The following is a 57,671-nucleotide window of genomic DNA, read 5'->3' as shown; positions in this document are numbered from 1 at the left end:
GCCGACCAATTTTTTGAGGATGATTTCGTAATCGTCCTTGATGCTGCAAATGCCGGGGGTTTTTAGCCAGCAGTTGTTGCAGCCCATGCAATGTATAATTTTCAAATCTGCGGTGTTGACAATTTCTATTTCTTCGTTTTTGTTCGCAAATAGTGCTTTAATCTGTTCCGAGCAATCGCCCGATTCCAATGTGTTCAATACTAAAGTCATTTTAATAGTCCTTTTTATCTGTAACACCTGAGGTCTTGAAAAGTGTCACCGAATTTTATCGTAATTCGACGATTGTTTTTTGCAGGTTCGCGAGGAACTTTCCGGCGTGAGCCCCGTCCATTTGCGTGTGGTGGAACTGGAACGAAACCGGCAATTCATAGCGGAAAAGATGCTTCCTGTAACGCCCCCAAATCATAAACGGGTTGTTGAAAATGCCGGAATTCATTCCGACTGCGCCGTCAATTTCTGTATCGATAATAGCCGAAGTACCAATGACCATGCTGTTTTCGGATAAGTCCCAATCTTGGCAATTTTCCGCCACGATTTTTGTGTACTTGAGGTAATCGCGGTTGAATGTCGCCAAATCTTCGGAATACGGGATGTCGCAAGAGCTGACTTCGCCTTCGTCGTTTTTCACGATTGTATTCACTGCAATCGAATCGTATTGCATGAGCTTGCCGTTGACCGGGAGCATGTAAAACTCCTTAACGCTAGCCGCAGCCTTGCCGATGCAGTAATCCATAAGCATGTTGAACTTCAAACCGCGTTTTTTGCTAAGCTTCACAAGCTTTGTGACATTCAGCGTTTTGAAAAATGTCACCATCGGATTCGGAGCTTGCATCCAAAACTCAAATGCCTTTGCTCTCGTAGTGCTTTTCGGATCGATTTCTTTTGCCATTTTTTTTGCCTTAAATATGTTCACCGATGACTTTATCTGTTTCGACAGAGTTTCATCACTCTCACGGGGCGGTCGGAACCTACCGCAAGGCTTGCACATAACGTTTCTTTTCCGGTATCGATGAATCCGCATTTTTCCATCACGCGGCCCGATGACGGATTGTCGAGAAAGTAGTCTCCCCACAGAGCGGTAAAGCCTTTCACGCGGATGCAGTAGTCTACCACCAACTTCATCGCTTCGGTGCAAATTCCCATTCCCCAATACGGGCGGGCAATCCAGTAGCCTACTTCGCATTCGGTTTCCGCAATTTTCAAGTTCGAAACTGTAGACGGCAAATAGCCAACGCAACCGATGGCTTCGTTTGTCTCTTTCCAGATGACTGCCCACATTCCTTCTCCGCTGAAAATCGTGCGGATGATTTCTAGGCTTTCTTCTACGGACTTGTGCGGCGGCCAGCCTGCATGTGGCCCTACTTCGGGGTCGCTTGCGTATTTGAACAACGCTTCGGCGTCGCTTTCTTTCCAAGGACGCAGTAAAATTCTATTTGTTTCCATCATATCTTGTAAATTTCGACAAAGTGTTTAATGTGTTTTTCAATGAGCTTTAATGCATCTTTTTTGCTTTTGGGCTGACGGTCTGCTTTTGAAACGAGAACTGTTATGGGGGCGATGAGTTCCATGGCTAGCAAGGCGGGGTCGTCTTTTTGGAATAGCCCCTTGTTCATCAGATCTTCTATAATCTTTTGGTACATTTTTTGAATGCCGTCCATTTGGTGGCGTGTTGTAATTTCGGCGAGGCGTTCATTACGGAACTGCTCCTGCACTAAAAAAATGCGCATTTTTCGGATGATGGGGTCGTTTATTGTAAAACGAATTCTTTCTGTGGTTGAGCGTAAAAATTCATCGATGCTTTCGGGCAACTTGCCGATGTTTTTGTCTGAACCGAAGTTTTCCTCGTAACGAGCTTCGGCGATGTCGATCAGCGAGTTTAGAATGTCTTCTTTGCCTTTGAAATGCTTGTAAAGCGATGGCGTCTTGATGCCCACGTCTTGGGCAATCTGTTCCATGCTTGTTCCGTTGTAGCCGTTCTTGGCGAACATGGTTAGCGCTGTTTCTAAAATTTTTTCTTTTGTAGACATGATTTTAAAATTTGGCTAATGGATGTTAGCTAAAATAGCTAATAAACGTTAGCCTGTCAATTTCACATTTGAAGAGTTATTGCTTAATTTGGACTATCAGTCTTATTCACATAAATCAATTTTTTTTATAATAGGTTATATGAGTAAAAAGTTTGTATATGCATTGGGGTTTGTCTTGGCTGCGGTTCAAGCGTTTGGGGCGGTTTATTATGTGGCTACCGACGGCAGCGACAATGCGGCGGGCGCAAAGGACAAACCTTTCGCATCTCTCAACAAGGCAAATTCTGTTGTAAAGGCGGGTGATACTGTGTGGGTTCGCGGTGGCATATACGACTTGAACGATACGGTTTTTTATGCTCGGTATAAAATGACTGCGGGCATTCTCTTGACGGCGAGCGGCGAGAGTGACGACAAGCGCATTCATTATTTGGCCTACCCAGGCGAGCGTCCGATTTTTGATGCGACAAATCTCCCCGTGGCCGCGGGCGAAGAGCATGGCGACGGTACACCCGAAGGAGCGATGTACACTTCGCCTATCGTGATTGCGGCAAAGTATTTGCACCTGAAAGGTTTTGAAGTTCGCAATACGCCCATGATTCACAATTCCAATTCGGGCATTTTCATCTACGCGAGCAAGCACATTTTCTTGGAGCAGATTGATAGTCACCACAACGCTGGGCCGGGATTTTTTGCGCACGACGGAGCATCGGGCGGAGGTGGACACCTCTTTTTGAATTGCGACGCGCACGACAATTACGACCCTACCGATTGGCAAGGCGATGGCGAAAATGCCGACGGTTTTGGTGTGCATTACCAGTATGACGGCGATACCACCAAATTCATTGGTTGCCGAGCCTGGTGGAATAGCGATGACGGTTATGACGTGCTGGCCCAGGAATTTCCGGTAGTTGTGGAAAACAGCTACGCTATGGGAAACGGATACATTCATTACGGAACTAGTAAACCGCCTAACGGGAATGGCAACGGGTTCAAGATGGGATACAGCCGAAATGATATGGGGAGACACATCATTAAAAATTGCGTCGCTTGGAACAATGTGGCCACCGGTTTCTATGCGAACTACACGACCATCGGTAGCACATGGATTAATAACACCTCCTACAAAAACGGGGACCGCTCTTTTGGCATGCCCTCAACAATTTACGCTGAAGATGAAAGAACTCGCATTGCTGAAGTTGTTCCGTTAATGGGAAACAAGGCACACGTACTCAAGAATAATATCGCTTTTCCGAACAAACTATCGCAAATCGGGACTTGCTGGGAGAAAATCTCGAGCCAGAACATCGACCATTATGTGGATTGCCCAGCTGGCGAAAACAACTCTTGGAATTTGAATCTCGATTTGACGGAAGATGATTTTGTGAGTCTCGACGATCCGAGCATGACTGTGACTGGCGAAGATCTCTCGACAATTCCGGGAATGCTTGGCCCGCGCAAAGCTGACGGAAGCTTGCCCGATGTAGATTTCTTGAAACTCAAGAAGGGTAGCCGCGCGATTGACAAAGGTGAAAATGTCGGGTTCCCATTTGCAGGTAAAGCTCCTGACCTCGGCGCTTTCGAATACGGGCTTTCGAGCAGTGTTGTTGCAAAGTCGAGCAGTTCTGCGAATATTTCGTCTAGTAGTTCCGTCACGACCTCTATCGTAATGCGCCCAGGCTATTCTGCAAAAACATTTGGCTTGGTAGCAGTGTTTGATTTGCAAGGACGACACTTAGGTGATTTGCCGGCAGAACGCTTGCTCGGTAGCTCCATTACAAATGTATTGCGTACAAAGTTTAAATTTTCAGGAGTGTATTTGGTGCGGAGAGGTCGTCTCTTGCAAAGGGTAAATGTTTGGTAATTAGAATAAATCCTTAAACCTTTGCTGAATGGCCCTTATTTTCCACAAAATTTGTAAAACCATAACCCTATCCATAAACCTCCTTCTAAAAATTTTACCTATATTTCAAACGTATAACTAACGCTTGGATCCTTCGATTCCGTGCATCGCTCTTCGCTCAGGATGACACTGAGTGGGCCGCTCTGTAGTTGAATGATCTTTGCAAAACCACTGTTTATTAACCACTAACCACTGTTTACTACTTATGTCTGAATATTCTGAAAAGATGGACAAGGCCATAGAGGCCACTGAACGTGAATTTTCCAAGATCCGTGCTGGTCAGGCTAGCCCAGCGATCCTCAATGGCGTGCGTATCGACTATTACGGCACACCGACTCCGATTTCTCAGGTGGCTAAGATTTCCGTGCCCGAACCGCGTATGCTCCTTGTGACTCCGTGGGAAAAGCAGCTCGTCGATGCTATCGACAAGGCAATCCTCGCTGCAAATATCGGCCTTACCCCGATGAAGGACGGCAACTGCATCCGCGTGACGCTCCCGATTCTCACGACTGAACGCCGTAAGGAACTCGCAAAGCTCGCCCGCAAGCATGCCGAAGACGGTCGCGTGGCTATCCGCAACATCCGCCGCGATGCTAACGATGCCATCAAGAAGAACAAGGATTTGCCGGAAGACGAAGTCAAGAAACAGCAGGACGAAATCCAGAAGGCAACCGACAAGGCTATCGCCGAAATCGACCGTTTGCTCGCCGAAAAGGAAGCAGACATCCTCAAGGTGTAGTCCGGGGCTTGCGTGGCAAATCAACTTAGACATGTCGCTATCATCATGGACGGCAACGGGCGCTGGGCTCGAAGCCGTGGCTTGGAACGTTTCCTCGGTCACCGCAAGGGAACCGAGTCCACTATTGACGCTGTCGAAGTGGGTGTAAATCTCAAGCTCGAACACATGACCTTGTATGTTTTCAGTTCCGAGAACTGGGGACGCCCCTCCAAGGAAGTGGATTACTTGATGAACCTCCTCATCGAGATGGTTGTCAAAGAAATCCCCGACCTCATGGAAAAGAATGTGAAACTCAAGGTCATCGGCAATATGAACCGCCTTCCTGAAAAACCGCGTGCAAGTCTCCAGTCCGCAATTGATATTACTGCGAACAATACGGGCATGCAGTTGAACCTTGCCATTTCTTATGGTGGCAGGCAAGAGATCGTGGAAGCTGCGAAGTCTATTGCTGCTCAAGTTGCTGCTGGCTCGCTCAAGGTTGATGATATTGACGAAACTTTGTTTGCAAAGAATCTTTATTTAAAGGGCGCTCCCGATCCGGATTTGGTCATCCGCACCGGTGGAGAATTCCGCCTTTCGAACTACTTGCTTTGGCAGGCCGCATACAGCGAGTTCTATGTGACGGACACGCTTTGGCCGGACTTTACCAAGGAAGAGTTTATGAAGGCTGTCGAATTTTTCAAGACCCGTGAAAGACGTTTTGGGAAGGTTTTGCATGAGTAATCTTGCACAACGATTGATAACGGCGTTTATCGCTATTCCAATTGTATTTGTTTGTTTGTGGTTCAACGATTTTAGTCGCATTGGACTGATGTGTTTCTTGAGTGCTGTCGGAGCCTGGGAATGGGCTGGCATGGCGTCCAAAATTTACAAGGGCCCTGACATGCGCTATCTTTCGTTCGCATCGTCGCTTGCATTGACTCTCGCTTGGACTCTTTCCAAGGGCGGGTACTTTGGACTCCCGGCAGTTCCTTTTGTCGTGGGCATGACGTTCCTTGTTGTCTTTGCAATTTATATCGGTGTAGCCTTTGCAAAGGTGGAAATCGATCACTTGTTCCCATGGCTAGTGATGCAATTCGGTGCTCCGCTTTATGTAGGTCTTTGGGGTGGCATGAATGTGCTCATGATGGGTAACGGTCATGGTCTTGAACATTGCTATCCGTTCATCTTGGTGATGACTTCGTGCTGGCTTTGTGACACGGTGGCGTATTTCTTCGGTAAGTTCGCCGCTGGCAAGGGCCCCTTTGGTCGTCATTTGTTCGCTCCGAGCATCAGCCCTAAGAAAACCTGGGAAGGCTCTGTTGCCGGTTCCATCGCAACGATTGCTTGGGTGGCTTACTGGGTCAAGTGCAGTGCTTCTCTTGCTTCGTTCGAAGTGGAATTTACTTGGGCTTCTGCGATTGTCATTGGTTTACTCATTACAGTTGCAGGCCAGGTGGGCGACCTTCTGATGTCTGCGCTCAAGCGTTGGAGCGGTACGAAGGATTCTGGCAATTTGTTCGTAGGCCATGGTGGCGTGCTGGATCGTTGCGATTCGTTCCTCTTGGCTGCCCCGGCTCTTTACATTTTCATGGATTTCTTGAAGACCATTGTATAAGACATAAACGGAAAGTTTAAAGGAAGACCGTAACTGAATTTCTTCGGTTACGGTCTTTGTTTTAGCAAGGGATATTTTTTTAGGGGTTCGTATAGGAACTATTTTTTAGGAAATGTAGGGTTCTTTCCCCCAATGCCGTGTTCTTCACGATATATCGCTAGGTAGTCAATCACTCCGGATTCGGCTCCCTTTACGGGAATGTAGCGCATGTTGTTTTGCTCGTCGATGATGATGGCAAGGCCTGCAATGTAGTTAATCCAGTGGTAATCTTCGTGATATTTCAAAGCGACTTTGCCTTTAGAACCGAATACGGTGAGTGGCATTACGAGGATATCGTGCGAGACCATGATGCTCACGCGTTTCCACTTGGGCAAATTCTTGAGGATGACTTTTTGCATGAATTCTTCGGCGCGGGGCGAGAGCTCGTAAAGTGCGTTGGGATAGCCGCCGTCGTATGCCCAGTGGGCCATGAGTTCAACGGAGCCACCCTTCATTCCGAGTGATGTACCGTATTGTGCGAGGGAATCGGCAGAAATTTTCAAGAACCAGTTTCCGGTGATGTCGTAATTGGTAATGAGCTTGGGAAGTTTTGCTTCGCCACGGCCTTTGGAAATGTTATTGGCCGTTTCGTTTGTGCGCACAAATCCCGATGTGATGTACGAAAATTCTTCATCGTTTTTGAGAGTGGCGCCTAAGTCTTGGGCCATCTTGACGCCCTTTGCGGTTAGTTCTGTTTCTATGGCGACATTGTCTTCACGCTCGGAATGTCGAATCATGAATACGGCTTTTTCGTTTTCGCGAAGGCTGTGGTAAACATCGGCAACTGTTGCGAAACCGTCGGCATCAAGTGGGATTGAAGTTGCGGACGATTGCGGTTGCGGCGCTTGTGCCGAAGATGATGAAATGCTCGAAGACGAAATCCTATGATGCGTCGAGGAGTGTGCTGAACTTGATGAAGTCTGCTTTGCCGATGAAACTTTCTCGCTTGTGGAATGTGCAGAACTTGTAATTGCCGAGGAATCGGCAATTGTCGCAGAACTTGAGGAACTTGCAGAATGCGGAATAGCTGCGGAACTGGATCCTTGAATTGCGGAACTCGAGAAAATTGCCCCTGTCGATGTACGGATGCTTGACGATGATAGCGTGTCGTTTGGATCACTCGGCGATGAATTGGCGCTTTCGTTTGCTTTGACGGCTGTGGGCGATTTGGAAGAATCACCGCAAGAAATCACGGTGGCAAGGCTTGCAATGGCGGCGAGTGATAAGGTGATGTTCCGCATTTACGATCCCCATTGATAATCACCTGCTTCATAAACAGGCTTTTCGCCGTTGAATCCGCGCGGGCGTTTAATCTTGTCGTCGAATAAGGTCTTGTTGAAAATACGGAAGTCGCCGCGTTCGTAGCTTTGGAATGAAATGTGGCAGAATATAGGGCCTGCGGGCATGTACTCGCTAAAGCTCATGGAGCGTTCGCCGGCGGTGTAAAGGTAGTTGTAATATTTTCCGTTAAATATAATGTGCAGTCCGATATTTCCGACCGTGAACCAGCGGCCTTTTGCAAGGATGTTTTCGTGATGAGTGTCGTCATAGTCCATTACCACGAATTCTGCATCGCCATTCTTGTCGAGATGGAATCGGTACTTGTGGTTTCCACCGCAGCAACGCCCGTCAAAAAACCAAGTGTAACCGCTTGCGGCGGCGATTCGCGGGTCGCGCACGCTAGTATCGGGGTGGGCGATTTGCTCGTCGGACACGAGGCGCTCTGGCTCCACGGCGGCAAGCAGTTGTTGCAATGTCTTGGGATTGCTTACTGTTGGTAAATTTACTTTATTCTTAGATTCGCTTAAGGCTCGGCGGTATAGACGGTAGGGAATGCCGTCATCGCTGATCATGGTGAGTTCGTCTTCGCTGAACACGTAATAGGCGTATGTCTTCGTGCCGCTTTTCGTGACGACGTTGAAACTGCGGTTGTTGAGCGTGTACCATTGCCCGGAAACATTCGGGAATCCGGAAACTGCTGCCACTCCGTTTTCGTCGATAACGACTGTGTAATCATCGCTAATCCAGGCTTCGTCTGCGGCGGTGATCAAACGGCAGTCGCGGTTCTTGTCGCCACTGCATGTTGCGGCTGTTGGGTTTGCCGCTTCGCATGGCGAGACCATTCCCGGCGGGAGTTGTGCAGACATGCCGAGTCTGAACCCCATGTCTGCGGCGCCATCGCGGCTACGGATGGCGCGACGGCTCACCCTTGCGAATTCAGCGGGCTCGCCGTAACTCCCGCCTCGACGCGTCTTGTTGCCAGAACCGGTGAGCTGCACCGGATTTACCTTGTCGCCGGAGGTGTAGGCGACAAGCCAGTCGTAAACCCATTCCCAAGAGTTCCCGCTCATGTCGTAAAGACCGAGTTTGTTCGGTTTCTTGGTTGCAACATCGTGCGCTTTGCCTCCGCTATTTTCGGAGTACCATGCCACATCATCGACGTTGTTACTGCCTGAAAATTTAAACTTGTCTGCGACTCCGTCCTTGCCGCCCCGTGCCGCAAATTCCCATTCGGCGTCCGTGAGCAAACGGTACTGATGCCCAGTCTGTTGCGAAAGCTTGCAGGCGAAATTGTTGGCGTCGAACCAACTGACACCAATTTTGGGCGCCTTGTCCGATTCCCAGGCGCTCTTTTTGCCGCCCATGACCGCATTCCATTGACCAATCGTCACTTCGGTCGGTGCAATGTGGTAATCACTAACAGTTACTTTATGCGATGGGGATTCGTAAATTTTGTCTTGCTCGGCGCAATTATCGCAGCCTCGTGTATAGTTCCCGCCTGCAACATAAACCATGTTGAAAACAGTGCCGTTAACTGTATCGGCAAAATTTGCAGGCGAAATGTAAGTGAAATTGCCGCTGGAACTTGAATTTGTCTGTGCTGCGGACGACTTGCCGAAATTGTCGCTCGAAGATGAATTCCTATGAAAGCGATTGCTTGATGAACTTGCCTTGTCTGTCGATGATGTTCCCGAATTTACTGCGGAAGAATTTGATCCTGCGGATGACAATTCCTCCGCATGTTCAGAAGAATTCCCGCTAGATGAATTGGGTGACTCTGTATTTGAAGGCACACCGGCCCCTGATGATTCTTGATAATCAGAAGAAGAAAGATTGCTTTCTGGTGCGGAAATGTCATTACTAGACGATTCCGAACAACTCCATAACATCCCCACTGCGCAACAACACGCAGCATATACACCCGAGGAAAGTATGCGCATAAGCACCTCCTTCGAGCAATAAACCTAACCCATAATCAAAATAACCTAAAAAAGACGAATCCGTTTGTAAATTTTCGCAAACGTGTGGACAAAATGCGTCTGGAATGTAGGAAATGCTATGCTTAGGCTGTTATTCCTTGAAAAATGTGCTTCGGCCTGCGGATTGTCGAATGTCGTCAAGCCATTTGTAAATGTCTTTCGGAGAATATGTCGGCTTCCCATCGATGTCGTTTCGTTTTTTTTCTAGCGCACAGGCCATGAGCGTGAACTCTTTTTCGAGCGATGTTGCGAAAACACCTTGGTCGTCTGTATTTATCGAAACATTTATCTGTTCTGGATTTGCATCATCGGATAAACCATAATTATAGAATTGCAAAATAGGGTGCTTGCTGTAGCGTTCTACATCGGTAATAATGATGTTCGATGTGGGGTTTGTCTCGATAGAAATTTTTTTCCGGCTGATTTCTTTGCGCATGAATTGCTGTAGGTCTCGAATCACCCAGACATCGCTATCTTTTAGCTGAAATTCAACGAGTTCCTCTCCATTAATTCTTTGGTCGCAACTATGGTATGCTCTATACAAATTGCTAATATCTTCATTTTCTCGGAATAAGTCTAATTCTGAATCAATCTTGTTCAAAAGATATGGTTTAATGTACGAATCTTTTGGCGTGGATGATCTTGGATCGTCTCCGCGAAGTTTCCATGCCGAGTAGTAGTCTTCGATTGTACCGCTATACCCTTTGTATATTTGTGGAAAGTAAAAATGAAAAACGTCTCTTAAACGTTTTTTTAATCCATTGGAATCAGGAATCGAGTATTCATCCATTTTGAACAAAAGCCAAACGGCGTTGTCCAAAAGAATTTGCTTCGGTAGAATGATGGTGTAGTTTCTAGTTTTGTAATATCGTTGAGGTTCAATGCCGAGTGCTACGCAATGACCGAGGCGGTCTCCTTCGCCAAAGTTTAAATAGAAAATACATTCATCAATAGCTCGGAGTCCATCAACTATGTCGTAATAATCTTCGGCGACATGAAATGTTCTGCCCAGTTGATAGTTTTTGCGACTGTAAAGATAATCTGTACGATTGCTGTGATGGACATATTTTAATCGTCTGAATACGGTTGCGAAAACTTCTGGACGACAGCCAAATTCGGAATTTGCAGCGTCAATACCAATGATGGGGTAGATGGAATCTTTTTGGTTGATTTTGCGTTGCGGAATGACTCCGCCTTGAATGTACATGCTGTTTGTGGCGATGAGCCTTGCTATGGCGCTCGCTTGTTTGTCCAATTTATCCCGGAGACTTTCGTTTTTGCAATATACTCCGATTTTTTTGAAATCCTTGTCTTTTTCTTTTATAAAGTGAAGAATGTAACCCAATTTTTGTTTGTTTTGCGAAATTAAATTATCTTGATCTAGCGCAAATGCATGATTGTTGATACTGGTGTTTATTTCTTTTATTTCTTGAGCTTGTTGTTGTGATTCTAACTTGGGCACAATTCTCATTTCGAGCCCTTTCATGGCTTGATTGCATGCCGTTGTTTGTGCTGAAATAAAACAGAAAATATTCCAATATTTTGAACCATCTTTTATAAAATGGGCTTTTCTTTTGTCGTAATCCTGAAATCTTGAAAAACCTTTAGTCTTGTTGTCTTGAACAAAAAATTGACGAGCTTTGTTTTTGGCAACGAGATAGATATAGAAATATGTTTTATATGGCTCGAAAGTTTTATCGCATGAATAAATTTTTTGGAAGGCTCTGTATAATAGCTTGCGCTCACCGATTAAAGGAACATTATAATACCGTTGCGTGTCGTTGTCGGTAATAGGTCTCGTTAATGTATAATCAAAAGTGAATCCATCGTATTTTAGAATGTTGTCTAGATCTCTTGCAACATTAATTGTGTTAGCAAATTTAAGAAATAATGCGTTGATTTCCTGAATGTTTTGCGCTTGAATTATTTTAATCAAATCAGCTTCTGTTGTATTTAGCTTAACATCAAATAGATGGTCGAAGAGGAATAGCCTTATGGCTGCAGCTTTGATGATGTTTTCTGTAAGGTTCTCGCTGAAAGCATTTAGTTCTTTTTTCTTTTTGTTGACTTGATGGCTATCATTCATTGCCGCAATCCAATTTATGGCAAAACAGAGGGAAGAACCATACATGTGAAAATGTTGCTCGAATAGATCTCTGTGAATGATTTCGTTGACTTCTTTGGAATCGGAAATAAGATGCGGCTTCCAAGCAAAAGATTCAATTGAATAATTATCTTCAATGCTTTTGTTTGCTAAAAAAGATGTTGTGAAGATGTCTTCGCCAACAAAGGAAGATATGTCGTTCCACTTTAAGTATTCTTCGTATTTGCAAGCAAGATTTTCTCCATATTCGTCCCAATGCAATAAATCTTTAGTTGCGTTTCTGAGAATGTTGAATACGCCGTTGAAGTCGTTAGATGAGTTTTTTTGCTTCATCCAATAATTATTTGCATATTCATGGATGCTTGAAACGACATCGGTTCCGTAATTAGAATTATGGTTTAAAAAATATTTTTTAAACAAAGGCTCGGGAATACCTTTGTCGTAAGAATCTGGCTTTACTTTGCCTATTGAATTACATATTTCATTGACGCTAATGTCAATGAAATATGTTTGAAGTATGGAGCTGAGATTTGTCATTAAGCGATAACGGGGAGAGTCTTGAGCCAATCGATGAACGTGTTGTAGGTGCGTGCGAATTTGTATGCGCCTTCGAGTGTTTTTACATCAATATCTTCAAGATTCTCATGAATGTAATCTTCGATTATAGTGTTGCTATAGTTGAGATTGGCTATGTATATTTTGATACTTGTAAGGACGTTTTCTTTTATTTTTTGAGGATCTGATTTTTTGTTTAAAACAGTCAATAAAGCTATTCCTTGAGTAAATTGGTTGAGTTTGTTGAAATGATTTAATGTTTGGTTTGATATATTCTCATAGATATTGTTAAATGTTGATTTGGTTTTTTGACTGCTCAAAAAATTGTATAAAACTTCTATGAAGTTGAAGTTTATTTCGTGATATAAATCATTTTCATTATTTTCAAGTTTTATATTGGGGCAAATTGTAACTAAAATGTTTTCTATTGTGTCGATACCATTGTCTTCGGTTTGTGTGCTGTTGATTAGGTTATATCTAATTTTCTCTAAATCATCAAAATTTCGGATACAGCTGCATGATGAAAATGCTTGATTCCCGTCAATATTTTTATCGGCATTTTTTTGTTTTAAATCAAGACATGTTTTTCGCATTAGTGAAAAAAGTGATTTAGGATTTTTTTGTGCTATTTTGTAAAGATTTGGATCAATTCGATTGTAACTTTGTTCAATATGAGTTATGTTGGTGAAAAGTGAAAAAATGTCGAACCATACGTATGGGTTGTCATTAGGAAATTCTGCTGTATATACTGGGTCGATTTTTGTTCTGAAAGACTCGTCATTGTTAAATGTGTAAGCTCTTGAAATTGTTAGTGCAAAAAACTCGATGGTGTTGAATTTTTCTAAATCTTTTATGTTGCCTTTTGAATCTAAGGCGTCTTTTAGATTGTCTTTTAAACTATTAATTGAAATTATTCTACGAATTTGACGATTGCATTTATAAATGATATTTGAAGAAAAATGGCTGTTAATTCCTGAATCACTTTCACTTATGAAAGTTCCTCCGACAATGCTATCGTAATTTATTTTATCATCGATAGATTTCTTGTTGTTCTCTTTTTCGTTATAAGTGCGGTCTAATAAAATTGAATATAATGTTTTTATGGCAAACGTAAATAGTGTATCACTTTCTTGAAAAATTCTTGATTCGAAATATTGGAGAAATGCCACTAGGTCTCCACATGATACATTGTAGGGCGAGTTTCTTAAACTGATGATTCTGTTTATGCGAGATCCTAATAAAACGCGTCTTCTATAAAGGGGTTCAGAAGGGTCTGTAAATTGTTCTAATTTTGAGGATAGATAGTTGATGATGTATTTGTTTAAATTTCTGGCGGAAATATTTGTAGTAAGATTTTTTAAAAAAGATATGTCATCTGAAGTTAATGATTTTTCGCAATAGTTAATGAGGTGAGTTATGAATTTTTGTTGATTGTATTTTCCTGATCTTGTAGTGGAGTATTTTCCCATTTGAATTAAAAATTCTAATAGGTATCGACATTCTCGAAGATTGTTGGGTATAATAAGATTTGGATCTTTTGATGATGTTGAAAAAGATAAATGTGTTTTTTCAAAAATTAAATCAATAATAATTTCTTTTAAAGTATGTTTTTTTTGTGTGACTATATTTTTATTATTCTTAATTTCTATTTTTTCATTTAAAAGGTCTTGAATGGAAATTAAAGGAAATCGATGACTTTGTGGAATGAGCTTGATTAGGTATTTAACAGCCATATCTGTGACATTACTGTTATGAATAATTTTTTGATCAAGCATCATTTTGTAATGATCTAGGTAATGTCTGACAATTGCATATTCTAGTTGCTCGATTTTTAGAGCCATTAGCACAATTGTTCTTGGTTGTGCAAGGTATTTTCTGATTTGCTCAGCCATGTCGAATGCGTAAAGCGTGTGCAAATCAATGTCATCTACGGGAATTACAAGATAATCTTTTCCGATATAGTCTAAAAAACTATCAATTAATTCTCCGATGTATTTTTTTAAATCTACGGAGGCGCTTAAATCAATAAGTTGATTGACGCAATCGTCTTCGCAAACGTTTTTCTCCATACTAGCTAAAGAATGTTTGACATTTTCAAAATTTTGAAGAACTGTGTTTTTTTTGTTAATGTTGTTTGATTGATTTCGTTGTACTTCTTCTTCGAATCGAGAAAATAGTCTGCCTAAAACGATATCTAAAATATTTTTGTTTTTGTTGAAGAATGATGGATCTGTTGATTCGATTACTTCGAAGGATTTTTTTTGAAAAGAGTTGTCATCGAAATTTGCAAAAACGGAATGTTCTACTTTGTTATTTTCGGATAGCATTAATGCTATTGATTTCATGCAGGATGTTTTTCCAGCCCCTCTATCCCCGATAATTGCAAATATATTATTTGGATTTTCTTTGTTTTTGTCTTTATTTAACTCGTAGGTTTCTAAAGTATTTTTTATAGCGGGGAAGATGCCGTTATAGATATTTTGGAAAATTGAAGTGTCTTTTTTTTCAAAATTTTCTACAACTTCACTTGTAGTATCATTGATTTCAAATACGAAAGGTGTGTCTGGTTTGATTTGCAATTGTTCATTTGCCATAATTTGTTCCTTTTTTAGTGCAAAATAATAAAAAAATGATAAATTCGATAAAATTTTGACAGCTGTATCAAATTTGTAATAAAATGACGCTTTTGGGGGCGATTTGGGGATTTTTGGACTTCAGATGGTTGCTCGGGATTCTAAAAGAGCTATCTTTTAATCGCAAATAAAACCTGTAATTATTGAGATTTTGAAAATGAAAAACGTCGTTCTTCTCGGTGCCACCGGTTCTATCGGCACCTCCAGTGTTGATGTGATTCACCAACATTCCGACATCTTTAACCTTTACGCTGTGGCTGCCAATAGCAGTGTCGAAAAGGTTGCTGAAATCGTTCGCAAGTACAATGTCGAACGCGTTTGCATGTTCAACGAAGCTGCCGCGAAGGAACTCGAAGGCTTGCTCGGCAAAAAAGTGCTCGCTGGCATGGATGGTCTTTGCGAACTTGCTGCCGACCCCAAGGCCGACATTATCATCAACGCTCTGATGGGCGCTGTGGGCTGCCTTCCGACCATTACCGCTATTGAACACGGCAAGCACGTGGCTCTCGCTAACAAAGAAACGATGGTGATGGCAGGCCCGGTTATTTGGGACAAACTTGCCGAAAATCCGAAGTCCTTCATCACGCCCATTGACTCTGAACACAGCGCCATTTTCCAGTGCCTTGAAGGCGGCAAGCGCGAATCTGAAGTGGAATTCCTCGAAATCACGGCTTCGGGTGGCCCGTTCCGCGAATGGCCTATCGAAAAGTTCGAAAACATCACAGTCGCTGACGCCCTCAATCATCCGGTGTGGAGCATGGGCAAGAAGATTACGATTGACTCTGCGTCCATGATGAACAAGGGGCTCGAAGTGCTCGAAGCACACTTCTTGTTCCACATTCCGTATGACCAGATCAAGGTCGTGGTTCACCCGCAGTCCATGGTGCACTCGCTGGTGCAGTTCCGCGATGGTTCCTTGATGGCACAGCTCGGCGCTCCCGACATGCGCATTCCTATCCAGGTGGCACTCACGTGGCCGGATCGTCTCAAGCTCGAAACGAAGCGCCTCGACTTGCCGACTCTTGCAAAGCTCACGTTCTTCGAACCGGACTTCAACAAGTTCCGTTGCCTCGCTCTTGCGTTTGACGCAGGCCGCCGTGGCGGTATCGTCCCTGCGATGATGAACGCTGCAAACGAAGTCCTCGTGGACCGCTTCCTCAAAGGGAACCTCAAGTTCACGGACATCCCGAAGTATGTGGAAATGGTGATGGACAAGGCTCCGAATGTCACAGGCCATCTCTCGCTCGAACAAGTTCTCGAAGCCGACAAGGAAGCCCGCCTCATGACAGAAAGCTTCTTGAAGTAAAAGGAGGAGCCCTCCCCATACGTGAATCGTGACAAGAATAGTCTCGTCACTACAACATTGTCACCTCGGCCTCAGTGCCGGGGTCTTTTTTTTTACGAAAGTGAATTTTTCCACGAAAAAGATATATTTTAGAAGTAACCATAAAACAATTACTTTTAATATGGACGATTCAATTATATTATCAGGGAGCGACAAGCCTAAATTGGCCGATGCTAAGGCTTGGATGCGATTTTTGCAGATTTTTACGCTGACGTTAGGCTCGGGGTTGATGCTTGCGGGCATAATATTCTTCTTTGCCTACAATTGGGAGCACATGCACCGCTTTGTGAAAATGGGCATAGCCGTGGCGTTGATTCTTGCGATTTTTGCGGTGGCTGTGAAAGTGAAGATGAGCGACTTCACTCGCAAAATCACGGTATCTGTGCTATGTGGGCTTGTGGGCGTATTTTGGGCGATATTCGGACAAGTGTATCAGACCAAGGCCGATTCTTACGTATTTTTTCTCTCTTGGGCATTCTGCATCTTGGCGTGGGTGTTTATCGCTGATTTCTATCCGCTTTGGACGTTCTTTATTGCGCTTTTTTCGATGGGCGTTGTTCCTTTATTTCCAAACGGAGATTGGTTTACGACAGTGTTTATGCTTTATGGTGCGGCGTGGATTTCATTTTTTATTTTGGCTTCAAAATATCTGCCGTGTTTGTCCGCTCCGCCGTCTTGGTTTACAAGCCTTTTGTTTACAATTGAATTTGGCGTAGCTGTGTCCGTAGTGTGCCTTGTAATTTTTAGTGAAGTGTCTGCGCTTAATCTTCTGATTGCTTTTGCAGTAACTGCTGCGACAATATGGTTTGCGCTGAAGCAGAAGGGTATATGGCTTTATTCCATGTTGTTCTTAGGCGCGTTGAGTGTGCTGGAATGCGTTTTTATCAGATGTCTCTCACATGATTTGGGTGGACTATTGCTCCACTTGATGCTAAGTGCTGCTGCCTTGGCTGGAGCGGCCTTTGCTATTGTAGAACAATACAGAAAGTGGAAGCAAGAAAAATCTGAAACGTCAACAAAACAATCGGTTATCGACAATGGAAAATAATAGCCCTAAATCCAACCATTTGCCTTGGCCATTGCTGATAGTGATGGGCTTTGGCGGAATAATCATTGCCGCGCTGTTGGCTGGTATAGTAGCTCTTTTTGTGCAAGGTCACTTGGCTATATATGGCATGCTATCGGTGGTTGCAATTGTTTGTGCGATAGTCTTTTCGCAAGACACAGAGTCCGACGACAATGATGTGTTGTTGCTGTTGGTGGCGTTTCCGCTGTTTATTGTCGGGTTTACATTCGGGTATGTTGCAGGTGATCACCACTTGACGCTGACTCTGGTGCTGCAATTTGTGGCGGCTATTTTGTCGTTTGCTTTGAGCAAGATGCGCTTGTGCCGGCAGATGCTGATTTGCTATGCTTCAGTGGTGCTTCCGCTTATTTTCTTCTCGTATTTCGACAATTTTTTATCTGGTCACGCGATGAAAAATCGCAATATCGAAATGTCCTGTTTTGCGATTATCGTAGTCTACATGGGCATATTTGCTGCCACCATCAGAGATAAATGGTTTGCTTCAACAGTGGTTAAAGACTATCTGAAAACCATCCGTTTTGCTACGGCCGCAGTATCAGTTGTGCTTTTGTGGTTTATTCATGGCGACAATACTGCATTTGCAATTGTTTTTGCGGCAATCAGTTTTGTTATTGCTTGTATTTTGCTGCGCAATTATGTTACAGGCGAAAAGTTGATTGTTGGTTATATACTTGCGCTATCTTGCAGTATGTCTACAGCGTTGTATCCTGCTATGGCTTTGCCGATTGTAGGAATGTTGCTGTCGTTTTTGGTTCTCGACTATGTGTGCTTGGTTATCTTTTCTGCAACATTTGTTGGAGGACTCGCTTACTTCTATTACGATTTAGATATGTTGCTGATAAACAAGTCTTATCTGCTGATGGCTTCGGGATTGTTTTTCTTGCTGATGTTTTACTTTGTTAAACGCGTGATCAAATGAGTAAAAATTATAAAATCGTATTAGCAGTGAACCTGATACTGGTACTCCTGTTCTTTACCTTTTCGGTGATACAAAAAGAAACGCTGATTGGCGAAGGCACCGAAGTCTTGTTGCGCCTTGCGCCGGTTGACCCGCGTTCGCTTATGCAGGGCGACTATATGGCGTTGAATTATCAAGTTTTCGATAAAATAGGCTACGATTCAAAATCTGGCTACATTGTGGTAAAAATGGGCCGCAATAGGGTGGCAGAGTTTGTGCGCCTGCAGAGCGGCAAAAATGTGAACGATGGAGAACTTATAATCCGTTATAAGAGAGATTTGGGACGGTTGACTATTGGAGCCGATAACTATTTTTTCCAGGAAGGTTCCGCTAAAAAATACGAAAAAGCTGAATATGGCTTGCTAAAAGTGGATTCGGATGGCAACAGCATACTCGTTGGATTATGCAATAAAGATGGACGATTGATTGAGTAGAAAAATGTTGTCCAGTGTTCCTGATGGTGATGGGAATGCCCTGATTGTCTCTGATAGCTTCTCTCTTGAACAAGTACTTTTTTAAATTTGGTACCAATTGTTTAAGGAGGTCTTATATGAAATCTTTGTCCATGGGCTTTTGTGCCATTCCTTTGCTTGCGCTTCTTTCGTCGTGTTCAGACGATTCGACAGCAATAGCATCGCCAGTGGGGACGGCGCTTTCTTCGTCATCTGAAAATTCTTCGCAAACGGAAAATGAATCCGCGGTATCTTATGAATATGCGGCTGCTTCTGGAACGATTAGCAAGATGAATGTTGTGATTCGTGATTTTCAGCCGAACCATTCAGATTTTGAAAATTTCTCGGAAGAAGCTGTGGAGCATTTGGATGATATTTATAATTATGTCACTAGAACCGGCACGGCGATGAACGCTTTTGGCTTTGGAACCGATTGGTATGCTGCAGCGGCTTATCATTATACTTGCGGAAATGCCCAAACGATTGAGTCTGGCTTTGGTGTTGCGATTGGTGTAGATGGACTTCCGATGCAGGCGAATACTTCTTTGCCGTCTTATCTGCAGCAAACTTCTGCTGGTCCGGTGCTGGAGTACGGTGAATGCGCTGAGCACGTTTATAGCGGCTCTCATCAGCGGCTTCTTCGTGGATATATGAATGTTTCAGAAAGCCTGAATCATCGGCATACCTGCAAAAGGAATGTTTGGTCGAATCCTGTAATTGCAACGACGGGGATGGTCAGCTCATTCTTGAAATTCACCCAAAAGGGTACTGACGGTCAAATTGACATGCTTGAAGGCGTTACGATCAGCAAGATGAGCGAACGCTGCGATAATGCGAATTTTGATCAATGGTTTACCGACGTTCCGTCTGTCAACAAACGCGTTAATGCCGTTTTGGAACTAGTCAAGGATTCTGTGTCAGGCGATTATGTTTTCGACCGTGGTTATAATAACGGCGGCTTTTTCCCACTTGATAGCATTGATCCTGTGACAAGCCAATGGGTGATGAATAAGCCTTGCGACCCGTCAATTCAGGTGAATAGCTCGTGCGAACAGTATGAGCCCCAGTCGCTTTCAATCTTTTGTCCGCCGTACAATTACATGTACGCTAGTAGTCAAGTGGATGAATTTGGACAAAAAACTAGTGATTTGTGCACTGAATGGTTGAATCAGGGCGGTCCACGTGCTGTCAATTCAAATGGTTCTGGGCATAGCGCTGCTGTAAAGGCGGTGGAAGCTTTCGGGAGCAAAACTTCTTATTTGGGCTTGCAACATCTCCGCAATTTCCATTTTACCATGATGGCTTATACCCCGTTCATTTATGAAACCGCTAAACAAGTTCCGACTCCGCAAGTTTTTGAATTTGCCAGCAGCGGCGACATGTGGGTCTTTGTCGATGGTGTACTAGTGGCCGATATGGGCGGCGATCACATGCTTGTCCCAGCCAGCTTCCAGCTAAAGACTCTTGCCGAAAACAATCACGGTTGCCATGCAGGCGAACCTCTTGCCCTTGAAGATAACTGCAAGGGGGCCTCGGACTCGTTGGGCTGGGCTGATGGTTCTGTGCATCATTTGCATATCTTCTATACAAACCGCCAAACGAACGGCTCCGAAATTTATTTCAGTATCTTCCCTGCTGACCGCCTTCCGAAATAGGCTTTATGGCGACGTCATGGTGGACTCCAGTGCTGCCTGCGCTGAGTTCAATCGAAGTGAGCGAAGTCGAAGCGTGATCCGCCATCTGTTCGGCTCGCTTTAGCGTTCTTGAAATGAACAGTCGATAAACTAATAATTAATTAGTTGTAAAATAGAACAATGAAAAAGAAGCTTCACGTTGTCCAGTGGGGCTTTTTTCTGTATATATTACAAATGGCTGCAGTTCTGTGTTAGGGCTGTAGTTGATTGGAGTGGATAATGAAAAAAATTACTGTGGCGGTATGCCTTACCGCCGTTATTTCTGCATTCGCCCAGTGGGGCGGTGGTATGGGCGGTGGCTTTGGTGGCCCGCAATCTGGCAACGATAAGCTGGAGTATTCCGAAAAATTTGCTGATGTAAACTACGTCGGCGATGGAAAAACCTATCACGCAATGGATATTTACTTGCCTAAAGGGGACAAGGATTTGTATCCGGTGGTGGTTCATACTTACGGCAGTGCTTGGAGTATGAATAATTCTAAAGGCTCGGCGGATTTAAATACAATTTGCGCGGCGCTCCTTAAGGCGGGCTATGCGGTTGTCACACCGAACCATCGATCGGCAAGCGATGCTATTTATCCTGCTCAGCTACATGATCTCAAGGCGGTGGTGCGGTATTTGCGCGGAAACGCAAGTAAGTATAAAATAGACACGTCGTTTATTGCTATGTCTGGATTTTCATCAGGAGGTCACCTTTCAAGTCTCGTTGCTACGACCTGCGGCTTAAAAGAAGGTAAGTCGGGCTCTGTGACTGTAGATTTGGAAGGTGACCTTGGAAGTTTTACTTCGTTCAGCAGTTGTATTGATGCCGCTACGCTTTGGTCTCCTCCGACAGATATTTACACCATGAACCCAATTAATAACTTTATGGGCTCGGGAACATACGAGGGAGCCTTTATTGGAGCAGAGCGCGAAGGCAATAAGGATAAATGGATGGTGGCGAGTTCGCCGTATTATGCCAGTGAAGGTGATGCTCCGACAATATTGTTCCATGGAACGGCTGATCAAATTGTGAATCCGGAGCAAAGCAAGGAACTTTATGACTCTTTGCAAAAGTACAAGGTGAAAAGTGAGCTTGTTTCAGTGCCGGGCGGAACTCACGGTGGAAATGAAATGTATTCGAGTGAAAACTTGGGTAAGATGACTTCTTTTTTTGATGAAGTTCGAAAAGCCAAGGCGGAAAAAGCGGATTCTTCATCGGATGAAACGACACGATTTATTGCAAATAAGAATGTTTCTCATTTTGATGTGAAACTAGAAGGAAATAAATTGCGTGTATATGGAACTGAAACATGCCGTTATAAAATCTATTCTGTTGATGGTGCATATGCTTCTAGGGGGCTATTCCAAAACCAGTTAGATTTGTCGGATTTATCGCCAGGAATTTATGGCATTGTTGTTACCCTGCCGTCTGGTGAACAAAAAAATCTGAAGTTTGTTAGAAAATAGAATACGGAAAACGCGGCCCTTTGGGGGCCGCGTTTGGTTTGATGTGTGAGATTAATTCTCTCCATTTCGTATTTCAGTTTGCTCTCTATCCATCGTGTAAGTCAGGTATTCCTTGAAATCGCGATCGATGCTAACTCCATCGAAATCGATGTCATTACCTTCCAAAACGAAGATGGCGCTCGGGTTGTCGATCCAGGCCTGCACGCCGACACTGTCCATGATGAAGCTTTTATCACCGGGACCTTGTGCGACGTATTCAATTTTGGATTTTTCAACCCAACCTGGTCCGCATTTCCCTTTGACGAAAACAGCCGAATCCGATTCTTTGAGAATTTTCAGCTCGTCGTTGAAGCCTGCGGTGCAGACTACTGAACCTCCATCTTTTTGATTGGTGAGTTCAATGTCGCCCAGTTTTGATTTGACGACGTTTTTTGACGCGAACGACGCTGTGACCATTAACGTGAGCGCGACAGCCGTCATTAATTTTACCGTTTTCATGATTGCCTCCTTGTGTTTATTGTTAGACGGATGGCCGCCCATTTTGTAAACTACAAAGTTACATTTTGCCGGAGTAGTGCTTTTGAATTTAAATTGGAATATTTACAATTAGTTTGTTATGAAAAATACCGGCAATAAAAAACGCTACCCCAAAAGGGTAGCGCTAGGTTGATGTGTTGAAAATTTGTTTAATTTTTTTTTGAACTAGTTTTCTCCATTTCGCATTTCGGTTTGTTCTCTATCCATCGTGTAAGTCAGGTACTCCTTGAAGTCGCGGTTGATTTCTACTTCTGCGAGAGTGTTGGGGTTGTCATAGAATATGTTGATAAGAGGGTCATTAAAGAAACCGTCGATTACGATGTTGTCAAAATCATAGGACTTGTTTCCCGGACCTTGTGCGACGTATTCGATTTTCGATTTTTCGACCCAACCATTACCGCACTTTCCTTTGACAAGGACTGCAGTTTCTGCTTCTTTAAGAATCTTCAGTTCGTCATTGAAACCTGCGGTGCAGACAACTGAACCCCCATCTTTTTGATTGGTAAGTTCAATGTCGCCCAGTTTTGATTTGACGACTTTATTTGACGCGAACGATGCCGTGACCATAAACATGAGCGCGACAGCCGTTATAAATTTTACCGTTTTCATGATTGCCTCCTTGTGTTTTTATTGTTAGACGGATGACCGCCCATTTTGTAAACTACAAAGAAACATTTTCTCAGAGTAGTGGATTTTAATTTAAATTGGAATATTTACAATTAGTTTATCATGAAAAATGCTGACGATAAAAAAACGCTACCCCAAAAGGGTAGCGCTAGGTTGAAGTATGAGTTAATTTTGAAAGTACAAAATTGAGAATCCGCAGACCAGTGATGAATAGTCCAAATTGGAATAATCGTTTCTTTGAGATTATTTATTTGCAAATAGCTTTGAGCATGGCCTTGCAACCTTCGTTCACATCACGCCATGTAGCTTCGAAATCGCCGGTGTACCAAGGGTCCGCTACGTCGCGGCTTTTGCCTGCCCAATCCATTAAGAGAGAAACTTTGCGGGGCGTGTCGTTGCTGGCAACGGCGCTAGTTTCGCGTTCGTAAATGTCACGAGGCAAAATCCAGCGGAGATTCCGCAGATTGTTCTGGTCCATGAGCACAATGTAGTCATAATGCTCGTAGTCGGCAGTTGTCATTTGCCGTGCCGTTTTGCCGCTGCAGTCGATGCCGTGTTTGGCGAGCATATGCCTTGCTGGCGGGTAAACTGGATTCCCGATTTCTTCGGTGCTTGTGGCGGCTGAGGCGATTTCGAAGTCCGCGGTAGAAAGCGCTGTGTCCGTCTCGACTTCAAGTTTTGTGGACGAACTAATTTCGCGCTTTCCTACTGCAGGCAAATCGCGTATCAATTTTTTCATTACAAATTCAGCCATGGGGCTACGGCATATGTTCCCGTGACATACGAATAAAATTTTAATCATGCATTGTCCTTGAAGCCTTCCAAAATTTTGTAGAGCGTGCTGTATAGCTGTTTGGCTTCGTCTAGCGACAAATTTACACAACTTGTCATTGACTTGGGGACGCTTGCTGCTTTGTGTTGCAACTTTTCGCCGTCATAGGTGAGGCTTACAGAAAGGCAACGCTCATCGGATTCTTCGCGAGAGCGCTTGATGTAACCTTTGCTTTCTAACTTTTTTAGGAGCGGGGTAAGTGTTCCTGAATCGAGGTAAAGCTTTTTCCCGAGCTCTGTGACGTTGCATTTTTTCTCTTCCCATAGCACAAGCATTACGATGTATTGCGTGTATGTGAGATCGAGCGGCTCAAGAAATGGCGCATAACGCCGAGTGATTTCCTTGGACACGGCGTATAGCGGAAAGCATAGTTGGTTTTCTAGTTTTAATTGAGGGTAACTCATTGCGTTCCCTAAAGTAGTTTTTCTATGTAGGCGCGTACGTTTTCCATCTTGATTGTTGGCTCAAAACGCGCTACAACGTTCCCTTTGCGGTCGATGACGAATTTTGTGAAATTCCACTTGATGTCGGGATTATTTTTGTAATCCTTATCGATGCTTTTCACGAACAAAGCCATTGCCGCTGCTTTTATCCCGGTTCCAAATCCTTCGAATCCTTTTTGCGATTTCAAGTACGTGTAGAGCGGGAGCTCGTTCGGACCGTTCACATCGGACTTTTTCATCTGCGGAAATTCCGTTCCGTAATGGAGGGTACAGAATTCACGTATTTCTTCATCGGTTCCTGGTGTTTGGCCTTTGAACTGGTTGCAGGGAATGTCGATGACTTCGAATCCCTTGTCGTGGAAATCGGCGTACATTTGTTCAATCGGCTTGTAGTGCGGGGTGAATCCGCAACCTGTTGCCGTGTTCACGATGAGCATCACTTTGCCTTTGTAGTTGGCGAGTGGGACTTCGTTTCCTTTTCCGTCGGTCAGGGTGAAATCGTAGATGTTCATAATTTTTTCTCCATATACACTGTTTTAATTTTGTGCAATTAAATTTTATAAAATTTAATTTGAAAAAGCAATAGTTGATTGAAAAAGTAGGCTATAATTGTATTTTTATGTGATTTCCCGCAAATAAAATGTCATCCTGAGCGAAGTCGAAGGATCTAGTTAAATCTTGTTTTTTATCTTTGGCTCCATGAAATCTATAGAAGTTGTTGCGGGAGTCATTAAAGACGGTGGCCGCATTTTTGCAACGCAACGCGGGTATGGCGACCAGAAAGGTGGCTGGGAATTTCCGGGCGGCAAGATGGAACCGGGTGAGACTCCGGAACAGGCGCTTGTTCGCGAATTGAAAGAAGAGCTCGATGTCGAAGTGAGTGTTGGCGAAAAGATCTGCACGGTGGAATACGATTATCCTAAATTCCATTTGACAATGCGTTGCTTTTATTGCTCGCTTGCCGCAGGCTGCAAACCGAAACTTCTGGAACACGAAGCCGCCAAATGGCTTGACCGCGAAAATCTTAATTCCGTGAATTGGCTCCCCGCCGACGTGGAAGTCGTGAAATACCTTTAGTATCATCGTCATTTGCGCGTAATGCATCCTGCTTCTTCGTCATTCTGAGCGAAGCGAAAACAACTCAGAAGGTGAGCGTTGCAAAAATGAGCTTGCTCATTTTTATAACCGAGCCAAAGAGTTGGGGCTTTAGCCCAATCCAGTGAAATCTTGTTATGACAGCTTCTTTTGCAATTCTCGTGCGAGTTCAGTGCCTTCGATGAGTTCGCCTAAGAATTCGCAGTAGGGCGTTGGGATCCCGTGTGCTTTTCCGAGCTTGCTGATGGTCCCGCAGAAATAGGCGTTCTCCGTTTTGCGCCCGGCCTCAATGTCTTGCAACATGGAACACTTGCCGAGCGGCGTGTAGTTGCAGGTGAGTCGCAAGTTTTCTTCGAGGTCTTCGTTCGTGAGCGCAAAGCCTTCGGCGTTTGCCACTTGAATCACTTCGTTTCCGATTTTACGCACAAGCGATTGCATCACTGGGAAATTGAATCCTGCAAATGTGGAACGGCAAATCGCTCCGATCGAATTGAATACGGTGTTCATCAAGAGCTTTTTCCACATTTCTAAACGGATGTTTTCTGGAATCTTGTGGACGATGTGTGCATCTTCGAAAAGCTGGTGGATGGCTTCGACGCGTTCGGAACGGCGGTTGTCTTTTTCGCCAAAGAGGATGATGCCGCGACCCGCGCAGTCAATGTTCCCGTGCTTGTTGATAGACTGCAAATTAACGATGAATCCGTACAAAGTCTTTTCAGCACCGTAAACACGCTCGATTTCTGTTTCGGAATGCACGCCGTTCAAGAGTGAAAGCAAAGCCGTGTTCGGACCGACCGCATTTTTCGCTTCTTCGAGCGCTTCGTTGAATTGCAAATTCTTGGTCGCAAAAATCACAAGGTCAACGACCGGGACTTCGTCCGGCGTGACAAAGTTGAATTCTGCCTTTTTCCCGTTGATGACGATTCCGCTTGCCTGGTAGCGCGCCTTGCGTTCGGCGTCCATCACGCAATAAAGTTTGTTTCCGAGAACGCTCAAGAGCTGTTCTGCCACAACGGCACCGACAGCCCCGAGACCTACAACTGCAACAGACTTGATTTGATTCATGGTGAAAAATATATCAAATTCTAGAGTGTTTTTTATTCGGCTACAGCGGTAAACGGTATTTGTGGTAAATTATTGCTGCTTAAAAATTTTCGATATATATTTTTACCATGAAGGTTTTGAAATTCGCGATTCTTGGGTGTGGCCATATCGCAACAAAGATGGCTGCTGCTGTAAATACTTTAGAAAATAAGGGGATGGGCGTGGAATGTTACGCCGTGGCGTCCCGTAATTTGGAAAAGGCCGATGCTTTTGCGAAAGAGTATGGCTTTAAAAAAGCGTATGGCAGTTACGAGGAACTTGCCTCAGATTCTGCTGTTGACTTGATTTATATCGCAACGCCGCATTCGCACCATCATGAATTTGCGAAACTTTGCATTGATCATGGCCGGAACATCTTGGTGGAGAAAGCTTTTGCCGCGAACGCAAAACTTGCAACTGAGGTGATTGCGCTTGCGCATGACAAGGGCGTTTTCTTGTGCGAGGCCATGTGGACGCGATTCTTGCCGGCGCTGGATACGATTCGCGGCTGGATTTGTGAAGGTCGCATTGGAAATGTGGAAACAGTTGAAGCCGATTTTTCGATGAAACTCAGCGATAGGGAGCGTATGCATAATCCGTCGCTGGCGGGTGGTGCGCTTTTGGATATCGGCATTTACAGCCTTACATTTGCAGATTTGTTCCTTGGCGAGCGTGTTGATACTGACGGAAAATTTGTCCGTAACGAAATCACGTCCATGGATTGCAAGTGCGTCAAGTTCAAAACGGGCGTGGATGCAAGTGACTGGATAAACATCACGTACGAAAACGGTCAAAAGGCGTATCTCAAGACTTCGATGGTTTCGCCGACGCATAACGAGGGCGTGATTTATGGAACGGCGGGGCAAATCCGTGTACAGAATTTGAATGACATGGTAAAGCTTGAACTGCTTGATAATGCCGGGAATGTAGTTGAAACTGTTGAACCGCCGCGCCTTTGCAACTGCTACGAATACGAAGTTCTCGCTTGCAAAGAGGCAATTGAAAATCCTGCTCAGTTCCGGCACGAAATTTGCAAACCTTGCGAATGCTGTGATATCTCGAATGGCGGGACGATAGGCGTCGCGCTCTCGAAACAAATTGTTTGGGAACGCCCAGAAATGACACATGCAAAAACGATGGAGTTCATGACGCTCATGGATAAAATTCGTGAGCAGTTTGGCGTAAGCTACACATTTGAAATTTCTCCGGGTGAAACGTGGAACCGCAATGGTGACAAGTCTATTTTGCAAGTCTTTGATATTGAAACTGGTGAAGCGAAAATCCTCAAGGAGTTTGATTGCGTTATTGAAGCGCCAAACTGGAGCGCCGATGGAACTTTCCTTACGTACAACAGCAATGGACGCATTTACAAATTTGAAATCGCGACGGGCGAGGTGACGGAAATTGAAAGTCATTATGTGGACAACTGCAATAACGACCACGTTCTTGACCCTGATGGCAGCGGCATTTACGTGAGCCACCACACAAAAGAAGACGGGCTTTCGCGTATTTACAAGATTTACTTTGACGGCCGCGAACCGCGCTTAGTGACGCCTCTTGCGCCAAGCTACTTGCATGGCATTACGCCGGACGGCAAGACTCTTGCCTATTGCGCAGAACGAAACGGAAGTTACGATATCTACACGATTTCTGCGGCGGGCGGTAACGAGACTCGCCTTACGACTGCGTTTGGATTGAATGACGGCCCTGAGTACGATTGCAATGGTGAATATATTTGGTTTAATTCCGAACGCTCGGGACGTATGCAGGCTTTCTGCATGAAGGCGGATGGCTCCGAACAAACGCAGATGACCCATGACTTGCATTGGAATACGTGGTTCCCGCATATTTCTCCTGACTGTCAAAAGGTCGTGATGGTCGCATACACGGAAACGGATGTGCGCCCTGGTGAACATGTTCCAAATAAAAACGTGGAACTGCGTTTGATGCGTCGCGCAAATCCCGCAGATTCTTGGTCCGTTCCCGAAACAATCCTTAAACTTTTCGGTGGGCAAGGAACAATTAATGTCAATTCCTGGGCCCCCGATAGCAGACGCTTCGCTTTTGTAAGCTACATTCACGGTGACAACCCATCCAAATAAAATACTCCCCGATAGTAATGGAGCTTTTACATAAGCGTTAAAACAAAAATCCCTCGCGAATTTTTTCGCGAGGGATTTTTGCAATAGTTGAATGAAGTTGCTCGGATCCCGTCGGGGCGAAATCGTCTTGCGCTTGCGCAACGACGTTGTTCTGCTAACAAAGTTCTAGTAACTGATAACTATTATCTAGTAACTATTAACTCATCCCCCCTACACATTCTTCACGCAGCGTATCGAGATTGCATCGGATCTGTAAACGCCTTCGATGTCAACGGAATTGTTTGTAAGGCTCAAGCGGAATGCATTGGCCTTGCCGTATTCGTCCTTACTCCAGAATCGGGCGCGCCTACCGAAATGGCAGAAGTTACCGTTGTCGAATCGGTAACCGGCTGGAAGTGCGAAAAATCCGAAAGTATCTTCGCCGGGGTTCTGCCAGAAACAGGCGCTGCGCAGTTCCTTGCCGTCGGATTTTGCTTCTAGATTGCTGAGCAAAGTTTCCCATTCTTTTTTGCTTGGAATGTGGAAGCCTTTTGGCGCAAGGCCTTGGTAATTCTTATCCTTTATCTTGTTGTACATCTCGATGTCTTTTGCCGGAGATTGCTCAGTGTATTCCGTAGGAATGTCGAGTGCGGAGGTCCACGTGTAGAGGCGTCCGTAATTTTTCACGTTGGATTCGTCGTTATCTGGAGCGTAACTGTTCTCTGCGTTATAGCGCAGGTTTTCTGCCATCCATACTTGATTTCCGATTTGAATAGTCCGGTAAGTTTCGCCATCACGAGCATCCTTGATTGTTCCGTATTTGAATTTGGCTGTGTTCTTGGTTAGGCAGGCTCCAAACGGCATGCTGTTCTTGGATTTTTGTGAGCCATTCTTCGATGCTATACAGATGTGGCGCCCTAAACAGAATGAGGCAACGGCAACGATGACAATAACAATTGCAATGAATATGACAAAAGAAATATGCATATTGACCTCCGATTCTTAAATGTATAATTGTTTTTGATCAACCTGATAAGTTTAACTTATATAATTATATCAAGAAAAATCAAAGTTGTTATGAATATGTTTGTGACTTTTTATGAAAAATTTCCATAAAAAGTCCGACTTTAACAAAATCTGTAAAACGAATTATCCTCTAGTTTCGGCAATTTTCTTGATGATTTTGACGACCGTTTGCATGCCTTCGACGGTGACGTGCTCGAAGGGACCGTGGTAGCCGTAGCCGCCGGTGCCAAGATTGGGGCAGGGGAGGCCCATAAAGCTGAGCTTTGCGCCGTCGGTGCCTCCGCGGACGGGATCGCTTACGGCTGTAATTCCGACCGATTCGATTGCCGTGCGAGCTCGTTCAAGGACTGCTGGATTTTTCTCGATGACTTGCAGCATGTTGCTGTAGGAATGTTCAAGTTCGAGTTCGACGACGGTACCGCCTGCGTGGTTTTCGTTTTCTTGTGCATTTGCGAAAGGCGAGCCTCCGAATTGCTCGTTGAATTTTTCGGCGAGTTCCTTTAGGAATTTTTGGCGGTCTTCGAAACGCACTTGGTCGTGATCGCGCACGATGTAATTGAGAGTCGCTTCGTTGACATCGCCTTGGATGTCGGTGAGGTGGTAAAAACCTTCGTGACCTTCGGTGGTGGCTGGGGTTTCGTTTTTAGGAAGCGCCATGGCGATTTCGGCGGCCATGAGAGCTGCATTTTTCATGATGCCCTTGGCTTCGCCGGGATGCACCCCTTTGCCGTGGATTTTGAATGTAGCGCTTGCAGCGTTGAAGTTTTCGTAAGCGATGTCGCCTTCGTAGCCTCCATCGACCGTGTAGGCGTATTTAGCCTTGAAATAGCCTAAATCCAAGCGGTCGGCGCCGCGCCCGATTTCTTCGTCTGGCGTGAAGCAAACCCAGATGTCGCCATGGCCGGAAAGGTTTTCGTAGCCGCGGCTTTCGGCATGCCTGTCGGTGTCGGCGAGCTCTTCCATCGCAGTCACGATTTCTGCAATGCCAGCCTTGTCGTCGGCGCCAAGGAGTGTCGTGCCGTCCGTGGTGATGAGCGTGCGCCCCTTGAGCCATTTGAGCGTAGGAAAGTCTTCGACTTTCAGTATAGCGCCGGAACCTTTGAGCAGAACATCGCTACCGTCGTAGTCTTTGATAATTTGCGGTTTCGGATTTACTCCCGAAAAATCTGGTGAGGTGTCCATGTGGCTGATAAACCCGATGGGAGTATCGTTTTCGCGGCCTGCGGTTGCTGGCAAAAGCCCATAGACATAGCCATTTTCGTCCATTTTGACCTGCGAAAGCCCGATGCCTTCGAGTTCTTCGGCAAGGAATTTGGCAAGTTCGAGTTGCTGTTTGGTACTAGGACAGCATTGGCTGTTCTCGTCGGAGGTGGTGGTGAAACTGATGTATTTTAAAAAGCGTTCTTGGACTTTCATGATTTACCTGCCCCCTAAAAATAAAAATCAATAAAATAATTGATTCACTTTGTTCTTATATAATTTATCTTTTTTTTAGTAGTTGCGGACACTTTGGGTGTATATAAAGGAGAAAAAATGACTTTAGAAGAAGCTGTTTTTGCACGTCATTCTGTACGTAAGTATCGCCCTGAGCCGCTAACCAAGGCGCAAGTGGAGGAATTGCAGGCGCGTATTAGAAGGTTGAACGAAAATTTTGCGCTTCACATGCAGCTTATTTTGAATGATGACGTGGCTTTTAGTGGCCGCTTAGCCCATTACGGGTCTTTTCGAAATGTGAAAAATTATATTGCCGTTGCCGGGCTAAAATCAACGGCGGGTTGTGAGGCTACGCTCGAAGAACGCGCGGGGTATGCAACGGCGGAACTGGTGCTTTTGGCTCAAACATTGGGGCTGAATACTTGCGTAGTAGGGCTTACGTTCAAGAAAACGCCGACTATTGAAATTGATGATGGCGAAAAACTGGAAATGGTGATTGCCATTGGTTATGGAGAAACGCAGGGCGTGCAACACCCCATGAAGCCTGTAACGCGCATTGCTCCAGATTATGAATCGGCTCCAGATTGGTTCAAGAAGGGGATTGATTACGTGATGCTTGCGCCTTCGGCTCTGAATCAGTTTAAGGCCAAGTTTACTGTCGATGAGAACGATCGCGTTTTTGCGAAATCTCGTTTTGCTCCGTTTGCCAAGGTCGATCTCGGTATTTTCAAGTATTTCTTTGAGCTTGGCGCCGGAAAGGAAATCTTCCGCAAGTCCATGCAGACCCTGCGAAGCTCTGACGGCGCTTGATAAAACCGCCTCTATGCCATTTTATTCATTTTTTACAGTTATTATTTTTATCAGGACACTTCTTTTTTCTTTCTCTTATCGCTTTCAGTTGTTCTTCGGTGCAGAAACCGGAAATGTAAATGATGTTATCTCCAGATATTTTTTGTTTCTGTTTTCCCATATCTAGGAGATATTCCCATTTCAGTCGATTCGTTGTTCCAAACAGAGTTTTAACATACAAAGAATCTTTTTGGAGAATGTAAAAATCGATTAAGTCGTAAGGCTTTACGACCCTATTTCTTGGATATTTTCGACCTTGATAGAATCCACCTCCTTCTCCTTGCACTCCTCGCACAAGATCGGTCTGTATTTTTTTTTGATCAAGATCCGGAAGATTTACTCCGAATATGGATGAACTTGTCGTACTCTTATAATCGACACTAATCGTAAATTCATTTTGCATTTCATAATAGGATAAAGCATAGACGCTATCATTCTTTATCCAGGAAACAACATCCTTATAAAAGCAGAAATAGGAAAAGATTGGGTCATCATCCGATTTTTCATCTGGATAATCGGCGGCATTGCAAAATGCGAACGCACATGCGATAATGATGCAAATTTTATAAATCACTTTATGAATCATTTATTTACTCACTACATTCTCCAACAATACGAGCCTTAAATTCGTAGATGAATTCTATTTTTTCATTTCCTCCTCCACAATACAAAGAGGCTTTCCAGAAACCTTTAACCTCCTTTTGAAAGTAATCTCTTATACTTGCAGAAAAAGTCCCGGCAGGAAAATAAAGAATTGTGGTTGGCATTTCAATATTTGGTAATGTTTTCGTTGTTGAAATACTTGATGGATTCCCCATTACAGTGCAAGTTGCAAAATTGATTCCTCCAGAAGTTAAGCCTGGAGTTGCTATACGAACATTTGTTGACCAGGCATTGCAAGCGCATTTTACGGTATTCGGAATTTGCCAAGTAGAATCTGGCAGAATTGATTGATGCTTTAATGACATCAAAGTATAGCGAGATTCATTATCAGAATCAATATTTTTTACGCAAAAATCAAAAGTATGGTTTTGCGCGTATAAAAGCGGAGTCAGTATTTGTGACATAGATAAAATCACAATGAGTGTAAATATTTTCACCTTGCTTTCCTTGAAATTCCTCTTTTTATTTATCGATCAATTCTGTGAAATCACATTCACCTATATACAGTCCCTTAAATTCAATAGAGCAGTTTAAATCATACTCTTGTTTAAAAATATCGCAGGCGGGAACTTAGTTGCTGCTATTTTTTTTCCTCTTCCTGATTATTTTCAATTGCTTCTCAGTGCAAAAACCGGAAATATAAATGATGTTGTCTCCAGATATTTTTTGTTTCTGTTTACCCATCTCAAGATGGTAATCCCATTTTAATCGGTTCTTTGTACCAAAAAGAGATTTTACGAACAAAGAGTCTTTTGAAAGTATATAAAAGTCAATTAGATCATAAGGTATTACGGTCCTATTATCTGAATATTTTCGACCTCGATAAGATCCTGCGCCACTTCCTTGTGTGCCTCGAACAGGATTTATGATAATTTTATTTCTATCATAATCCGGCAGACTTACTCCAAAAAAAGAAAAATCTGTAGTACTCTTAAAATTGATTGAAATCGTAAATTCATTTTCCATTTTATAATAGGTTAATACATAAACACTATCCACCTCAAGCCATGAGATAGAATCCTTGTAAAAGCAAAAATCGGCAAAGATAGGATCATCATCAGATTTTTCATCTGGATAATCGGCGGCATTGCAAAGTGCGAACGCACTAGCAATAAAGATGCAAAATTTATAAATCACTTGGACATTCATATTTACCTTTGGGATAATCAAAAGAACTATATGTTTTGTGATATCGCCTTGTTGCCTCATCAGCCCGTTTATCGAAATTACTTTGCATTTCCTCTAGATACGGCTTTACCTTTTCCTTGATTGCTGCATTTAATACGCTATCCTCATTGCAAGCCTCCACTTCGACCTCAATATATTTTTTTTCTTTAGGGAATTTTTTTGCAATACATTCAAAATCTTTAACATGTCCTTTTTCATGTTTTTTTACCGCTTCATGGTCTTCCTTTGTCGTTACATAGCCATCAGGAAAAACAAAACCTATTTCCACGACTGTGTCCTTTATACTAATAAGTGTCATCTGTAACGTTGTTCCGACTTTCACCCAAACCTTCTTGTACTCACAATCTTTTATAATGCATGTTTCTTCTAAAAACTTTGATTTTAACACTTTAGGCTTACTAAATCGAGGCTCAGCATCAGGGCATGTAATTCCTCCTGTTCTTGAGCCATCCGGTTCAATTATTCCATAATCACCACCAAGGAGCCCACAATCATTTCGTTTAAAAAGCCCCCTTTTATTATATCCTTGATTTATTTTTTCAAAAATATTCTCGATAGTCTGCTGCAGCTGGTCCGCCGATTTTTTATAAAAATTATCAGTACTTTTTCTATAAAGGACCTGTTTGACAGAGTTAGCCCTTGATGTTTTTCGTCCTAAAATGTTATAGTATTTTATGTTGTTTGTGAAATCAATGTTGTATCTATCATCACTTGCGTTTTCCGCATATTCATAATCCGAGGCTCTTTTCATTAAAGCGTTTCCGTCTGGACATTGCTTGCTGTGTATTTCAAACGGATCATAGCAATCTACTTCTTCAAGATAGTATGGTTCCGCGTAGTAAAGCTTTTGTGTCCAAATCCAAGACTGTGCGCATCCGCCGTATGGAGACGGGTCTTTGCATTTATAGCATTTCCCGTCCATGGCGAAGCATGCGTTTGACAAATCGCTTGGAATTGCGTCTAGAGGCTGTGCTGGACATACACCGATTCCCTGGTCTGTTTTTTCTCCAGTGGCACAATTGACTTCGTTAAACCAGTGGTATGTGTTGACAGGGGTGTTTGGATTTTGCCATGACCAACTGTTCTGACAATCGCTTTCGTTGATGCCTGCTTTACACTTATAGCAGTGTCCGTTATTTTTGAAGCAAGCTGATTTAGCATTGTATGGAATTTTGTCTACAGGGAGTGTTTTGCACAATCCTGTTTCGCTTGATGAGCTTTCAGAACTAGAGGATTTAGCAGAAGATGATGAATTTTCGGAACTAGATGATTCTGCAGAAGACGAAGATTCATCCGAACTTGAAGACTCTGCAGAAGACGAAGATTCTTCAGAACTTGAAGATTCGACTGAAGACGAAGATTCCTCTGAACTTGAAGATTCTGCAGAAGACGAAGACTCTTCAGAACTCGAAGACTCTGCAGAAGATGAGGATTCTTTTGAACTCGAAGATTCAGCAGACGAGGAGCTCGATTTATCCATGCTGCTGGAACTGCTTTCACTTGAGCTAGATGAGTTCTCGCTTGATGAACTTTGGTCAGATGACGAACTGGATCCTTGTGACGAAGAAGATTTTTCAGAACTAGAAGATGATTGCTGTACTTTGCAGAATTTATCCCCTTCGCCTGCTGTTATATTTGAGCAACCTGGAAAATTTTTTATTTGAGAATAAGAAACTCCGATTTCACTTGAGCTTGGTGGCAAAGGACTTTCGCACATTCCATTGCCTTGATTCGGTTCTTTGCCTAATTTTTCACAGCATTCGGATTGTTTTCTTTGATTTACATATTCTTCAAACCATTCTGAACCGCAAATGTCACATGATGCAGAAATGCAGTATTCTGTTGATCCGTCTTCTTGTTCGAAGGCATAAACATCCCCTTGGAATACTCCATCTTTTTCTTTGCATTCAAGTTCCTGTTTTACCAATAATACCTGTTTGGCGAGTTTTTCGTTTTTAGCGCAGTACAATGGAGTCGATGTTGTGTCTACGCAGCTGACTTTTGCGTTGACACCGTAGACATGATCTGGCCTTGAGGTAAAACAACCCATATTTCCTGTAGAAAGGCTTAAGTTGTCGAAGAAACATATTTGTCCCTTTGAATTTGTAAAACTCTTAGAACGATTTTCTTTCATTCCATTAATAAAAGCTGCATCTTTTTGATTTATTAAGCAGGCTTCAATCCACGAATCAAAACAAGCAGATCTTCCAAATTGTCCAGAAATATGCATTGTTTCGGAAAACAGGGTGTTGCTGTCTTCTTTTACTTGAACTGCAAAATTGCAATTCTTTTGATCCATTTCTGTAGTCAATGTTATTTCAGCAAAACAGGTTGTAATCGCTAAAATATACATGAAACAGATAATTTTCTTCATAAAAATACCGATTGCCATATTTGTTTGTTTCTGATAATATAATTTGGTAATTTGTCTGTCAATGAAAATAAAAAAAATTTTAAGAAAAAGCTTACGTTTTTATGTATTTCTTGAGTTGAATTTTTTTGTTTGATGAAAAAAATCATAATAAAACCCTCTTGATTTTGAAAAAAAAGGAGATTCCCGCTCGGGGGCGGGAATGACATTGTTAAAAAAAGATGGGCCGTCGCGGGAATGACTGATTAGACTTAAATTTTTTTATTTTTGCGGTAACACTTTTGACTTCCACTGGTGTTACATAAACGTGAAAAGCCTAGAAACCTTAAAAAAAGCAGATTTTGCGAAGATTTACGAGAAGTTCGCGCCTATGGTCTATAGGCGTTGCCTGCAACTTCTTCGCGACGATGCGGAGGCTAGCGACCTCATGCAAGACGTTTTCTTGCGGATTTATTCTGCAACGGATCGTTTGGATATGCAGTCGCCTAGCAGTCTTTTGTGGAATACGGCAACCCGGCTTTGCCTGAACCGTATTCGCGACAAGCGCCGTCGTGGATTGGATGTGGATTCTTCTAGTCTGCTTTTGAACATCGCCTGTGCCGAAGATGAACAGGATGATTACGAAGCGAAAAGCAAGCTGGCAAAGCTCTTTTCGAAGGAACCAGAATCGAGCCGAACCATGGCGGTTTTGCATTTTGTCGATGGTATGACGCTCGAAGAGACTGCCCACGAAGTGGGCTTGTCGGTAAGCGGTGTGCGTAAGCGTTTGCGCGGTTTACAGGCCAAAGTTAAAACTCTGGAGGTAAAGTGATGATTCCCGATTGGAAATTAGAACGATTCCTGACTGGCGATTTGCCGGAAGAAGAAATGAATGAAATTCGCAAGCTCGAAGCGGCTGATGCAATGCTTGCTCAGCGCGTGAAAATGCTCCGCGAAGACAATAAGGCGATTTTGAACAAGTTGCCGTTCGAAATGCTGGCTGCAAAAATTGATGCGGTGGATGCAGGAACTGTGACAGAAACTGCGGTGGCCGCGAATCTTGGCACCGCAAAGGAAAATGCCGGAAATGCCGAAAAAAATGCGCCGCGCTTTAGTATCATGAAATTTGCGGCCGCTGCGGTATTCGTATTGGCGGTTGCTTTGGTGGCGTTTATGGCTCAGCGCGAAACTTCCGTGATGAACGAACGCGTGGGTAGCGATGTTGCTGCTGTTGGTGGCCCGCAAAACACGCAGGTCGCTCTTGCTGAAACGCAGTCGGATACGCGAATCAAGGGCATGGACGCCCGCATGGAAGTTTGGAAAAAGACTCCGGCGGGAATTGTCCAACTGAACGATCTTGATTCTGTTGGCGAAGGTGATGAAATTCAATTGCGCTATTCCGTTCCAGAAAAATGCTTTGGTCTCCTTTTTAGCATGGACGGAAATGGCGCGTTGACTCTCCACATGGGCAATGGCGAAAAGGCTGTTGAACTTGCTCCCGGCAAAATGAATTCGCTCCCGTTTGCATACAAATTGGACGATGCGCCTTACTTTGAAAAGTTCTTCTTTGTGACATCGCCAAAGGAATTTACTGTTGAAGAAAGTGATGTTGATAAGTTGCTTAAAAGAAGCGACGTGAAGGTGATTGGTTTTACTCTCAAAAAGGCGGGTAAATAATGTTTATGATTTCGAATAAGACTTTTGGGGTGTTGTCTGGTTTGTCTTTTGCGCTGTTTTTTGTTTTGCTTTTGTTGGCTTCTAATGCCAATGCAGCGACAGAATCTGGGCGTATTAACCGTTATGTGGTTGCGGTGAGTGCAAATAATGGTGGTAAGGGTCGCCCGATGTTGCGTTATGCAGAAAGTGATGCTCGCTCTTTTGCAAAAGTGCTCAAGGAAATGGGTGGCGTGTTGCCGCAGAATGTGATTCTTGTGAAGGAACCGTCTGTTAATGCTTTGCAGAAGGAACTTTCTAAACTGGATGCAAAGATTTTGCAAGACAAGGCGTCTAACGGCCGCGACGAAGTGCTTGTTTATTACAGCGGCCATGCCGATGAAAAGGGCCTCCGCTTGGGCGAAGAAACTTATGCTTGGAAGGATTTGCGTAATCGCATTGACGCACTCTCGGCGGATGTGAAAATTGCAGTGATTGATGCTTGTGGTTCTGGCGCGATTACCCGCGTGAAGGGCGGTAAGGCGGTGCCTGCGTTCATGGTGGACCAGAGCAGTGACATGAAGGGTTATGCATTCATTACAAGCAGCACGCAAGATGAATCAAGCCAGGAAAGCGATAAACTCAAGGGATCGTTCTTTACACATTCCCTCGTGAGTGGGCTCCGTGGTGCTGGTGACTTGAGTAGCGATGGCAAGGTAACTTTGTCTGAAGCATACCAGTTTGCATTTAACGAAACGCTCCAGAAAACGGAAACAACGCTGGGCGGCGCACAGCATCCGAGCCGCGACATGAATCTTGCCGGTACGGGTGACGTGGTGATGACCGATTTGCGTGCAACAAGTGCCGGGCTTGACTTGGATGAAAGTGTATATGGACGCCTGTACATTCGCGATAATGCTGGTGAACTCGTGGCTGAACTCAACAAAAAACAAGGACATGCTATGAGCCTTGGGCTCCCTGCAGGGAATTACACGGTGAACCTGCAGCAGAATATGGATTACATGGGAGCTACGGTTGTGCTTTCGAACGGCAAACGCGAAAAGCTTTCCATTGGCAATTTCAAGAGTGTTATGGCCGAACAGACGGTGTTCCGTGGCGAAATTGGCGGCAATAGAAGTTGTCCAGGCGGCGATACGATTGCTTGCTCGCTTGATTCCCTGGATCATAACGGTAAGTTCCGTACGACGTTTAACTTCGTGAATACGGATAGCGATCCGCGTAAGGGCTTGCAGTTGGGCTTGTTCGTCGCTCGTACGAAGGATTACATGTTGGGTACGCAAGTGAGCTTGATTGCTAACATTGCCCAAAAAGAAATGCATGGCTTGCAGGCAACGACGATTGTGAATTTGGCTAAGGATCATTTTGAAGGCGCTCAACTTTCCTCTGTGGCAAACTATGCAGGCTCGTTTGATGGTGCGCAAGTGAGCTCGGCTGTGAACGTTGCGAAGGAAAAGTCTTCGGGGGCGCAGATTGGTATCGTGAACGTGGCGGTTGACACGCTTGATGGTTTGCAGGTCTCTGCGGGTGTCAACTATGCGAAAACTACGGATTTGCAAGTGACGGCTGGCGTGAATGTTGCTCAAACAACAAAAACGCAGGTGGTTGCAGGTGTCAACTATGCGACTAAATCTAGTGTTCAGGTGGCTGCTGGTGTGAACGCGACTCATGTCAACGAACTTTTGCAGGTAGGCGTTGTCAACTATGCTACGAATGAAAAGGGCCGCCAGTGGGGTATTGTCAATATCTGTGCGCATTGCGAAAAGTCCCCGATCGGCATCATTAACATTGTCGGAAACGGCGTGTGGAGTGCGACTCCCTACATCAACGAAATGGGGGCGCTCGGTGGATCCCTTCATTTGGGTACGGCTTATTTCTATACCAACATTGAATGGGCGGCATTCTTCAAGAAAGGCCACATCTTTAAGGAATTCGAAAAGTTCTATGAACACGGTGTGGGTGTTGGCACCCAGTTCGGAAAGTACGGTAGCCATTGGGAATTGGAATACACCTTCTTCAACGTTTACGATAAATTTGGCGTGGATGAAGGCGATTGTAAGTTTGGATACCACCATCGCGGTCGCGTAGGCTATGTTTATCAGGTTGTTCCGGGCTTTGGTCTCTCGGTGGGCGGTACGCTGAACTTGACGAGTGAAGGCTATTTGAACAAGCTTTTCCTCAAGCCGCTGGGCGATTACCACGATGACGTGAGCTACAAGAGCCATAAAGGCCGCTGGTGGCCAGGATTCTACGCTGGGCTTACCTTCGGTAGATTCTAAGAAGTACAAAAGTTTGCTTAGCGCCATTAAGGTCTATATAATACAAATTCGGGAATCCAGTGCATGATTTTTACTGGATTCTCTTTTTTATTGATGTCTTTGAGTGAAATGTTTGATTGCGATTAAATGTTCAACAACCTAAAAAAGGTAAATTTTTGAATTATGTGGTAACACTTTTTGTACCTTAAGGTGTTTCATAGGGGTAAGGAATTGAGAACGTAATGAAATTTATGCTGAGAATTGTTGTTTCTATTTTAATTGCGGTCGCATTTGCAGCGGCTCGCGATAGCATTGTCTTTAATGGAATTGTTCAAGACGCGTCTTTTGAAGCTCACGAAAAGCTGAATGTCGAAATTCTTGAAACGGGCGAGGCTCTGCAGACGACCGTGGGGACGCCTTTTAGCGTTGTTTTGCCGGAAGATACGCTTTGGAATGTGTGCGTCACGAATTCCGATACGGCGGGTGCCGAAAAGGAAAAATGCTATGAGTTGCTTTATCTCGGTAGCGATAGTACCTTCAGCATGACGCTTGGTCCAGAAAGCGTTGTCTCAAGTGAAAACAATGGTGGGGAGGGCTCTCCCCTCGCGTCCGCCGCGCAGGCGGCTCCCGCTACCCCTTCTAGCGGGGACACCCCGCAACGCCCCGATGTAGAATCTGCACGGGACAGCGCGAAAAGTGTCGACGTCGATGCGCTCCTGGCTGCGGGAAATACGAATTCCAAAATTACGGAACTCAAAAAAGTCGTGGTGCAGTTGCGTCGCCGTCCTAAGCGTAAACCAGGCGAATCCGTGGTGAGCGCAAAATCCATCAAGCGCATGCCGGGCCTTGCCGAAGCTGACGTGATTAAGAGCATTCAGGCGCTCCCGGGTGTTGTTGCAAGTTCCGATTTCAGTTCCAAGATTTATGTGCGTGGTGGCGCTGCTGACCAGAACCTCTTCTTGTTCGATAACGCGGTCGTCTATTCTCCGGTGCATTTCTTTGGGCTTTTCAGCACGTTCCTCGTCGAAGGCATTGACGATGTGCAGTTCTATAAGAGCGGATTCCCGGCGCAGTACGGTAACCGCTTAAGCTCTGTGCTCAAAATGGATGGTCGCGCGGGCGGTCAGGATTCTGTCGAAGAATGGTTTAGCAAGTCGAGCGTCAAAATCAGTACATTTGCAGCGCAACTCCATACCGAAGGGCATAAGGGCCCTGCTCGCTGGGTGTTTGCAGGTCGTACAACTTACATCGGCTACATTCTCGATTTGTGCAATTCCATTGGTCTTTTGGATCTGGATCTCGATTATGAATTTACGGACTTGCAGGGAACGTTTATGTTTGACTTCTCTAAAGATACTCGCCTCAAGTTCAGCTATTACATAGGCAAGGACCGCTTGGAATTTGACCCGCTTTACATGGATTGGGGAAACGTGGCTATACCGCTCGGATTTTACCATCGCATCAATGGCGATTGGGATTACAATGCGACACTCGCGTACAGTAAATTCTACCAGACGATGAAGGTGAGCGACCTCATGTCCATTGAAATGTTGCTTTACACCTTTGCGGGTAAGCAGTGGCTCAATTATCGCGGTATCGACAACCATACGATGACGATGGGCTACGAACTGGAATACGACTATGAACGTTATCAGGAAGCGATGGCTTCGATGACTATTAAGGATATTCAAAAAACGTTCCATCATGTCGCTTATGTGCAAGATGCTTGGAAAATAAATCCCGATTACTTGTTGCAATACGGTTTGCGTTTCAATTATCAATCGGCAGCAAAGCATTTTGGTGTGGAACCGCGTGCATCGCTGAACATCAATTTTGATGATACCAAGTCATTGGAACTTTATGGTGGCTACTACTTGCAGTATATGAATTCAATTGTCTATACGGACCAAGAAACGTTGAACGAATTTTATTACCCGGCAACGACAACAACAAAGGGTAAACGGACAAAACCGGCATCGTCATGGCTATTTGCGGCAGAATACAGCCAGCGCGATCTCTTTGAAGGCTATGATTTTACAGCAGGCGTTTATTACAAGACGCAAGACAATTTGAACACGTTTAAGACGGTTCTTGATAGTAATGAAGAAACGGCGTCGGATGATTTTGTGATTGCAGATGGTTTTGGAACGGCTGAAGGTTATTCTCTTGGTTACGAACTTTCACTCCGCAAAGATAAAGGCTGGTGGTTTGGCGGAATCAACTGGAGCCAAAGTCTTAGCGTTGTGCAAACAAATGATGGAACTAAGGCTTATTTCCCGAGTTGGCACCAGCCGTATGCATTAAAGCTGGATCTTGGTATTAACTGGAAGGGCGGTGATGAAGCCCTTTGGAGACACAAGAAAAAAGGTCGCTATTTCCGCTCGTCGCTGGCATTAAAATATTCATCGGGTATGCCGATCAGTGAATACAAAGGATATTACATTTCGCAAGATATGGGGCACCAGAGGTATTCGGATGAAGTCGTTGTTCTTCCAGGAAGCCGCAATGCGGGCCGCCAAACGGATTACTTCCGTATTGACTTGAAAGCTGTAGATATTGGTCGTGAAGGCAAGTGGAATTTTAGTTGGACGATTATCAACTTGACGAATCACGACAACATGTTCTATACCTTCTACGATACGCGTAAGAATCCTCCGAAGAAAACAGAAATTTCTCAGTTCCCCTTTTTACCGATTATGCTGAATTATGAATACTACTTTTAGTTACTAGTTAAGAGAGTTTGTTATGAATATTTTTTTGAAGCGTAAAAATATAAACGTCATTGCGAGTCATGATAGTGGCGAAGCAATTTCTAATGGATTTTCTAGGCGATTCCTCTCGTCTTTCGTCTGGATTCTCTCGTCTCTTATCCTTGCAGCTTGCGATTTCCATGGTCCGTGGGAATACTATCCCGAGGAACGTGATATCTATACCGGCATTTATACGTACGGTTACATTGTCGCGGATGAAAGGCCTGAAGTTTGTTTTTCGAAAGTCTATGAACTTGATGAAACGATGGCGGAAAACTTTGCATTTTATAAAAATGCCAAGGTGACTATGGAAGGTCGCTTTGGAGGTGAATTTGGTACAGGTGAAGATGAAACTATTCGTCTTGAATCTTCACAAGACAATCCAAGATGCTTTTTACCATCGTCTAACAAAATTTCTCGTTGCATTTACATTGTTGGCGGAGGTGTAACGTGTAAGCCTGACTATACGGGCATCGAAGGCGAAACGTACACGCTTGAAGCTACGTTTGAATGGGATAGCGCGGGCCATAATGTGGAATCGACGTATCGGGCCAAGGCGACAATTCCAAACCCTGTGAAAGTCAAGGGCTTCAATATCCCCAAGCAAGATGGAAGTTTTGAATGGGTGGAGTATAGCGATGACAAAGTTGTAGAAATGGATTTCTTGGAATACCCGATGGATATGGAATTTGTGAGGGCGGCGTTAGACTATGACCATTCTGTTCGAGGCGTTTTATCCATAATGAATTACGGTTCCAAGAATGGCGAGGCTACGAACACGACCGTCAATAAAATGTTTGAAGGCTTTACCTCTGAAGACGAAGATGGCTACCGCGGAATAGCTATGCATGATCCTTTGGAAACGCAGCAGAACCTTGGATATTCTGCAAATTACATAGTGGGCGGTATCAAAAATTTGGATACTCTTCACTTGACGAATATGATGCTTCCGATAGGTGAATTTTCTGTAGACCTCTATTCGACGGATGAACACTATATTGATTATGTGAATAAGGTAAAACAGTCTGTTTCGGATTCCCGCGTTGTCCCTGAATCTAACATTGAAAATGGTATGGGTGTATTTACAGGAATGGCTCGTACAAGGGTGTATATGAAGGTTAATTCTGAAAATTGGGTGGGTATGACACGCATTGCAAATAGACATTGTAAAAATGAAGAAGGCGATAATTCAAAGGGCTGGGACTCAAAAGGATGTAGACTTTATTTGGATGTTTATTGTGCTGGACGTAGCCCCTCTAGCGATTTGGAATTGGCGAATGAAGGTGCTTATTCGTATTATAGCAATAGCAACCTCAACGATCTCAGAGACGAAGAAGTTTGCTATCCATCTCGTGTAAAAGCGGCTATGATGCAAGCGAACGAAGACGATTGGGAGGTCGAAAAATGGAGCAAGTATTTGCCGGATTCTATTAACGCTGAAAAAAAATCAATGGCTTATGCCGATGGACTAAAACGCTATTGCGTCGCCAGCAATTTTAAAAACAACGATATTGCGAATTGTTCAAATTTAAAGGCTAGATGCTTGGATAGCTTGTCTACAAATGATTGTAATTCATATTTGTGGCTGTGGTGTTCTGATCGCAATTGGAATTACAAAAAGTATCCGCAATGTGGCCCTGCCATGGTAAGCCGCTATGTTGTGGACGGTTTGAAATCGACTATATGGGAAAAAGAAGTCAAAAAATGGTGTGAAGATCCTTGCAATGAAGAATATGCTGTTTGCAAAGATTTAGGTTACAAACATGAAGGTGATAAAAAATGTTTGCAGACTATAAAGGTTGAAGCTTATACAAGAGAAGTAGATGCTCATATTGTGTATTAAAAAATGCTTGTTTAAAAGAATGTTAAATTTTTCAATTTTGTGGTGACAAATTTTAAAAGCTTAGGTGTTACATAGGTGAATATGAAAAAGAAACTTATTTTTATTTTAATGTCAGCCTTTTTGGCGGTGAATGCTTTTGCCGATTACGAGTCCGAAATTCGCGACTTGAAAATGCAAAAGGAAAAGCTGAATTCTGAGATTCAATCGCTGAATGCAAAAATTTCAGCGACGGATTCGATGCTACGTGCCGATGTTTCGCGCCATAAGGTACTTGAACAGCGCTATAAGGCGGATTCGGAACGTCGTCGTGCAGAAATTGATACTTTGAATTCGAAAATACGCAAGGCTGCAGCAAGTCTCCAGCAAGAGCGCAACAAGCAGGCTCGTGCAAAAAATCGCAGTGAAAATGTGTCGGCTAAGCGTCGTGCATTGCGTTTGGAACTTGCAAAAATCAGCAAAAAGTTGGAGTTGCAAATTGCACAGACGCTCCCATGGGAACGCGAAAGCAGGCTGGATCGAGCCAAGTCGCTCACCCGTGAAATCGAAAGCGGAAATGCTTCCGAAGAAGAAGCTTTTTCTCGCCTCAAGTCCTTGCTGAATGAAGAAATCAAGTTCGGTGACGAAGTCTCGATTGTCAATAGCCCGCTTACTCGCAAGGATGGCGAAATCGTGAATGCTACGATTCTTCGCATTGGTAACCAGTGGATGGTTTATGTCGATGAAAACGGTTCTGTTTACGGTCGCTTGGAACGCAAAATCGAAAACGGTAATGTTGTGTACGAATGGAATGAAAACTTGAATCTGGAGGAACGCGCTGCAGTAAAGCTTGCGATTGACGTGAAGCAGGCGAAAAAGCCGCCTCAGATTGTGAACCTGCCGGTAAGCCTTTCTGTTGTGGGAGGTGCAAAATGAGAGATTATAGACGAGAGACGAGAGACGAGAGAAGTGGCGTTATTCTGAGGGAAGCGAAGAATCCAGTGCAAGGCGAGCGTCGCGACAGAAAGTTTTCTTTCTGGCATGACCGAGCCGAAGCTGCGAACGCCGTAGGCGTTCATCCAGTTAAGTTCTTATCGATCATTTTATTGCTTGCCTCCTCAGCCTTTGCATGGCCTTGGTCGAGCGATAAGAAAAGTGCTGAAGACGAAGCCCGCATCAAGGATTCTTTGTTGCAGGTCGAAGTGCGCAATTTGCAGCGCGAAGTCGAAACGCTCACGCGCATTCGTATGCAGAAAGCGGATTCCCTCGAAAAACTCGATGCCAAGCATTGGAGCAACCGTTATGCGGAATCTCAGTTGACGGAAGAACACCAAAACGAAACGCGCGAACTCGATGGCCGCTATTCCAAACTTTCGACGGATTTGGGCCGCATCACCGAAGAAGCAATGTCGAGCAAGAGTATCACCGAAGAAGCCGAAGAAAAATCCAAGAGCGAAGAAATTGCTTTTGATGCGCTGAATACGCAAATTAAACTTTCGATTGAAAAAACGCTTGGCGATGTCGCTGGTGATTATCCGGTCGGAATGAATGCGCGTCTTTTGCGCCTGAAACAGGCAAATATTGAAGCCGACAAGAAAACGCCGAATACAATTGCCGCTGTGCAAGGATTCATGGATGATTTGCTGAAACGTCACGAAGTTACTTTTACGCAAACTTATGGCGCAGAAATTTCGCAAGTGGGCTCTCGCCCGGATGTGAATGTGACCCGCATGCGCTTGGGTACGGTATTCCTCGGCGAAATCGCAAATGACAATGGCGATGTGCAAGCATTGATGCGCTCGGGTGCTTTGCAAGGAAAAATTTTTGAATGGAATGCAAAACTCCCGACTGAAATTTCGCAGAATGTCAAGCAGGCGGTGATGCAGGCGGGTTCTGCTACTGCGGCAAATGGTGTTGTTTCGATTCCTCTGGATGTGTTGCAGAACAAGGCTATCAAGAATTCGATTTCTGATGTCAAGGAATTGACTTGGATTGAAAAATTCAAGGCGTTCTTCAAGAAGGGTGGCATCGTGATGTACCCACTTATGTTTGTTGCAATCATCGCCTTGCTTTTGTTCCTTGAACGTTTTGTGATGCTTTCTTATCGAGGCAGAATCGGTCGCCGATTCTCCAAGCAAATGAATGAACTTGTCGTAGAAAAGAAGTTCGAAGATGCAGCTAATCTTTGCCTTCAAAAAGAAACGAGCCTTTCGAAAGTGCTGTTTGCTGTGCTCAACAAGGCTAAGGATTCGCGCGAAAATGCGGAACGCTCTTTGAACGAGGCGCTTCTCCGTGAACAGCCGAAATTGGAACGCCGCATGGGCTTGTTAGCCGCCATGGGAACAATCGCTCCGTTGCTTGGTTTGTTGGGTACGGTGACGGGTATTATCACGCTCTTTACCGTGATTACCGAAGTCGGAACAAACGATGCTCGCGTGCTTGCAGGCGGTATTTCCGAGGCGCTTGTCACGACTGAAATGGGTCTCGTAATTGCAATCCCTGTGATGATTTTGCATGGCCTCTTGAGTGAAAAAATTGAAAAGATCACTAGCGAACTCTATGTACAAAGTACTTGGCTCTTGAATCAAGTCTTCGGGAAGGAGAGTAAGTAAAATACGTCATTGCGAGCATGGCTGCAACGTCATTGCGAGCCGAAGGCGAAGCAATCTCAACTGAATGAATTATGACTGATTTTCATTACATATTCATAGAATCTTTGCGGAACACTTACGAAGCGGGTGGGGTGGTGATGCTCCCCATTCTCTTGGCGGGTGTCGTTGGGTTCTACTTCCTTTTTGCGAGCTGGTTACGCATCGGTGGCGATTTTTTCAGACAAGATATTGCCAAAGTTGTAAAGCGATTGCAAAAAGATTTGTCCGGGAAAGCTTCTGCGTTTGGAAATGTTTCTGGCAGCGAATCTTCTGAACAGCGCGAAACGATTGCGCTGACGAGACTTCGCAAACGCGGTGGATTCCTTTCACGAGAGCTTTCGTATGCGCTAGAAATTGCGCAAAAGGATTTGCAAAGTTTTCGCGACTACATGCAAGTCCGTATGATGAAAAGCGTGCGCTACATGGAACAAGGGAACCACATTGTTGCAGTGATGGCTTCGGCAGCTCCGCTGTTGGGCTTGCTTGGAACGGTGACGGGAATGGTTTCGACTTTTGAAGTGATTACGCTATACGGTAACCAGAATCCCGTGCTGATGGCGGATGGAATTTCGGAAGCGCTGATTTCGACGCAGAGTGGGCTTTTGATTGCGTTCCCGCTCACGCTTTTGAAGCAACGCTTGGACGAACGCATTGAAATTCTCAAGCAAGAAATGGAACTTGGTGCCACTGTAATCGACAACTATTTTGCAGCTCGTACTAGCAATTTTTGCGTTAATGTGACTTGTGCAGACGAATCTCGCATTACTCGTCATTGCGAGCCGTAGGCGAAGCAATCTAAGAGGTTTATAATGGACTTTAATTTACCGAGAAGAAAACAGAAAGATATGGGCATCGAGATGGGCCCGCTCATGGACATCGTGTTCATCCTCCTCATCTTTTTTGTGGTGACGTCGTCATTCACTCGCGAAACGGGCGTGGATGTGACAAAGCCGCAGGCGCAGTCGGCGAGTCAACTTGAAAAGGAAAACTTGCTCATCGCCATCACTCGCGAAGGAACGATTCACATGAACGAACGCCAGGTGGATTTGGCGAGCTTGCAAGACGTCTTGAAGCAATCGCTCGCGAAAGCGCCCGACCGCGAAGCCGTCGTAATTGCCGACAAAGAAGCTGAAACTGGTGTGCTCGTTCAAGTGATTGACATGTGCAATCTAGCGGGAGTAAAGAAAGTCTCCATCGCCGCCCAAGCGGATTGATATTTAGTAGACAGTAGGAAGTAGACGGTAGGAAGAAAATGCTGCTTAGTTGTCATGATCCGCGTATGTTGTCATCCTGAACGAAGTGAAGGATCCAGATAAGTTTTTATTTGAGTGAAAAATGCAAAAGATTATAAAAAAGTTTTTAAAGCGTTTTACAATCCTTCTCGCAGCGATTCTCGCAAGCGTGATTCTCGTTTTTTCCGTGACGATGGCGAACTTGTTCTTGAACGGCAAAGTCTTTCACGAACGCAAATTCGTCAAGACCGAAGTCTCCGTGAAGAAAATCGAAGAAGTCGAAAAGAAAGTCGAGAAAAAGCACACGGCTCGCAAACCGAACCGTCAAAAGTCGAATTCGCGTTCGCCCAAAGCGGGCCCGCGTTTTGCGATGAACCTTGGCGTTGCTTCGGGAACCGCAGGTGCTACGATTAGCGATGAACTTGTGGCTGATTTTCGTGGCGGTGCAATGTCTACCGGAAAGGGCGATGTCGATAAAAAGCCGGAAAGCCGCTCGATGGCGAATTTCCAGGTGCCGCCGCAGATCCGCGATCGTGAAATTGATGCGATGCTTCGCTTGAGTTTTTGCGTTGACGTTGGTGGCCGCGCTTACGATATCAAAGTGATTGAAGAATCTCCGGTAGGCTCGGGGCTTGCCCAAGCGGGGAAGGATGCTATCGCTCGCATGACGTTTGCTCCCGCCGAAAAAGATGGCAAGGCGGTTGCCTTCTGCGGAATGGAACAACCCTTCGAAGTGAAATTTAGGGATTAGTAGTTAGTAGGAAGTAGGCGGTAGGAAGTAGAATGTGTATTCTAGAAGGTGATGTTTCGTATCATTCCCGCGAAGGCGAAAATCTCCTTTTCAGACTCGCAAGAGGAAATGCTCGTTCTGGGACGGGCATGACAAATAAGGAAAATTTTATGAGCATAAATAAGTTTGTGAATGTTATTTGTAAATTGCGGAAGTTTTCGAATCACTGTCTACTTCCTACTTCCTACTGTCTACTTATTTCCCTTTTCCTAGCGCTTCCGGCGTTCTCTGCTCAGTCTTCCTTTGACTTGATGGAACGCGCAAACGCCCTTTATCGCGATGGAAAATTCAAGCAAGCTATACTCTTGTATCGCAAAGCGGAAGCCCGCGGTGCCGATCCCGTTGCCGTGAGTTTCAACATCGCCAATAGTTATTACCAGATGGACAAATATCCCGAAGCGGCCGCTGCTTACCGCAAAGCCGTAGATTTTTCCGAAGGCAATTTTGCACCCGCACTTTTCAATATGGCTAGCGTCTATTTCCGCCTCAGACAATATCCCGAATGTATTGCCGTTTACCACCGTGCGCTCAAACTTGACCCCGATAACATTTCCGGCTGGCTTTACCTCGGCGAAGCCTACACCAAAACCGGCGATAAAGTCGGCGCCCTCCGCACTATCGAAAATGCTTACCGCCTCGACAAAAATGACATCAGCATCGTTTACCAGCTCTCCGAAGCAAACATTGCAATGAATGACTTCGACCGGGCCGTAGCCGTCATTCGCGAAGGCTATACGCTCCATCCCGAAGAATCCGATTTCTTAGTTTATCTTGGTGATGTTTACCGCCTGAACAAGAATTTCGAAGAAAGCGCCAACGCCTACCGCGAAGCCCTCAGCGTGAAAATTGACGATACTCAAATTATGTATAAACTTGCCGATGTCCTCGCCGAAGACAAAAAGCTCTACATCGCCATGGAAATCTTAAATAACATTTTGCAAATCAAGCCTGATTTCTCTGATGCCGCTATCTTCATGGGAAACCTTGCGTACGATGCAAAGTTCTATGATCGCGCCGAATATGCCTACGAGCTTGCTGCTAAAAACGGGAATGCCGAAGCAGTCTTTGGTTTCAAAAATATGGCGTACGATGCTCACGCACAAAAGCGCTACGACGAAGCCATTCGCTTGCTGAAGCTTGCGTTAAAATATTATCCGAACGATTCAACTCTCCAAGCCGATTTGTCAGAAATGGAATCTGAGAAGTGAATTGCTGCAAATGGGATTATTTCAGCAATTTATTCTCGCCAATGGATTCTAGCACGGTCATCTGCGAAATCGCAATCTGATTCAGTTTTTGCAACCGCTCCGGCTGCGGCAAGCCCTCCTTGATCAGAACGGAATTCAACGATTCCATGTTTGAATGACAAATTAGCTGGTTTACAGTTGCGTAATCGCGGACATTTCCCTGCAAATCGTTATGCGCATCGCGCCATTCCTTGGCGGTAAATCCGAATAAGGCTACATTTAGAACATCAGCTTCGTTTGCGTAAACCATATTCACTTGCTGCTTTGTAAGTGTGGCCGGAATCAAATTCTGCTTGATGGCATCCGTATGGATGTGATAGTTGATTTTAGAAAGTTCACGACGCACGGACCAGCCAAATTTGGCTTGTTCAGCCTCTTTGAGGCGTTGGTATTCGCGAATGAGATAATATTTAAATTTTGGACTTAGCCAAGAGCCAAATTCAAAGGCTATGTCTCTATGAGCGTATGTTCCGCCGTATCGACCGGCACTTGAAATAAGTCCGATTGCATTCGTTCGCTCTATCCATTGTTTAGCGGAAAGGACATAGCCATTGCTTCCTGCATTGAATCTAATGTTACTGAATTCAGTAACATTAAAATTGGGGTTGTTGACTTGCTCCCATATTCCTAAGAATTCAACCGCATACCGTGTGCTAAGCCAATGTGAAATGACCAAACCCGTTGATTCTGCGTTCTTGTGTTTTGCCATGTCGGTCAGGCTGATATAATCGTCCTGATCTTGTTGTATAAATGCAATGCTGTTGTTGTCAATGATGATCTTCTTCATCGTAACCTCTCTGCGGACAAGCGTAAAAACCACAGTGTTTGAATTTTTGAGCACTAGAACATTTGTTCACTAATAAATATAATCCTTCTAGGGATGTTTGTCAAGATTTTTCTGAAAATGTTTGCGTTTTTCCTTTCGTCTACGATGCCCACGCGCAAAAACGCGACGAGGAATCCGTGCGCCTCTTGAATGTCGCTTTAAAATATTTCCCTGACGATGCTTCCCTCATTGCAGACTTGCTCGAAATGCAGTCTGGAAACTGAAATACATTTTGGGGGCGACAAAGTAAAGGCGTAGAGTCCGGCTTCCTTTGTTTTCACTCCGCTCAAAAAGAGCCCCTATAAGACACGAATCGTATTAAACCCAGATGAGGATTAAGCTTTAGTCTTCATTTTCCTAAATACAGCAACAGCACCAAAAATGAACAGAAGTAAATACATGCTATAGATAATAGTAGGAACCAAACTATAGGCAATAAAATAAGTCAAATCACTTGGAAGCACAAAACGAACGCCGATAATATTCCATATTATTTTTTCAACAACTAGATAGTAACTACATCCGTCAACTCGGAATCGACCTCCAGTAAACGGAAATAGCAACATAATCAAAACAGAGCATACAAGCGAAATTTTAGGCGATAATTCAAAAACATTTAACAATACCAAATTAAGAATAATAAGATACAACAATTCAACTTGTCCATACATATAAGGGACATCAAGAAAATGAACAAAAAAATCTTGACTTTCCATCCACATAAAAATCATTGTTGCAACGACAAGATTCATAACATTTATTGTTTTTTTCATTCCTATTTCCTAGTCCTTTTTTGTAATTGTGGCTTATTCATGTTTAGTTTATTTCGCAATAGCTGAACAGCCTCCATTCCCATATTTCGTTTTAACTTCGCTCAAAAAGAGCCCCTATAAGACCTACTTTTGAATATACCTTATTTTATGCGGCTCAGTCAGTTCAGTAATTCAATAGTTGACAAAATAAACGATTTTGTTAACGATTGATTGCAAAATTTGCAAAGTTTCACTTTTTGAAAATTCGCTGTTGTAGATTAGAACCTCCAAACTTAATGGAGGTGTAATTATGAATCAATCTATTCCTGAAAAGCTAAAAGGCAAAACCTACATCGACCCGAGAACCGATACCGGATTTAAGAGCCTGTTCGCCAGCAAGGATGCCATCAAGGACTTCGTTGATGGAATCTTGCACCTGAAAGGCGACGACCAAATCAAGAATCTGAATTACTCGTTTGAACATACCTTAAGATTTATGATTCCCGAAGAGCGGAAAGTCATTTTGGATGCTTTCGCAACTACGGGTTCTAAGCGTTTCCTCAATATTGAAATGCAGAAGGCTGACCATAGTTTCTTTATCGACCGAACCATATTGTACAAAGCGTTTTTGATTATAAAAGGCAAGCATGAAATGGATAAATCAGAAGAATTTAAAACGCTCACAAAAGAAGAAAAGGAATACCGGCGTTATGAAATTCCCGAAACAATTTCCATTTGGATTTGTGATTTTGAATTGCCGTACTGCATGGAAAAATACATTGATGAATGGGCTATTTATAGCAAGGAAGTGTTGGATGGAGGAATCGTCGAGACGTTATTCCCCAAAAATAAGTATATTATTGTAAGTCTGCCGAAGTTTAATAAAACCGCAGACGAGGTAAAAGATCCTGTTGACGCCTGGCTCTATGTGCTCAAACACGCGCATGAGGGCGAACCGCTTCCTGATTTTGGGAATGGAATCGTCAACGACGCCTTGAACCGCATCAAAATCGAAAACTTGGACAAAACCACTCTGAACGAACTGGAGCGAGAAATGATTGCAAAAGAAGAAATAGAATGTCGTTTGGCTGGTGCCAAGATTGAGACTCGATTTGAAATGGTCGATGCGATGCTTGCTAACGATATTCCTATTGAAAAAATCGCTATTATTTCCGGTATTCCTCTGGACGAAATCAAAAAGCGCAGCGCTGATGTTCAGTCCGGAAAGTGACTAGATTTCGCTCTTTTATTTCTCTTTGCTGATTGGGCTTGTGATTTTGGGGACTTTGTGTGCAAGTTGCGCAATCGTGATTCCCGTGAAGTAATCCTTGATGATTTTCGCCAAGTCCTTCCACATTGGGAGTGTCGGGCAAATGTCTGCACGGTCGCAGCCGTTCTTGTCGTTGTCGACACATTCCACCGGGCTCATCGAAGTCTCGATGACGCTCAGCACGTCCCAAACGGTCAGTTCCTTGGCTGGCTTTGCGAGCTTGTAGCCGCCGCCCTTGCCGCGTGCCCCTTCGAGCACCTGGTTCTTGACGAGAGTTCCGAGAATCGCTTCGAGGTATTTTTCAGAAAGTCCCTGACGTTCCGCCAGATTGTGCAGTGGGTGGAATTCGGTTTCTCCGTTTTCTGCCATGTCGATAAGGACTCGGATGGCGTAACGGCCTTTTGTGGATACTCTCATGTTTTACTCCTTTGAGTCCCAAATATATATTTTTTCTATTAAAAACCTACATAATTAGGGGATTTTTTATAGCTCGATGCGTTATTTGCTTGAGTCTGCGCTCTAACCCGTCCCTTATAAATTTTTACTAAAACGCGTTCTAAAATTTTTCTATATTGCCTCGCATTATGGCAAAAATTCTCTTTAAAAAGCAGTTATCTCCCGCGGTATTCCAATTCCGCGTCCACGCCCCGCTGATCGCGCAAGAACGTAAGGCAGGACAATTTATCATCCTCCAGACGAACAAGGACAACGGTGAACGTGTTCCGCTCACTATTGCTGACGCCGATACGAATGAAGGTTCTATCACCCTCATTTTCCAGACGGTTGGTAAGACGACGACTGAACTTTCCAAGTTCGAAGTCGGTGACGATATCCCGGTCTTGGTTGGCCCGCTCGGTTCTCCGACCCATATCGACAACTTTGGTCACGTAGTCTGCGTTTGCGGTGGTGTCGGTATTGCCCCGATGCACCCGATTGTTCAGGCTCTCAAGGCTGCAGGCAACAAGGTAACGATTATCATGGGTGCCCGTAACGAAAGCCTCTTCCTCATGAAGGAAGAAATGACTGCTCTCGCTGACAACATCATTTTCATGACCGACGACGGTTCTTATGGCCGCAAGGGTCTCGTGACTGAACCGCTTAAGGAACTCTGCGAAGACACCAAGGGTAAGCCGGACATGGTCATCGCTATCGGTCCTCCGATCATGATGAAGTTCTGCGCTCTCACCACCAAGCCGTATGCAGTGAAGACTGTCGTTAGCCTCAACAGCATCATGGTCGATGGTACGGGCATGTGCGGTGGTTGCCGCGTCACTATCGGTGGCAAGACGAAGTTCGTCTGCGTCGATGGTCCGGAATTCGACGGCCACGAAGTCGACTGGAACAACATGCTCCAGCGTATGGGCGCTTTCAAGCCCCAGGAACAGGAAGCTTTGCATCGCTTCGGTGCAAATGACGGCCACAAGTGCAATATCGACAAGATGGCAGATGCCAAGGCTAAGGAGAGCAAATAATGTCTGAACATATGACTCGCGAACAGTTGGACGCCGCCGCCAAGGTGGAACTTGAAAAGATTAAGGCTCTTCCGCAGCCCTTGAAGCCGAAGGACAAGACTGCTATCCCGGCTCAGCCGATGCCGCAGCTCGAACCGTCCTACCGCGCACGCGTGATGGAAGAAGTGGCTCAGGGTTATACCGAAGCTCAGGCTATCGTCGAAGCTAACCGCTGCCTTAACTGCAAGAAGCCGTTCTGCGTTGAAAGCTGCCCGGTTCACATCGACATTCCGGCCTTCATTGCCAAGATCGCCGAAGGCGACTTCAAGGCCGCTATCGCAAAGATCAAGGAAACGAGTTTGCTCCCGGCTATCTGCGGCCGCGTTTGCCCGCAGGAACGCCAGTGCCAGATGAACTGCACGATGGGCAAGATGCACAAGGACGTGAACCAGGCTGTCGCTATCGGCCGTCTCGAACGCTTTGCTGCTGACTATGAACGCAACAACGGTGGCGCTTCCGTTCCGGCTGTGAAGCCTGCAACGGGCAAGAAGGTGGCTGTGATCGGTTCCGGTCCTGCCGGCTTGGTCGTCGCTGCTGACGTCCGCCGCGAAGGCCACGACGTGACCATCTTCGAAGCTTTCCACAAGCTCGGTGGCGTGGTCCGCTATGGTATTCCTGAATTCCGTCTTCCGAAGAAGATTGTGGACAAGGAAATCGAATCTCTCGCCGCTATGGGCGTGAAGTTCGAAACGAACTTTGTGATTGGCCGTACCCGCAAGCTCAAGGACCTCATCGAAAAGGATGGCTTTGACGCTGTGTTCGTCGGTACCGGTGCTGGTCTTCCGTTGTTCATGAACATCGAAGGTGAAAACCTCGTCGGTGTGTTCGCTGCTAATGAATACCTCACCCGTGCAAACCTCATGCGCGCTTACGACAAGGAAAATGCCGATACGCCGATGTGGCCGGGCAAGAACGTTGTCGTCCTCGGTGGTGGTAACGTCGCTATGGACGCTGCCCGTATGGCTCTCCGCCTCGGTGCAGAAAAGGTCCGTATCATTTACCGTCGTAGCATGAACGAACTTCCGGCCCGTAAGGAAGAAGTTCTCCACGCTCAGGAAGAAGGTGTCGAATTCTGCGTTCTCCAGAACCCGGCCAAGATCCTCGGCGACGAAGCTGGTCACGTCCGCGGTATGCTCGTCGACAAGTACGAACTCGGCGAACCCGACGAAAAGGGCCGTCCGCGTCCGGTCAAGGTCGAAGGCGCAAGCTTCGAAATCGAATGCGACACCGTGCTCGTTGCTATTGGTAACGGTTCTAACCCGCTTATCAGCAACACCACTCCGGAACTCTCCGTCGATAAGAAGGGTCACATCCTTCTCGAAGATGCAACTGCCAACAAGACCTTTATGGAAAAGGTCTACGCCGGTGGTGACATCGTGCTCGGCGCTGCAACCGTGATCCTCGCTATGGGTGAGGGACGCCGCGCAGCAGCAGGCATCAACGAGTTCTTGAAAAAGTAACCGTCGCGATAGTTTGTCGCTCGCCCCCTCACGTACGCTTTAGTACGCTACGGGGGCTCGGCTCCTGCTCTCGCTAGGTTCCTTTTCCAAGCCCTGAAGAAAAATGTTTCTTCTTCAAATCTTGGATTTGAAAAAAAGATGGTCTTCCGACCATCTTTTTTGTTTTTCGACTTCTGGTCCTGCTCGCTTCTTTTTCCAAGCACGGAATTTTTAAAAAGGATGGCTCCGGCCATCCTTTTTTGCGTAGTATTCTAACCCGTTCCTTTTTGTCAATTCTTCCTTTTTTGTGACATCGCCTTTTTTGAAAATCTTTTGATTATATTCAAAATAAAGGTTATTTAAGGAGATGTTATGGTTTGGTCAAAAATTTTCGGAATCACCTGTGGTGTAGCTTTTTTAGCAGGCTCTGTTTCTGCAGCCACTCTTCCAACGGCAAAAGAAGTTCAAGCCAAGATGGGCATGGGCTTCAATATCGGTAACTCGATGGAAGTGCCGAACAACCCGACTTTGTGGGGCAACCCTTTCCCGACTCAGGCTCTGTTGGATTCTGTGAAGGCGGCTGGCTTCAATACGGTGCGTATTCCTTGCGCTTGGGATAGCCACACGAGCGGTGGTAAGGTCACCGAAACCTGGCTCGATTCCGTGAAGACGGTTGTCGATTACGCGATGCGCGCAGGCCTCTACACGATTTTGAACATCCACCACGAAGGTGAAGGTGGCTGGTTCCAGAGCAACATCGGCACGAGCGTCGATAACACCATCGACAACAAGATGAAGACTTACTGGACGCAAATTGCGAACAAGTTTAAGAACTACAACGAACGTTTGCTTTTTGCCGGCGCAAACGAACCTGGCCCGAATGTGAACACGTGGACCTCGCAGCATGTGTCTACGCTTATGCACTACTACCAGACGTTCGTTGATGCGGTTCGCGCTACGGGTGGCAACAATGCTACTCGCACCTTGATTATCCAGGGGCTCAATACCGACATCGACAAGTCGGTCAAAAGCGCTCCGGTAAGCACCTTCCCGAAAGACAAGGTCGAAGGCCGCTTGATGTTCGAAGTTCACTACTACGATCCGTACCAGTACACGCTTATGACGAGCCAACAGGACTGGGGCGCGAGCGAACCTATTCAGCCGCAGTACTACTATGGCGACTACACCAAGGCTAGCGAACCTAAGCATAACGCCGGTTACAACGCTTGGGGTGGTGCGGTCGATTCCAAGCTCGGGAGCATTGTGCATCCGCAGGAACAGTTTGCCAAGATGAAGACGAATTATGTGGATAAGGGCTATCCGGTCATTGTTGGCGAATTCGGTGCAAACGTCCGTACTCCGGAATTGAGCGGTTCCGACCTGAATCTCCACAAGCAGGGCCGTGTAC

At 44.8% G+C, this 57,671-nt stretch carries 53 protein-coding genes and 1 pseudogene (2 of these 54 cut by a window edge); 31 read left to right on the top strand and 23 right to left on the bottom strand.

What is annotated here, in order from left to right:
- The 4 genes in view from HUF13_RS02140 to HUF13_RS02125 are tightly spaced (at most 55 nt apart) and all read right to left on the bottom strand, a layout consistent with a single transcriptional unit that may run on beyond the window.
- On the bottom strand, positions 1 to 210 hold the 5' end (the start) of the coding sequence (locus HUF13_RS02140) for an NAD(P)H-dependent oxidoreductase (protein ID WP_173473603.1). It extends 1,056 nt beyond the left edge of the window; 210 of the gene's 1,266 nt are visible here — the first part of the coding sequence; it begins with the start codon at positions 208 to 210; its stop codon lies beyond the left edge, outside the window.
- A 55-nt stretch (positions 211 to 265) separates the two neighbouring features.
- The gene (locus HUF13_RS02135; RefSeq protein WP_173473602.1) at positions 266 to 889 is read right to left on the bottom strand and encodes a CatA-like O-acetyltransferase, family 2; all 624 of its coding nucleotides are present in this window, start codon (positions 887 to 889) and stop codon (positions 266 to 268) included.
- A 32-nt stretch (positions 890 to 921) separates the two neighbouring features.
- Positions 922 to 1,446, bottom strand: a complete 525-nt coding sequence (locus HUF13_RS02130) for a GNAT family N-acetyltransferase (protein ID WP_304038712.1) — start codon at positions 1,444 to 1,446, stop codon at positions 922 to 924.
- Positions 1,443 to 2,027: a TetR/AcrR family transcriptional regulator gene (locus HUF13_RS02125; RefSeq protein ID WP_173473601.1), complete on the bottom strand. Its 585-nt coding sequence runs from the start codon at positions 2,025 to 2,027 to the stop codon at positions 1,443 to 1,445. The genes HUF13_RS02130 and HUF13_RS02125 overlap by 4 nt, the downstream gene beginning before the upstream one ends.
- Before the next feature lie 139 nt (positions 2,028 to 2,166).
- Here HUF13_RS02125 and HUF13_RS02120 point away from each other — a divergent pair, with 139 nt between their 5' ends.
- From HUF13_RS02120 to HUF13_RS02105, 4 genes are all read left to right on the top strand, one after another.
- A complete protein-coding gene (locus HUF13_RS02120) occupies positions 2,167 to 3,888 on the top strand; it encodes a right-handed parallel beta-helix repeat-containing protein (RefSeq protein WP_173473600.1) in 1,722 nt (573 codons plus the stop codon).
- A gap of 244 nt (positions 3,889 to 4,132) precedes the next feature.
- Positions 4,133 to 4,666 (top strand): ribosome recycling factor, encoded by a 534-nt coding sequence (gene frr, locus HUF13_RS02115; protein ID WP_173388163.1) that lies wholly within the window; start codon positions 4,133 to 4,135, stop codon positions 4,664 to 4,666.
- Between the two features lie 12 nt (positions 4,667 to 4,678).
- The gene (locus HUF13_RS02110) at positions 4,679 to 5,389 is read left to right on the top strand and encodes an isoprenyl transferase (RefSeq protein WP_173473599.1); all 711 of its coding nucleotides are present in this window, start codon (positions 4,679 to 4,681) and stop codon (positions 5,387 to 5,389) included.
- On the top strand, positions 5,382 to 6,263 hold the full coding sequence (locus HUF13_RS02105) for a phosphatidate cytidylyltransferase (RefSeq protein ID WP_173473598.1): 882 nt from the start codon (positions 5,382 to 5,384) through the stop codon (positions 6,261 to 6,263). Before HUF13_RS02110 ends, HUF13_RS02105 begins: the two co-directional genes overlap by 8 nt.
- A 98-nt stretch (positions 6,264 to 6,361) precedes the next feature.
- Here HUF13_RS02105 and HUF13_RS02100 read toward each other — a convergent pair whose 3' ends face one another.
- From HUF13_RS02100 to HUF13_RS02085, 4 genes are all read right to left on the bottom strand, one after another.
- Positions 6,362 to 7,543: a histidine phosphatase family protein gene (locus HUF13_RS02100; protein ID WP_173473597.1), complete on the bottom strand. Its 1,182-nt coding sequence runs from the start codon at positions 7,541 to 7,543 to the stop codon at positions 6,362 to 6,364.
- Positions 7,544 to 9,523: an SUMF1/EgtB/PvdO family nonheme iron enzyme gene (locus tag HUF13_RS02095; RefSeq protein WP_173473596.1), complete on the bottom strand. Its 1,980-nt coding sequence runs from the start codon at positions 9,521 to 9,523 to the stop codon at positions 7,544 to 7,546.
- A 130-nt stretch (positions 9,524 to 9,653) separates the two neighbouring features.
- Positions 9,654 to 12,233: a hypothetical protein gene (locus tag HUF13_RS02090; RefSeq protein WP_173473595.1), complete on the bottom strand. Its 2,580-nt coding sequence runs from the start codon at positions 12,231 to 12,233 to the stop codon at positions 9,654 to 9,656.
- Positions 12,203 to 14,815 (bottom strand): hypothetical protein, encoded by a 2,613-nt coding sequence (locus tag HUF13_RS02085; protein WP_173473594.1) that lies wholly within the window; start codon positions 14,813 to 14,815, stop codon positions 12,203 to 12,205. The genes HUF13_RS02090 and HUF13_RS02085 overlap by 31 nt, the downstream gene beginning before the upstream one ends.
- Before the next feature lie 196 nt (positions 14,816 to 15,011).
- Here HUF13_RS02085 and dxr point away from each other — a divergent pair, with 196 nt between their 5' ends.
- From dxr to HUF13_RS02055, 6 genes are all read left to right on the top strand, one after another.
- On the top strand, positions 15,012 to 16,160 hold the full coding sequence (gene dxr / locus HUF13_RS02080; RefSeq protein ID WP_173388168.1) for a 1-deoxy-D-xylulose-5-phosphate reductoisomerase: 1,149 nt from the start codon (positions 15,012 to 15,014) through the stop codon (positions 16,158 to 16,160).
- A gap of 100 nt (positions 16,161 to 16,260) precedes the next feature.
- Positions 16,261 to 17,247: a DUF2157 domain-containing protein gene (locus HUF13_RS02075; protein ID WP_173473593.1), complete on the top strand. Its 987-nt coding sequence runs from the start codon at positions 16,261 to 16,263 to the stop codon at positions 17,245 to 17,247.
- Positions 17,237 to 18,205: a DUF4401 domain-containing protein gene (locus tag HUF13_RS02070; RefSeq protein ID WP_173473592.1), complete on the top strand. Its 969-nt coding sequence runs from the start codon at positions 17,237 to 17,239 to the stop codon at positions 18,203 to 18,205. Before HUF13_RS02075 ends, HUF13_RS02070 begins: the two co-directional genes overlap by 11 nt.
- The gene (locus tag HUF13_RS02065) at positions 18,202 to 18,678 is read left to right on the top strand and encodes a GDYXXLXY domain-containing protein (RefSeq protein ID WP_173473591.1); all 477 of its coding nucleotides are present in this window, start codon (positions 18,202 to 18,204) and stop codon (positions 18,676 to 18,678) included. Before HUF13_RS02070 ends, HUF13_RS02065 begins: the two co-directional genes overlap by 4 nt.
- A gap of 116 nt (positions 18,679 to 18,794) precedes the next feature.
- On the top strand, positions 18,795 to 20,351 hold the full coding sequence (locus HUF13_RS02060; RefSeq protein ID WP_173473590.1) for a fibro-slime domain-containing protein: 1,557 nt from the start codon (positions 18,795 to 18,797) through the stop codon (positions 20,349 to 20,351).
- Positions 20,352 to 20,609: 258 nt separating this feature from the next.
- A complete protein-coding gene (locus tag HUF13_RS02055) occupies positions 20,610 to 21,839 on the top strand; it encodes an alpha/beta hydrolase (RefSeq protein WP_304038710.1) in 1,230 nt (409 codons plus the stop codon).
- 51 nt (positions 21,840 to 21,890) lie between these two features.
- Here the strand turns inward: HUF13_RS02055 and HUF13_RS02050 are convergent, their stop codons facing one another.
- The 5 genes from HUF13_RS02050 to HUF13_RS02030 all read right to left on the bottom strand — a co-directional run bounded on the left by HUF13_RS02050 (position 21,891) and on the right by HUF13_RS02030 (position 24,790).
- The gene (locus tag HUF13_RS02050; RefSeq protein ID WP_173473589.1) at positions 21,891 to 22,337 is read right to left on the bottom strand and encodes a hypothetical protein; all 447 of its coding nucleotides are present in this window, start codon (positions 22,335 to 22,337) and stop codon (positions 21,891 to 21,893) included.
- Between the two features lie 204 nt (positions 22,338 to 22,541).
- A complete protein-coding gene (locus tag HUF13_RS02045; protein ID WP_173473588.1) occupies positions 22,542 to 22,985 on the bottom strand; it encodes a hypothetical protein in 444 nt (147 codons plus the stop codon).
- 265 nt (positions 22,986 to 23,250) lie between these two features.
- The gene (locus HUF13_RS02040) at positions 23,251 to 23,805 is read right to left on the bottom strand and encodes a low molecular weight protein-tyrosine-phosphatase (protein ID WP_173473587.1); all 555 of its coding nucleotides are present in this window, start codon (positions 23,803 to 23,805) and stop codon (positions 23,251 to 23,253) included.
- Complete coding sequence (locus HUF13_RS02035; RefSeq protein WP_173473586.1) at positions 23,802 to 24,239, bottom strand: MarR family winged helix-turn-helix transcriptional regulator; 438 nt, start codon at positions 24,237 to 24,239, stop codon at positions 23,802 to 23,804. Before HUF13_RS02035 ends, HUF13_RS02040 begins: the two co-directional genes overlap by 4 nt.
- An 8-nt stretch (positions 24,240 to 24,247) precedes the next feature.
- Entirely contained in the window at positions 24,248 to 24,790 is a 543-nt protein-coding gene (locus tag HUF13_RS02030; protein WP_173473585.1) for a glutathione peroxidase, read from the bottom strand.
- 187 nt (positions 24,791 to 24,977) lie between these two features.
- Here HUF13_RS02030 and HUF13_RS02025 point away from each other — a divergent pair, with 187 nt between their 5' ends.
- Positions 24,978 to 25,355 carry a (deoxy)nucleoside triphosphate pyrophosphohydrolase gene (locus HUF13_RS02025; protein WP_173473584.1) on the top strand — a complete coding sequence of 126 codons (378 nt, stop codon included), beginning with the start codon at positions 24,978 to 24,980 and terminating at the stop codon, positions 25,353 to 25,355.
- 153 nt (positions 25,356 to 25,508) lie between these two features.
- Here the strand turns inward: HUF13_RS02025 and HUF13_RS02020 are convergent, their stop codons facing one another.
- A complete protein-coding gene (locus HUF13_RS02020; protein ID WP_173473583.1) occupies positions 25,509 to 26,438 on the bottom strand; it encodes a ketopantoate reductase family protein in 930 nt (309 codons plus the stop codon).
- Positions 26,439 to 26,545: 107 nt separating this feature from the next.
- Between HUF13_RS02020 and HUF13_RS17550 the strand changes: the two are divergent.
- Together HUF13_RS17550 and HUF13_RS17545 are read left to right on the top strand one after the other, a co-directional pair.
- Positions 26,546 to 26,902 (top strand): annotated as a pseudogene (locus HUF13_RS17550) (Gfo/Idh/MocA family protein); the annotation flags it as partial.
- Positions 26,903 to 27,655: 753 nt separating this feature from the next.
- Complete coding sequence (locus HUF13_RS17545; protein WP_369697071.1) at positions 27,656 to 28,558, top strand: TolB family protein; 903 nt, start codon at positions 27,656 to 27,658, stop codon at positions 28,556 to 28,558.
- A gap of 210 nt (positions 28,559 to 28,768) precedes the next feature.
- On the opposite strand, the gene HUF13_RS02010 is transcribed toward HUF13_RS17545, so the two are convergent.
- Entirely contained in the window at positions 28,769 to 29,524 is a 756-nt protein-coding gene (locus HUF13_RS02010) for a fibrobacter succinogenes major paralogous domain-containing protein (RefSeq protein ID WP_173388181.1), read from the bottom strand.
- 162 nt (positions 29,525 to 29,686) lie between these two features.
- Entirely contained in the window at positions 29,687 to 30,979 is a 1,293-nt protein-coding gene (gene pepT / locus HUF13_RS02005; RefSeq protein ID WP_173473581.1) for a peptidase T, read from the bottom strand.
- A gap of 117 nt (positions 30,980 to 31,096) precedes the next feature.
- Here pepT and HUF13_RS02000 point away from each other — a divergent pair, with 117 nt between their 5' ends.
- Positions 31,097 to 31,807, top strand: coding sequence for a nitroreductase family protein (locus HUF13_RS02000; RefSeq protein ID WP_173473580.1), 711 nt, complete (start codon positions 31,097 to 31,099; stop codon positions 31,805 to 31,807).
- Between the two features lie 25 nt (positions 31,808 to 31,832).
- On the opposite strand, the gene HUF13_RS01995 is transcribed toward HUF13_RS02000, so the two are convergent.
- The 4 genes from HUF13_RS01995 to HUF13_RS01980 all read right to left on the bottom strand — a co-directional run bounded on the left by HUF13_RS01995 (position 31,833) and on the right by HUF13_RS01980 (position 34,895).
- The gene (locus HUF13_RS01995; RefSeq protein WP_173473579.1) at positions 31,833 to 32,432 is read right to left on the bottom strand and encodes a hypothetical protein; all 600 of its coding nucleotides are present in this window, start codon (positions 32,430 to 32,432) and stop codon (positions 31,833 to 31,835) included.
- 4 nt (positions 32,433 to 32,436) lie between these two features.
- Positions 32,437 to 32,946: a hypothetical protein gene (locus tag HUF13_RS01990; protein WP_173473578.1), complete on the bottom strand. Its 510-nt coding sequence runs from the start codon at positions 32,944 to 32,946 to the stop codon at positions 32,437 to 32,439.
- Between the two features lie 133 nt (positions 32,947 to 33,079).
- A complete protein-coding gene (locus tag HUF13_RS01985; RefSeq protein ID WP_173473577.1) occupies positions 33,080 to 33,646 on the bottom strand; it encodes a hypothetical protein in 567 nt (188 codons plus the stop codon).
- The gene (locus tag HUF13_RS01980) at positions 33,636 to 34,895 is read right to left on the bottom strand and encodes a hypothetical protein (protein WP_173473576.1); all 1,260 of its coding nucleotides are present in this window, start codon (positions 34,893 to 34,895) and stop codon (positions 33,636 to 33,638) included. The genes HUF13_RS01985 and HUF13_RS01980 overlap by 11 nt, the downstream gene beginning before the upstream one ends.
- Between HUF13_RS01980 and HUF13_RS01975 the strand changes: the two genes are divergently transcribed.
- The 12 genes from HUF13_RS01975 to HUF13_RS01920 all read left to right on the top strand — a co-directional run bounded on the left by HUF13_RS01975 (position 34,888) and on the right by HUF13_RS01920 (position 50,426).
- Positions 34,888 to 35,361 carry a hypothetical protein gene (locus HUF13_RS01975; protein ID WP_173473575.1) on the top strand — a complete coding sequence of 158 codons (474 nt, stop codon included), beginning with the start codon at positions 34,888 to 34,890 and terminating at the stop codon, positions 35,359 to 35,361. The genes HUF13_RS01980 and HUF13_RS01975 overlap by 8 nt on opposite strands.
- A gap of 1,014 nt (positions 35,362 to 36,375) precedes the next feature.
- A complete protein-coding gene (locus HUF13_RS01970; RefSeq protein WP_173473574.1) occupies positions 36,376 to 36,879 on the top strand; it encodes an RNA polymerase sigma factor in 504 nt (167 codons plus the stop codon).
- On the top strand, positions 36,876 to 37,724 hold the full coding sequence (locus HUF13_RS01965; protein WP_173473573.1) for a hypothetical protein: 849 nt from the start codon (positions 36,876 to 36,878) through the stop codon (positions 37,722 to 37,724). The genes HUF13_RS01970 and HUF13_RS01965 overlap by 4 nt, the downstream gene beginning before the upstream one ends.
- Positions 37,724 to 39,997, top strand: a complete 2,274-nt coding sequence (locus HUF13_RS01960; RefSeq protein ID WP_173473572.1) for a caspase family protein — start codon at positions 37,724 to 37,726, stop codon at positions 39,995 to 39,997. The genes HUF13_RS01965 and HUF13_RS01960 overlap by 1 nt, the downstream gene beginning before the upstream one ends.
- A gap of 221 nt (positions 39,998 to 40,218) precedes the next feature.
- Positions 40,219 to 42,699, top strand: coding sequence for a TonB-dependent siderophore receptor (locus tag HUF13_RS01955; protein WP_173473571.1), 2,481 nt, complete (start codon positions 40,219 to 40,221; stop codon positions 42,697 to 42,699).
- A 22-nt stretch (positions 42,700 to 42,721) separates the two neighbouring features.
- On the top strand, positions 42,722 to 44,569 hold the full coding sequence (locus tag HUF13_RS01950; RefSeq protein WP_173473570.1) for a hypothetical protein: 1,848 nt from the start codon (positions 42,722 to 42,724) through the stop codon (positions 44,567 to 44,569).
- 81 nt (positions 44,570 to 44,650) lie between these two features.
- The gene (locus HUF13_RS01945; protein WP_173473569.1) at positions 44,651 to 45,481 is read left to right on the top strand and encodes a DUF3450 family protein; all 831 of its coding nucleotides are present in this window, start codon (positions 44,651 to 44,653) and stop codon (positions 45,479 to 45,481) included.
- Positions 45,478 to 47,157, top strand: a complete 1,680-nt coding sequence (locus tag HUF13_RS01940) for a MotA/TolQ/ExbB proton channel family protein (protein WP_173473568.1) — start codon at positions 45,478 to 45,480, stop codon at positions 47,155 to 47,157. The genes HUF13_RS01945 and HUF13_RS01940 overlap by 4 nt, the downstream gene beginning before the upstream one ends.
- A 71-nt stretch (positions 47,158 to 47,228) precedes the next feature.
- Positions 47,229 to 47,981, top strand: a complete 753-nt coding sequence (locus HUF13_RS01935; protein ID WP_173473567.1) for a MotA/TolQ/ExbB proton channel family protein — start codon at positions 47,229 to 47,231, stop codon at positions 47,979 to 47,981.
- A gap of 24 nt (positions 47,982 to 48,005) precedes the next feature.
- Entirely contained in the window at positions 48,006 to 48,410 is a 405-nt protein-coding gene (locus HUF13_RS01930; protein WP_173473566.1) for a biopolymer transporter ExbD, read from the top strand.
- Between the two features lie 121 nt (positions 48,411 to 48,531).
- Complete coding sequence (locus HUF13_RS01925; RefSeq protein WP_173473565.1) at positions 48,532 to 49,179, top strand: energy transducer TonB; 648 nt, start codon at positions 48,532 to 48,534, stop codon at positions 49,177 to 49,179.
- A gap of 290 nt (positions 49,180 to 49,469) precedes the next feature.
- Positions 49,470 to 50,426 (top strand): tetratricopeptide repeat protein, encoded by a 957-nt coding sequence (locus tag HUF13_RS01920; RefSeq protein WP_369697070.1) that lies wholly within the window; start codon positions 49,470 to 49,472, stop codon positions 50,424 to 50,426.
- Positions 50,427 to 50,442: 16 nt separating this feature from the next.
- On the opposite strand, the gene HUF13_RS01915 is transcribed toward HUF13_RS01920, so the two are convergent.
- Positions 50,443 to 51,252 carry a KilA-N domain-containing protein gene (locus tag HUF13_RS01915; RefSeq protein WP_173473564.1) on the bottom strand — a complete coding sequence of 270 codons (810 nt, stop codon included), beginning with the start codon at positions 51,250 to 51,252 and terminating at the stop codon, positions 50,443 to 50,445.
- A 62-nt stretch (positions 51,253 to 51,314) separates the two neighbouring features.
- Between HUF13_RS01915 and HUF13_RS01910 the strand changes: the two genes are divergently transcribed.
- Positions 51,315 to 51,515, top strand: a complete 201-nt coding sequence (locus HUF13_RS01910; protein WP_173473526.1) for a hypothetical protein — start codon at positions 51,315 to 51,317, stop codon at positions 51,513 to 51,515.
- Positions 51,516 to 51,626: 111 nt separating this feature from the next.
- Here the strand turns inward: HUF13_RS01910 and HUF13_RS01905 are convergent, their stop codons facing one another.
- Positions 51,627 to 52,064, bottom strand: a complete 438-nt coding sequence (locus HUF13_RS01905) for a hypothetical protein (protein WP_173473563.1) — start codon at positions 52,062 to 52,064, stop codon at positions 51,627 to 51,629.
- 289 nt (positions 52,065 to 52,353) lie between these two features.
- Between HUF13_RS01905 and HUF13_RS01900 the strand changes: the two genes are divergently transcribed.
- Positions 52,354 to 53,274, top strand: coding sequence for a PD-(D/E)XK nuclease family transposase (locus HUF13_RS01900; RefSeq protein ID WP_173473562.1), 921 nt, complete (start codon positions 52,354 to 52,356; stop codon positions 53,272 to 53,274).
- Between the two features lie 15 nt (positions 53,275 to 53,289).
- Here the strand turns inward: HUF13_RS01900 and HUF13_RS01895 are convergent, their stop codons facing one another.
- Entirely contained in the window at positions 53,290 to 53,730 is a 441-nt protein-coding gene (locus HUF13_RS01895; RefSeq protein ID WP_173473561.1) for an Rrf2 family transcriptional regulator, read from the bottom strand.
- Between the two features lie 167 nt (positions 53,731 to 53,897).
- Here HUF13_RS01895 and HUF13_RS01890 point away from each other — a divergent pair, with 167 nt between their 5' ends.
- The 3 genes from HUF13_RS01890 to HUF13_RS01880 form a co-directional block, all read left to right on the top strand.
- Positions 53,898 to 54,785: a sulfide/dihydroorotate dehydrogenase-like FAD/NAD-binding protein gene (locus HUF13_RS01890; RefSeq protein WP_173473560.1), complete on the top strand. Its 888-nt coding sequence runs from the start codon at positions 53,898 to 53,900 to the stop codon at positions 54,783 to 54,785.
- Positions 54,785 to 56,284, top strand: a complete 1,500-nt coding sequence (gene gltA / locus HUF13_RS01885) for an NADPH-dependent glutamate synthase (protein ID WP_173473559.1) — start codon at positions 54,785 to 54,787, stop codon at positions 56,282 to 56,284. Before HUF13_RS01890 ends, gltA begins: the two co-directional genes overlap by 1 nt.
- Positions 56,285 to 56,635: 351 nt before the next feature.
- Positions 56,636 to 57,671 carry the 5' portion of a glycoside hydrolase family 5 protein gene (locus tag HUF13_RS01880; protein ID WP_173473558.1) on the top strand. It continues 518 nt past the right edge of the window, so only the first 1,036 of its 1,554 coding nucleotides appear in the window; the start codon lies at positions 56,636 to 56,638; the stop codon falls past the right edge of the window.

It is taken from the genome of Fibrobacter succinogenes (assembly GCF_902779965.1).
In the GTDB taxonomy this organism is placed as follows: domain Bacteria; phylum Fibrobacterota; class Fibrobacteria; order Fibrobacterales; family Fibrobacteraceae; genus Fibrobacter; species Fibrobacter succinogenes_F.
The sequence above is the reverse complement of the archived record's forward strand: the minus strand, read 5'-3'. Positions and strand labels throughout refer to the sequence as shown.

Bases quoted from the DNA above. Each gene is read 5' to 3' on its own strand.
- HUF13_RS02135 (WP_173473602.1), bottom strand. From the start codon at position 889: ATGGCAAAAGAAATCGATCCGAAAAGCACTACGAGAGCAAAGGCATTT.
- HUF13_RS02130 (WP_304038712.1), bottom strand. From the start codon at position 1,446: ATGATGGAAACAAATAGAATTTTACTGCGTCCTTGGAAAGAAAGCGAC.
- HUF13_RS02125 (WP_173473601.1), bottom strand. From the start codon at position 2,027: ATGTCTACAAAAGAAAAAATTTTAGAAACAGCGCTAACCATGTTCGCC.
- HUF13_RS02120 (WP_173473600.1), top strand. From the start codon at position 2,167: ATGAGTAAAAAGTTTGTATATGCATTGGGGTTTGTCTTGGCTGCGGTT.
- frr (WP_173388163.1), top strand. From the start codon at position 4,133: ATGTCTGAATATTCTGAAAAGATGGACAAGGCCATAGAGGCCACTGAA.
- HUF13_RS02105 (WP_173473598.1), top strand. From the start codon at position 5,382: ATGAGTAATCTTGCACAACGATTGATAACGGCGTTTATCGCTATTCCA.
- HUF13_RS02100 (WP_173473597.1), bottom strand. From the start codon at position 7,543: ATGCGGAACATCACCTTATCACTCGCCGCCATTGCAAGCCTTGCCACC.
- HUF13_RS02095 (WP_173473596.1), bottom strand. From the start codon at position 9,523: ATGCGCATACTTTCCTCGGGTGTATATGCTGCGTGTTGTTGCGCAGTG.
- HUF13_RS02085 (WP_173473594.1), bottom strand. From the start codon at position 14,815: ATGGCAAATGAACAATTGCAAATCAAACCAGACACACCTTTCGTATTT.
- dxr (WP_173388168.1), top strand. From the start codon at position 15,012: ATGAAAAACGTCGTTCTTCTCGGTGCCACCGGTTCTATCGGCACCTCC.
- HUF13_RS02070 (WP_173473592.1), top strand. From the start codon at position 17,237: ATGGAAAATAATAGCCCTAAATCCAACCATTTGCCTTGGCCATTGCTG.
- HUF13_RS02065 (WP_173473591.1), top strand. From the start codon at position 18,202: ATGAGTAAAAATTATAAAATCGTATTAGCAGTGAACCTGATACTGGTA.
- HUF13_RS02060 (WP_173473590.1), top strand. From the start codon at position 18,795: ATGAAATCTTTGTCCATGGGCTTTTGTGCCATTCCTTTGCTTGCGCTT.
- HUF13_RS02055 (WP_304038710.1), top strand. From the start codon at position 20,610: ATGAAAAAAATTACTGTGGCGGTATGCCTTACCGCCGTTATTTCTGCA.
- HUF13_RS02050 (WP_173473589.1), bottom strand. From the start codon at position 22,337: ATGAAAACGGTAAAATTAATGACGGCTGTCGCGCTCACGTTAATGGTC.
- HUF13_RS02045 (WP_173473588.1), bottom strand. From the start codon at position 22,985: ATGAAAACGGTAAAATTTATAACGGCTGTCGCGCTCATGTTTATGGTC.
- HUF13_RS02040 (WP_173473587.1), bottom strand. From the start codon at position 23,805: ATGATTAAAATTTTATTCGTATGTCACGGGAACATATGCCGTAGCCCC.
- HUF13_RS02035 (WP_173473586.1), bottom strand. From the start codon at position 24,239: ATGAGTTACCCTCAATTAAAACTAGAAAACCAACTATGCTTTCCGCTA.
- HUF13_RS02030 (WP_173473585.1), bottom strand. From the start codon at position 24,790: ATGAACATCTACGATTTCACCCTGACCGACGGAAAAGGAAACGAAGTC.
- HUF13_RS02025 (WP_173473584.1), top strand. From the start codon at position 24,978: ATGAAATCTATAGAAGTTGTTGCGGGAGTCATTAAAGACGGTGGCCGC.
- HUF13_RS02020 (WP_173473583.1), bottom strand. From the start codon at position 26,438: ATGAATCAAATCAAGTCTGTTGCAGTTGTAGGTCTCGGGGCTGTCGGT.
- HUF13_RS02010 (WP_173388181.1), bottom strand. From the start codon at position 29,524: ATGCATATTTCTTTTGTCATATTCATTGCAATTGTTATTGTCATCGTT.
- pepT (WP_173473581.1), bottom strand. From the start codon at position 30,979: ATGAAAGTCCAAGAACGCTTTTTAAAATACATCAGTTTCACCACCACC.
- HUF13_RS02000 (WP_173473580.1), top strand. From the start codon at position 31,097: ATGACTTTAGAAGAAGCTGTTTTTGCACGTCATTCTGTACGTAAGTAT.
- HUF13_RS01995 (WP_173473579.1), bottom strand. From the start codon at position 32,432: ATGATTCATAAAGTGATTTATAAAATTTGCATCATTATCGCATGTGCG.
- HUF13_RS01960 (WP_173473572.1), top strand. From the start codon at position 37,724: ATGTTTATGATTTCGAATAAGACTTTTGGGGTGTTGTCTGGTTTGTCT.
- HUF13_RS01955 (WP_173473571.1), top strand. From the start codon at position 40,219: ATGAAATTTATGCTGAGAATTGTTGTTTCTATTTTAATTGCGGTCGCA.
- HUF13_RS01950 (WP_173473570.1), top strand. From the start codon at position 42,722: ATGAATATTTTTTTGAAGCGTAAAAATATAAACGTCATTGCGAGTCAT.
- HUF13_RS01945 (WP_173473569.1), top strand. From the start codon at position 44,651: ATGAAAAAGAAACTTATTTTTATTTTAATGTCAGCCTTTTTGGCGGTG.
- HUF13_RS01940 (WP_173473568.1), top strand. From the start codon at position 45,478: ATGAGAGATTATAGACGAGAGACGAGAGACGAGAGAAGTGGCGTTATT.
- HUF13_RS01935 (WP_173473567.1), top strand. From the start codon at position 47,229: ATGACTGATTTTCATTACATATTCATAGAATCTTTGCGGAACACTTAC.
- HUF13_RS01930 (WP_173473566.1), top strand. From the start codon at position 48,006: ATGGACTTTAATTTACCGAGAAGAAAACAGAAAGATATGGGCATCGAG.
- HUF13_RS01925 (WP_173473565.1), top strand. From the start codon at position 48,532: ATGCAAAAGATTATAAAAAAGTTTTTAAAGCGTTTTACAATCCTTCTC.
- HUF13_RS01920 (WP_369697070.1), top strand. From the start codon at position 49,470: ATGGAACGCGCAAACGCCCTTTATCGCGATGGAAAATTCAAGCAAGCT.
- HUF13_RS01915 (WP_173473564.1), bottom strand. From the start codon at position 51,252: ATGAAGAAGATCATCATTGACAACAACAGCATTGCATTTATACAACAA.
- HUF13_RS01905 (WP_173473563.1), bottom strand. From the start codon at position 52,064: ATGAAAAAAACAATAAATGTTATGAATCTTGTCGTTGCAACAATGATT.
- HUF13_RS01900 (WP_173473562.1), top strand. From the start codon at position 52,354: ATGAATCAATCTATTCCTGAAAAGCTAAAAGGCAAAACCTACATCGAC.
- HUF13_RS01895 (WP_173473561.1), bottom strand. From the start codon at position 53,730: ATGAGAGTATCCACAAAAGGCCGTTACGCCATCCGAGTCCTTATCGAC.
- HUF13_RS01890 (WP_173473560.1), top strand. From the start codon at position 53,898: ATGGCAAAAATTCTCTTTAAAAAGCAGTTATCTCCCGCGGTATTCCAA.
- gltA (WP_173473559.1), top strand. From the start codon at position 54,785: ATGTCTGAACATATGACTCGCGAACAGTTGGACGCCGCCGCCAAGGTG.